Annotated in this window: 46 protein-coding genes and 1 tRNA gene (2 of these 47 running past the window's edge); 10 read left to right on the top strand and 37 right to left on the bottom strand. The window is 62.3% G+C overall.

Going from position 1 to position 57,671, the window contains the following annotated elements; genetic code table 11:
- Together J3T95_RS01940 and J3T95_RS01935 are read right to left on the bottom strand one after the other, a co-directional pair.
- Positions 1 to 1,151: the 5' portion of a sugar ABC transporter ATP-binding protein gene (locus J3T95_RS01940; protein ID WP_267450215.1), read on the bottom strand. The gene continues 406 nt to the left of window position 1, outside the view; only the first 1,151 of its 1,557 coding nucleotides appear in the window; its start codon is at positions 1,149 to 1,151; its stop codon lies off the left edge, out of view.
- 77 nt (positions 1,152 to 1,228) lie between these two features.
- Complete coding sequence (locus J3T95_RS01935; RefSeq protein WP_220235865.1) at positions 1,229 to 2,383, bottom strand: substrate-binding domain-containing protein; 1,155 nt, start codon at positions 2,381 to 2,383, stop codon at positions 1,229 to 1,231.
- A gap of 234 nt (positions 2,384 to 2,617) precedes the next feature.
- Between J3T95_RS01935 and J3T95_RS01930 the strand changes: the two genes are divergently transcribed.
- From J3T95_RS01930 to J3T95_RS01920, 3 genes are read left to right on the top strand one after another with little or no spacing between them, the layout of a single operon-like run.
- Positions 2,618 to 3,811: an ROK family transcriptional regulator gene (locus J3T95_RS01930; protein ID WP_267450214.1), complete on the top strand. Its 1,194-nt coding sequence runs from the start codon at positions 2,618 to 2,620 to the stop codon at positions 3,809 to 3,811.
- Positions 3,812 to 3,826: 15 nt separating this feature from the next.
- Entirely contained in the window at positions 3,827 to 4,666 is an 840-nt protein-coding gene (locus tag J3T95_RS01925; protein WP_258561443.1) for an ATP-binding cassette domain-containing protein, read from the top strand.
- 16 nt (positions 4,667 to 4,682) lie between these two features.
- Entirely contained in the window at positions 4,683 to 5,003 is a 321-nt protein-coding gene (locus J3T95_RS01920) for a hypothetical protein (protein WP_267450213.1), read from the top strand.
- Positions 5,004 to 5,027: 24 nt separating this feature from the next.
- On the opposite strand, the gene metF is transcribed toward J3T95_RS01920, so the two are convergent.
- From metF to lepA, 12 genes are all read right to left on the bottom strand, one after another.
- The gene (metF, locus tag J3T95_RS01915) at positions 5,028 to 5,909 is read right to left on the bottom strand and encodes a methylenetetrahydrofolate reductase [NAD(P)H] (RefSeq protein WP_267450212.1); all 882 of its coding nucleotides are present in this window, start codon (positions 5,907 to 5,909) and stop codon (positions 5,028 to 5,030) included.
- Positions 5,902 to 8,238: a 5-methyltetrahydropteroyltriglutamate--homocysteine S-methyltransferase gene (gene metE, locus J3T95_RS01910; protein ID WP_267450211.1), complete on the bottom strand. Its 2,337-nt coding sequence runs from the start codon at positions 8,236 to 8,238 to the stop codon at positions 5,902 to 5,904. Before metE ends, metF begins: the two co-directional genes overlap by 8 nt.
- 178 nt (positions 8,239 to 8,416) lie before the next feature.
- On the bottom strand, positions 8,417 to 8,977 hold the full coding sequence (locus J3T95_RS01905; protein WP_267450210.1) for a SixA phosphatase family protein: 561 nt from the start codon (positions 8,975 to 8,977) through the stop codon (positions 8,417 to 8,419).
- An 80-nt stretch (positions 8,978 to 9,057) separates the two neighbouring features.
- The gene (locus J3T95_RS01900) at positions 9,058 to 10,173 is read right to left on the bottom strand and encodes a tRNA (adenine-N1)-methyltransferase (RefSeq protein WP_267450209.1); all 1,116 of its coding nucleotides are present in this window, start codon (positions 10,171 to 10,173) and stop codon (positions 9,058 to 9,060) included.
- Between the two features lie 6 nt (positions 10,174 to 10,179).
- Entirely contained in the window at positions 10,180 to 12,126 is a 1,947-nt protein-coding gene (locus tag J3T95_RS01895; RefSeq protein WP_267450208.1) for an ABC transporter ATP-binding protein, read from the bottom strand.
- Positions 12,127 to 13,890, bottom strand: coding sequence for an ABC transporter ATP-binding protein (locus J3T95_RS01890; protein WP_267450207.1), 1,764 nt, complete (start codon positions 13,888 to 13,890; stop codon positions 12,127 to 12,129). It lies immediately after the preceding gene.
- A 141-nt stretch (positions 13,891 to 14,031) separates the two neighbouring features.
- A complete protein-coding gene (locus tag J3T95_RS01885) occupies positions 14,032 to 14,871 on the bottom strand; it encodes an ABC transporter ATP-binding protein (RefSeq protein ID WP_267450567.1) in 840 nt (279 codons plus the stop codon).
- 2 nt (positions 14,872 to 14,873) lie between these two features.
- The gene (locus J3T95_RS01880; RefSeq protein WP_220235873.1) at positions 14,874 to 15,326 is read right to left on the bottom strand and encodes a DUF2975 domain-containing protein; all 453 of its coding nucleotides are present in this window, start codon (positions 15,324 to 15,326) and stop codon (positions 14,874 to 14,876) included.
- Positions 15,327 to 15,371: 45 nt separating this feature from the next.
- Positions 15,372 to 16,919: a glutamate synthase subunit beta gene (locus tag J3T95_RS01875; protein ID WP_267450206.1), complete on the bottom strand. Its 1,548-nt coding sequence runs from the start codon at positions 16,917 to 16,919 to the stop codon at positions 15,372 to 15,374.
- A gap of 1 nt (position 16,920) precedes the next feature.
- Positions 16,921 to 21,495 carry a glutamate synthase large subunit gene (gene gltB, locus J3T95_RS01870; RefSeq protein ID WP_267450205.1) on the bottom strand — a complete coding sequence of 1,525 codons (4,575 nt, stop codon included), beginning with the start codon at positions 21,493 to 21,495 and terminating at the stop codon, positions 16,921 to 16,923.
- Positions 21,496 to 21,619: 124 nt separating this feature from the next.
- Positions 21,620 to 22,963, bottom strand: a complete 1,344-nt coding sequence (gene hemW, locus J3T95_RS01865) for a radical SAM family heme chaperone HemW (protein WP_267450204.1) — start codon at positions 22,961 to 22,963, stop codon at positions 21,620 to 21,622.
- A 4-nt stretch (positions 22,964 to 22,967) separates the two neighbouring features.
- A complete protein-coding gene (gene lepA / locus J3T95_RS01860; protein ID WP_267399898.1) occupies positions 22,968 to 24,845 on the bottom strand; it encodes a translation elongation factor 4 in 1,878 nt (625 codons plus the stop codon).
- A 145-nt stretch (positions 24,846 to 24,990) separates the two neighbouring features.
- Between lepA and rpsT the strand changes: the two genes are divergently transcribed.
- A complete protein-coding gene (rpsT, locus tag J3T95_RS01855) occupies positions 24,991 to 25,251 on the top strand; it encodes a 30S ribosomal protein S20 (protein ID WP_015021872.1) in 261 nt (86 codons plus the stop codon).
- Positions 25,252 to 25,287: 36 nt separating this feature from the next.
- Here the strand turns inward: rpsT and J3T95_RS01850 are convergent, their stop codons facing one another.
- From J3T95_RS01850 to J3T95_RS01840, 3 genes are all read right to left on the bottom strand, one after another.
- Entirely contained in the window at positions 25,288 to 26,094 is an 807-nt protein-coding gene (locus J3T95_RS01850; RefSeq protein WP_267450203.1) for a trimeric intracellular cation channel family protein, read from the bottom strand.
- Positions 26,095 to 26,276: 182 nt separating this feature from the next.
- Positions 26,277 to 27,404 (bottom strand): branched-chain amino acid aminotransferase, encoded by a 1,128-nt coding sequence (locus tag J3T95_RS01845; protein WP_267450202.1) that lies wholly within the window; start codon positions 27,402 to 27,404, stop codon positions 26,277 to 26,279.
- Positions 27,405 to 27,591: 187 nt separating this feature from the next.
- A complete protein-coding gene (locus J3T95_RS01840; protein ID WP_267399895.1) occupies positions 27,592 to 28,215 on the bottom strand; it encodes a 50S ribosomal protein L25/general stress protein Ctc in 624 nt (207 codons plus the stop codon).
- A gap of 265 nt (positions 28,216 to 28,480) precedes the next feature.
- Between J3T95_RS01840 and J3T95_RS01835 the strand changes: the two genes are divergently transcribed.
- On the top strand, positions 28,481 to 30,472 hold the full coding sequence (locus J3T95_RS01835; RefSeq protein WP_267457939.1) for an AMP-dependent synthetase/ligase: 1,992 nt from the start codon (positions 28,481 to 28,483) through the stop codon (positions 30,470 to 30,472).
- Between the two features lie 6 nt (positions 30,473 to 30,478).
- Here the strand turns inward: J3T95_RS01835 and era are convergent, their stop codons facing one another.
- The 6 genes from era to J3T95_RS01805 form a co-directional block, all read right to left on the bottom strand.
- Complete coding sequence (gene era / locus J3T95_RS01830) at positions 30,479 to 31,432, bottom strand: GTPase Era (protein ID WP_220235883.1); 954 nt, start codon at positions 31,430 to 31,432, stop codon at positions 30,479 to 30,481.
- Positions 31,429 to 32,841: a hemolysin family protein gene (locus tag J3T95_RS01825; RefSeq protein WP_220235884.1), complete on the bottom strand. Its 1,413-nt coding sequence runs from the start codon at positions 32,839 to 32,841 to the stop codon at positions 31,429 to 31,431. The genes era and J3T95_RS01825 overlap by 4 nt, the downstream gene beginning before the upstream one ends.
- Positions 32,834 to 33,388, bottom strand: a complete 555-nt coding sequence (gene ybeY / locus J3T95_RS01820) for an rRNA maturation RNase YbeY (RefSeq protein ID WP_267450200.1) — start codon at positions 33,386 to 33,388, stop codon at positions 32,834 to 32,836. The genes J3T95_RS01825 and ybeY overlap by 8 nt, the downstream gene beginning before the upstream one ends.
- Positions 33,385 to 34,500 carry a PhoH family protein gene (locus J3T95_RS01815; protein ID WP_267450199.1) on the bottom strand — a complete coding sequence of 372 codons (1,116 nt, stop codon included), beginning with the start codon at positions 34,498 to 34,500 and terminating at the stop codon, positions 33,385 to 33,387. The genes ybeY and J3T95_RS01815 overlap by 4 nt, the downstream gene beginning before the upstream one ends.
- A gap of 40 nt (positions 34,501 to 34,540) precedes the next feature.
- Positions 34,541 to 34,888: a histidine triad nucleotide-binding protein gene (locus J3T95_RS01810; RefSeq protein WP_267399889.1), complete on the bottom strand. Its 348-nt coding sequence runs from the start codon at positions 34,886 to 34,888 to the stop codon at positions 34,541 to 34,543.
- A gap of 97 nt (positions 34,889 to 34,985) precedes the next feature.
- On the bottom strand, positions 34,986 to 35,786 hold the full coding sequence (locus J3T95_RS01805; protein WP_267450198.1) for a 16S rRNA (uracil(1498)-N(3))-methyltransferase: 801 nt from the start codon (positions 35,784 to 35,786) through the stop codon (positions 34,986 to 34,988).
- Positions 35,787 to 35,905: 119 nt separating this feature from the next.
- On the opposite strand from J3T95_RS01805, the gene J3T95_RS01800 reads away from it, so the two are divergent.
- A tRNA-Leu gene (locus tag J3T95_RS01800) sits at positions 35,906 to 35,994 on the top strand.
- On the opposite strand, the gene J3T95_RS01795 is transcribed toward J3T95_RS01800, so the two are convergent.
- Positions 35,976 to 36,848: a MerR family transcriptional regulator gene (locus J3T95_RS01795; RefSeq protein ID WP_267450197.1), complete on the bottom strand. Its 873-nt coding sequence runs from the start codon at positions 36,846 to 36,848 to the stop codon at positions 35,976 to 35,978. The two genes, J3T95_RS01800 and J3T95_RS01795, sit on opposite strands and share 19 nt — an antisense overlap.
- A gap of 268 nt (positions 36,849 to 37,116) precedes the next feature.
- Between J3T95_RS01795 and J3T95_RS01790 the strand changes: the two genes are divergently transcribed.
- The 3 genes from J3T95_RS01790 to J3T95_RS01780 all read left to right on the top strand — a co-directional run bounded on the left by J3T95_RS01790 (position 37,117) and on the right by J3T95_RS01780 (position 40,903).
- Positions 37,117 to 38,640 carry a carboxylesterase/lipase family protein gene (locus J3T95_RS01790; protein WP_267444399.1) on the top strand — a complete coding sequence of 508 codons (1,524 nt, stop codon included), beginning with the start codon at positions 37,117 to 37,119 and terminating at the stop codon, positions 38,638 to 38,640.
- 36 nt (positions 38,641 to 38,676) lie between these two features.
- A complete protein-coding gene (locus tag J3T95_RS01785; protein WP_267450196.1) occupies positions 38,677 to 39,933 on the top strand; it encodes an MFS transporter in 1,257 nt (418 codons plus the stop codon).
- A 103-nt stretch (positions 39,934 to 40,036) separates the two neighbouring features.
- Positions 40,037 to 40,903 (top strand): TrmH family RNA methyltransferase, encoded by an 867-nt coding sequence (locus J3T95_RS01780; RefSeq protein ID WP_267450195.1) that lies wholly within the window; start codon positions 40,037 to 40,039, stop codon positions 40,901 to 40,903.
- Between the two features lie 193 nt (positions 40,904 to 41,096).
- On the opposite strand, the gene J3T95_RS01775 is transcribed toward J3T95_RS01780, so the two are convergent.
- The 12 genes from J3T95_RS01775 to aroC all read right to left on the bottom strand — a co-directional run bounded on the left by J3T95_RS01775 (position 41,097) and on the right by aroC (position 56,482).
- Positions 41,097 to 42,413, bottom strand: a complete 1,317-nt coding sequence (locus tag J3T95_RS01775) for a uracil-xanthine permease family protein (protein WP_267450194.1) — start codon at positions 42,411 to 42,413, stop codon at positions 41,097 to 41,099.
- A 101-nt stretch (positions 42,414 to 42,514) separates the two neighbouring features.
- Positions 42,515 to 43,237, bottom strand: coding sequence for a metal-sulfur cluster assembly factor (locus tag J3T95_RS01770; protein ID WP_324123846.1), 723 nt, complete (start codon positions 43,235 to 43,237; stop codon positions 42,515 to 42,517).
- Complete coding sequence (sufU, locus tag J3T95_RS01765) at positions 43,234 to 43,821, bottom strand: Fe-S cluster assembly sulfur transfer protein SufU (protein ID WP_267399880.1); 588 nt, start codon at positions 43,819 to 43,821, stop codon at positions 43,234 to 43,236. The genes J3T95_RS01770 and sufU overlap by 4 nt, the downstream gene beginning before the upstream one ends.
- A gap of 60 nt (positions 43,822 to 43,881) precedes the next feature.
- Positions 43,882 to 45,156 carry a SufS family cysteine desulfurase gene (locus J3T95_RS01760; RefSeq protein ID WP_220235896.1) on the bottom strand — a complete coding sequence of 425 codons (1,275 nt, stop codon included), beginning with the start codon at positions 45,154 to 45,156 and terminating at the stop codon, positions 43,882 to 43,884.
- A 21-nt stretch (positions 45,157 to 45,177) separates the two neighbouring features.
- Complete coding sequence (gene sufC, locus J3T95_RS01755; RefSeq protein WP_220235897.1) at positions 45,178 to 45,957, bottom strand: Fe-S cluster assembly ATPase SufC; 780 nt, start codon at positions 45,955 to 45,957, stop codon at positions 45,178 to 45,180.
- Between the two features lies 1 nt (position 45,958).
- A complete protein-coding gene (sufD, locus tag J3T95_RS01750) occupies positions 45,959 to 47,185 on the bottom strand; it encodes a Fe-S cluster assembly protein SufD (RefSeq protein WP_267399878.1) in 1,227 nt (408 codons plus the stop codon).
- Positions 47,185 to 48,639, bottom strand: coding sequence for a Fe-S cluster assembly protein SufB (sufB, locus tag J3T95_RS01745; protein ID WP_267450565.1), 1,455 nt, complete (start codon positions 48,637 to 48,639; stop codon positions 47,185 to 47,187). The genes sufD and sufB overlap by 1 nt, the downstream gene beginning before the upstream one ends.
- A 260-nt stretch (positions 48,640 to 48,899) precedes the next feature.
- On the bottom strand, positions 48,900 to 50,564 hold the full coding sequence (locus tag J3T95_RS01740) for a CTP synthase (RefSeq protein ID WP_220235899.1): 1,665 nt from the start codon (positions 50,562 to 50,564) through the stop codon (positions 48,900 to 48,902).
- A 65-nt stretch (positions 50,565 to 50,629) separates the two neighbouring features.
- Positions 50,630 to 53,173 (bottom strand): excinuclease ABC subunit UvrA, encoded by a 2,544-nt coding sequence (locus J3T95_RS01735; RefSeq protein WP_267399877.1) that lies wholly within the window; start codon positions 53,171 to 53,173, stop codon positions 50,630 to 50,632.
- Complete coding sequence (aroQ, locus tag J3T95_RS01730) at positions 53,170 to 53,640, bottom strand: type II 3-dehydroquinate dehydratase (RefSeq protein ID WP_220235901.1); 471 nt, start codon at positions 53,638 to 53,640, stop codon at positions 53,170 to 53,172. Before aroQ ends, J3T95_RS01735 begins: the two co-directional genes overlap by 4 nt.
- Before the next feature lie 3 nt (positions 53,641 to 53,643).
- The gene (locus J3T95_RS01725; protein WP_267450193.1) at positions 53,644 to 55,275 is read right to left on the bottom strand and encodes a bifunctional shikimate kinase/3-dehydroquinate synthase; all 1,632 of its coding nucleotides are present in this window, start codon (positions 55,273 to 55,275) and stop codon (positions 53,644 to 53,646) included.
- A gap of 13 nt (positions 55,276 to 55,288) precedes the next feature.
- Positions 55,289 to 56,482, bottom strand: coding sequence for a chorismate synthase (gene aroC, locus J3T95_RS01720; RefSeq protein ID WP_267450192.1), 1,194 nt, complete (start codon positions 56,480 to 56,482; stop codon positions 55,289 to 55,291).
- 62 nt (positions 56,483 to 56,544) lie between these two features.
- Here aroC and J3T95_RS01715 point away from each other — a divergent pair, with 62 nt between their 5' ends.
- Positions 56,545 to 57,018 carry a prepilin peptidase gene (locus J3T95_RS01715; protein ID WP_267450191.1) on the top strand — a complete coding sequence of 158 codons (474 nt, stop codon included), beginning with the start codon at positions 56,545 to 56,547 and terminating at the stop codon, positions 57,016 to 57,018.
- A 52-nt stretch (positions 57,019 to 57,070) separates the two neighbouring features.
- On the opposite strand, the gene mltG is transcribed toward J3T95_RS01715, so the two are convergent.
- On the bottom strand, positions 57,071 to 57,671 hold the 3' portion of the coding sequence (mltG, locus tag J3T95_RS01710; protein WP_267450190.1) for an endolytic transglycosylase MltG. It continues 596 nt past the right edge of the window; the window shows 601 of its 1,197 coding nt (coding positions 597-1,197); its start codon lies off the right edge, out of view; it ends in the stop codon at positions 57,071 to 57,073.

The following is a 57,671-nucleotide window of genomic DNA, read 5'->3' as shown; positions in this document are numbered from 1 at the left end:
TTCATGACTCCATGGCGGCTCATTCTCTTCAGCGAGGCCATGGAGGCGTTTTCCCTGATGTTCTGCAACAGGTTGAGTCCGAAGACCTTGCGGTCCTCAGTGGCGTAGGCCAGGCCTGAATCGATGGCCGACTGGACGTTCGGCAGCTCGACCTGACGGCCATGCATCTCGATTCTGCCGCTGATGCGGCTGCCATAGGACCGCCCGAAGATGCTCATGGCCATCTCGGTGCGACCTGCACCCATAAGTCCCGCCAGTCCGACGATCTCGCCCTGGCGAACCACCAAATTGGCATGATCGACCACGGTTCGTGAGGGATCCTGCGGGTGGTGGACAGTCCAATCACTGACCTTGAGCACCTCCTTGCCGATGTGTGGCACGTGCTCGGGATAGAGGTTGGTCAGCTCGCGGCCGACCATCTTCTGGATGAGCAGATCCTGATCCAGGGGGTGGTCCGTGTCGATTCGCATACCGCCCACCGTGGAACCATCGCGCAGAATGGTCACGCCATCCGCAATCTGTCCTACCTCCCCCAGCTTGTGGGTGATGAGGATGCTGGTCACTCCCTGCTGGTCACGCAGCTGCCTGACCAGGTCCAGCAGATGCTCGGAATCATCGTCATTCAAGGCGGCTGTGGGCTCATCAAGAATAAGCAACCTGACATGCTTGGACAGCGCCTTGGCGATTTCCACCAGCTGCTGCTTGCCCACTCCAAGATCCATGACCCTGGTGTCGGGGCTCTCGTTCAGCCCCACACGCTCCAACAGACGCGAGGCCTTGGCCCTGGTGGTATCCCAGTCCATTACGCCATTGTGGGCCTGCTCATTGCCCAAGAAGATGTTCTCGGCAATGGACAGGAAAGGGCTCAGCGCCAGCTCCTGATGGATGATGACGATGCCGTCGTCCTCCGAATCATTGATGGTCCGATAGCGGCAGGGCTTGCCGTCGAACAGAATTTCGCCGGTATAGCTGCCGTGCGGGTAGACCCCGGACAGCACGTTCATCAGGGTGGACTTGCCGGCCCCGTTTTCCCCGCAGATGCCATGGATTTCGCCCTTGCGCACGTCCATGTCGACGTTGGACAGGGCCTTTACCGGACCGAAGGTCTTGGTTATTCCCTGCATTCGCAACAAGATGTCCTCATCGGGCATGCTTTCACCTCCTCTACGCCGAACGTCCCTCCCCTTGACCGGAAGCGGGACCGTCCGGCGCGACTGTGATGCCAACCTCACTTGGTCAGCTGATCGAATCGTTCCTGGGTCAGGTAGTTCGCCTTGACCAGTTCGGTCAGGTTGTCCTTGGTGATGGCCTGGGGATCCAGCAGCTTCGAGGGCACCTTGATGCTGTTGTTGTCAAAGGTGCCGTTGATGCCGGTAACCTTCTTGCCCTGGGCGATTTCGATGATCATGTCGTAAACGGCCTGGGCCAGCTTGTTGACGTCCTTGAAGACTGTCTGGCCCTGCAGTCCCTTGGAGATATTGGCCACGGAGATCTCCATGGCGTCCTGCCCGGTGATCTTGGGCCAGTTGTCGGTATTGGGCTGGATGTCGGGCCTCTTGGACTGGATGGCGTTGATGACCCCCTGGCTGATGCCGTCATAGGGGCTCAGCACGGCATCCAGCCGCTCGCCGTGGGCGTAGGTCGAATCAAGAATGGACTCCATGTCCTTCTGGGCCTGCTCGGTCTTCCAGGACTGGACGGAGATCTTCTGCCAGTCGGAGAGTTTGAAGTCCTTGGTCACACCGCCGCCATGCTGGGAGGGGCTGACCAGAACGCCCGACTTGAAGTAGGGCTGCAGCAGCTCCCAGGCGCCTTTGAAGAAGTACTTGGCGTTGTTGTCGTCGGGAGAACCGGTAAAGAGCTCAATATTGAATGGACCCTTGGCTCCGTTTTTGAGACCCAGCTGGTCGATCAGCCAGTTGGCCTCCAGCACGCCGGTGCGCTCAAGCTGGAATGTCGCATAGTAGTCGACGGCCTTGGTGTTCATGATCAGCCGGTCATAAGCGATGACCTTGGCCCCGGCATCCTTGGCCTTCTCGACAGCCGGCCCCACAGCGGTGCCGTCCTTGGAGGCCACCACCACGATCTTGGCGCCCTTGTTGACCATGTTCTCGATGTCGGCATTCTGCTGGGCGGGCTTGTCATCCGCGAAGGAGAGCACCACCTTGTAGCCTGCCTTCTCCAGTTTGTTCTTGAGGTTGTTGCCATCCTTGTTCCAACGCTCCTCGGACTTGGTGGGCATGGACACGCCGATGGTGGCGCCTTTGCTGATCGCCCCTCCCTCCTGGGAGGAACTGGAGGCTCGTGAACTTCCGCAAGCGCCCAGTCCGGTCAGCATGGCGACGCCGATAACCGCCGCCATAGCTCGTTGCATCATCTTCATGAAGACTCCTTCATCCTTGAATTCTCTGGCAGGCATCTCTGTCTGCCTTGGCCCCTTCATTACAGGCCCAGTGGTCAGCATACCCATTTGTGTTAACTTTATCAATTCAATAAGGCTTATTTTTTATTTATTTGTTTTGTACATGAATTTAATAATTCACCCGAGTTTTTGGCATCTCGGCGCAAGGGGTTCTATGGGCGGGGGCAAGCCACGATCTTGGCTACACTGGAACCTATGGCACATCGATTGTTCGGTTCACAGTCCTCATTGCGTGAGGCCAACCGTGCACTACTGCTGGATACGATCCGAAGATTCGGCGCCATGACCCAGATCGAATTGGCTGAAAATACCGGGCTCTCAACAGCAACTGTCTCCAACCTGGTACGTCTGATGGGCGATCAGGGACTTCTGGAGACATCCTCCACCACAAGAAACGGCCGCCGCGCCACGCTGGTCATGCTGGCCCGCCGCAAGGGCCTCGGGGTCGGGCTCTACATCGGCCGCCACGAGATGCGACTGGAAGTAGTCGACGCCAGCCATGCCATACTGGCAGAGCATGATATGGCTCTGCCACGCCAGCACAAGCCGGACACAACCCTGGAACGGGCCATGATCCTGATCAAGGAGACGCTGACTTCCATCGGTGCCCAATCGGATGAGCTTGTCGGTCTGGGCCTGGCCATGGGGGCCCCTGTGGACTGCAGAACTCACCAGCTGGCCATTCCCGGCATCCTGCGAGGCTGGGACAAACAGGATCTGATAGGCACTTTCCATGAGGCTTTTCAGGTGCCGGTCCAAGTGGACAACGACGCCAACTTCTCAGCCATGGCCGAGCTGAGAATGGGCGCAGCAGTCGGCAGACGAAACTTCGTCTACATCCACGCCAACGACGGGGTGGGCGCGGGAATCGTCATCAACGGCGAGATGTGGCGGGGCACCACCGGGCTTGCAGGCGAGATAGGCCATGTTCAAGTGGACCCCTTGGGCGATATCTGCATCTGCGGCAACCGCGGATGCCTGAATACGGTGGTGGACGAGAGCCGCTTGGTCTCCTTGCTCAGCGTGACCCACGGGAACATGACTCTGGAGGATCTGGTGGCCAATGCCGTCAAGGGGGACCCAGGGTGCAGACGGATCGTGGGAGATGCGGCCATCCGCATCGGCAATGTAGTGGCCGATCTTTGCAACGCCGTGGATCCCGAAGTAGTGGTCCTGGGAGGCATCCTGAGCACAACCGAAGACGTCTTTCTGGATCCCCTCCGAGAGACTCTTCAGCGCTTGCTTTTCCCTGACGCCATGGTTCCCATGGAAGTGCTCCCTGCCCGCTATCCGATTACCGGATCGGCTCTAGGAGCAGCTATGATGGCTGTCGATAGCGTCAACGAACACATTGATGTGTCCACAAAATCCGCAGGTCGATCATCGTAGAGGAGGTGACCTGGATTGCATGAAACCGCTGTCTTGATGCAGATGGACGACCTCTGCATCAGGTTCGGATTCGTTGAGGCCCTCAAACACATAAACCTGGATATTCGTCAACACGAAGTGCTCGCCGTCGTGGGCGACAATGGAGCAGGCAAGTCCACTCTGGTCAGGATTTTGTCCGGATTGATCCGACCCGACCAGGGTACCTTGTTCTGGAAGGGCCGACCGACCAGCATTCCCTCGATCAGAGTCGCCAATCAGTTGGGCATTGCAGCCGTCTTCCAGGGGCAGGACTTCTGCGACAACCTGGATGTCTCCTCCAACCTCTTCCTAGGCAAGGAACTGCGCGATCGACACCATCGTCGTGATGACGAAGCCATGCGTCGGCGCACCCGTCAGGTCCTCCAGTCGCTGTCCTCCCCTATCCGCGTGGGCCAACCCATGGCCACCCTTTCCTTAGGACAAAAACAGACCGTATCGATCGCCAGGACCCTGCTGGACAATCCCGAGCTGATCCTGCTGGACGAGCCGACGGCCTCCTTATCCGTCATGCAGTCCGCCGAGGTGCTCAACTACATCAAGCGCATGCGTTCAGAGGGCCGCAGCATCCTTATGGTCTGCCACGATCTGCCGGACGTTTTCGCGGTTTCTGACCGCATAGCAGTCATGCGTCAGGGACGGCTGGTAGGAGTCCTTCCTACGGCCAAGACATCTTATGAAACTGTAATAGCGCTGATTTCAGGCATTGATCCTGAGGACGTCATACAGGACCAGGGCCAGCTGGATGCCATGGCCAGGGCCAACGCCCGCGCCCACGCCCTGCGCGGTACCAGAAAGGCCCTGCCCGAGAAATCATGAACAAAGGAATCCTAGAATGCAGCTGACCGATACCCTTCCGACCATCGTCTGTGCCCTGATAGGACTGGCAGTGGGACTGATAGACGGACTTTTGCCAAAGAGCAACGACCGGCAGACCGATTCTCAGCAACGCTGGACACCGGTTTTCTCCCTGATAGGAACCGGCATGGTAGTAATTCTCATTCTGCTGGGACGTGACCTGACCTCCTGCGTGGCCATCGGCGCGGTGGTCCTAGGATTGTTGCTCGGCATGATACCACCACTGAACAGGGCTGCGCTCAAGACTTGGCCATGGCTGAGGCCCCGCACCGACGATCAGAGCCGAAAGCGTCGCTGAAAGCCGGAAATCTCCCTTTTGCGGTTATTTTTGGCTCCTGACCGTCTCCTCCTTGGTGCCTGCCTGCCGAAAGAGATGACGGACGTTGTGCCAGATGCGCCTGGTGACCCCTGAGTGATTCATGGAGTAGAGGTGGATACCGTCTACTCCATGGGCCACCAGATCTGCGATCTGCTGTGAGGCGTAGATGATGCCTGCCTCGCGCAGGCTGGCCCGGTCGTCCCCCCAGCGCTCCAGGATGGACTCAACCGCTGCCGGGATCCGGGCCTGGCAGACCCGGCTCATATGCCGGACCTGGCCCTCGTTGGTGATGGGCATGATCCCTGCCTCAATGGGCACTAGAATGCCCGCTGCCCGAGCCCGGTCCAGGAAGTCCAGAAAATCGGCGTTGTCATAGAAGAGCTGCGAGATCAGATGGTTGACACCGGCATCCACCTTGATCCGCAGATGTTCAATATCCTCTTCGGGCGAGGAGGCCTCCGGGTGTGTCTCCGGATAACAGGCGCCATAAATCGGCAGGTTCGGCCGACGGAACCGGATGTAGGCGGCCAGATCGCTGGCATGGTCGAAGACCCCTGCGGGCTCGCGGCCCTCCACGCTGTCGCCACGCAGGGCCAGCACCGCTGCCACCCCTGCGTCGTCGAACATGTCCAGGGCCTGATCGATCACCTCGCGGTCCGCATACCGGGCAGTCAGGTGCGCCACGGCAGGGATGCCGTACTCGGTATGGATGGTCTTGGATATGCGGGCCGTGGCTGTGCGGTCTGAGCGGCGGCCGGTCCCGTAAGTCACCGAGATGAAGTCGGGCATCAGCCCTTCCAGGCCATCCAGGGTGTCATAGATGGTGCCCACCGGGGCATCGCGCTTGGGGGGAAAGACCTCCAGGGAAAAGATAGGCTCATGCACGATCTGACACCTGACTGGACGATAGCTCCGCACGCACCTGATGGGCGGCGGCCACCATGTGCTCCAAGCTGGGCCAGGTCTCCTTCTCGCCACGGGTCTTGAGCCCACAGTCGGGGTTGATCCAGACCTTGGCCGCGTCCAGCTTCTTCAGGATGGCATGGATCCGTTCCGCAATCTCCTCAGTGGAAGGGATGCGCGGTGAGTGGATGTCGTAGACACCAGGGCCCGCCTCGGTCTCAAACTTGGCCTCCTGGATGGCATCCAGGACGGTCAGGTCGGAGCGGGAGGCTTCGAAGGAGATCACATCGGCGTCCATGGCATCAATGTCCTTGATGATGTCGTTGAACTCCGAGTAGCACATGTGGGTGTGAATTTGTGTAGTTGGTTTGACCCCGGAATGAACGAGCCGGAAGGCGGGAATGGCCCAGTCCAGGTATCGGCTGTGCCAGTCGGAGCGTCGCAACGGCAACTTCTCGCGCAGGGCGGCCTCATCGATTTGGATGATGCGGATACCTGCGGCCTCCAGGTCCAGAACCTCGTCACGGATGGCCAGAGCCAGCTGGCGGGTCTGCTGCTTGTGATCGATGTCCTCGCGTGGCCAGGACCAGTTGAGAATGGTCACCGGCCCGGTCAGCATCCCCTTGACCACATGCTTGGTCCGGGACTGGGCATATGAGGACCAGCGCACAGTGATGGGCCGGGCGCGGGAGATGTCTCCCCAGACGATGGGAGGCTTGACGCAGCGGGTGCCATAGGACTGGACCCAAGCATTCCGGGTGAACAGGTAGCCCTTGAGGTTCTGGCCGAAGTACTCGACCATGTCGTTGCGCTCGAACTCGCCGTGGACCAGAACATCCAGGCCAATCTGTTCCTGGTGGTCGATGACCTGGTCGATTTTGCGGGCGATGAAGTCGTCGTAGTCCTTCCGGCTGATCTCCTTCTTGCGCAGGCGGGCCCGTTGGGCGCGAACTTCAGCGGTCTGGGGGAAGGAGCCGATGGTGGTGGTGGGCAGCAGGGGCAGACCCAGCTCCTGGGCCTGGATCCTCTGGCGTTCGGGCCGGGCAGGGGTACGCACGAAGTCCCCGTCCTCAAGACCGGCCAGGCGTTGCTGCACCTGCGGGTCAGGCTGGACGCGGCTGCCGTCGAAGAGCTTCTGATTGTCAGCAAGGGCCTTGCTGGAGCGGCGCTGGTCCTCATTGGCATCGGCCAGCTGGGCAAGGTCGTGCAGCTCGCCCAGCTTCTCCAGAGCGAAGGCGAAGTGGGGCCGCACGGTGACGGCATCCAGCCCGTTCTCGTCGGCCACGGTGTAGGGCACGTGCAGGAGGGAACACGCTGTGGACACCACCACCTTCGAGGTCACCTGGTGCAGGGCATCCAGCAGGCCCAGGCTGACTGCGTAGTCGTTGCGCCAGATGTTGCGGCCGTTGACCAGGCCGGCGAAGATAGTGGTTGCCTCCGGCACGCCGTGTTCCTTGAGGGCCGCCAGATTCTCGTCCCTGCCCTCGACCAGATCCAGGCCGATGCCGTCGAAGCCCATGGCAACCAGCAGGCCATAGCAGTCGCCCACATGGCCGAAGTATGTGTTGAGCAGGATGCGGACCTTGCCCTGGTCGCTCTGGCGGGCTCTGAGGATGGGTTCATAGAGGGTCTCGAAGAGGTCCTGGTCGCCTGGTTCCTTGTCCAGGACCAGATAGGGCTCGTCCAGCTGCACCCAGTCGGCGCCAAGGCCGATGAACCGCTCCAGAATGTCCGCATAGGCCTTGGCCAGGTCCTGGACCAATGCCGGGTCGGGATCCAGCACTTCGCCCTGGGGACCACGTGCCAGTTTCAGGAAGGTGTAGGGGCCGATCAGCACCGGCTTGGCGGCGATGCCCTGCTCGCGCGCCTCCTGGAACTCCTTGAAAGGCTTGTCGCCTTCGAGTGCGATTTCAGTGTCCTGATCGATCTCAGGCACTAGGTAGTGGTAATTGGTGGTGAACCACTTCTTCATGGGCAAGGCGGTCACATCACCCTGCTCCCCCTGGTAGCCGCGGCCCATGGCGAAAAGGGTGTCCTCGGGGCACAAGCCCAGCTTCCGATAGCGCTCGGGTACGACGCCGAGGAGGATGGAGGTATCCAAGACTTGGTCGTAGTAGCTGAAATCATTGACGGGAATCAGGTCGACGCCAGCCTCCTGCTGAAACTGCCAGTGCCTGGCCCGCAGATCGGCGGCCGTGCGCCGGACCTCGTCCAGATCCCGTTCGCCCTTCCAATAGCCTTCGATGGCCCGCTTGAGTTCGCGGTGCGCGCCGATGCGCGGGAATCCGGACACGGATGTAATCGCTGCCATGAAACCTCCCAGTTTCGTCCTGATGTCTTTGGTCAGCCTATCAGCGGCGGGGGGAGGCCGGTAATTGGTGCAAATAAGGTGTCGCCATAACCTGAATCGATAACGAGAAGACGGCAGGCACGGGACTGATGCTCGCTAAGCCTGCCCGCAGAAGGTTGCCTCTAGCTTGTTCTGCCGGTCAGCCCTCCAGGTCTTGGGGGCCCAGAATGCCAAGCAAACGGGCCTGGTGGGTTCCCCAGTCGTTCAAGGGCCGCTCGGAGCCCAGCAGGACCATAGTAGCCGGTGGCAGCCCAAGATTGAGCAGGTCCAAAAGGTCAGGATCGGAGTTGTCCTCGGCCAGCCACTGTGAGCAGATAGACATGGTGGGCTCATGACCTAGGATCAGGACCCGGTGGTCACGGTCCTCGGCCTGCGCCAACTGGTCGAAGACCGCCTGCATGCCGGATTCATAGAGAGATTCCCGGTAATCGACACGGGGCCGGTCGCCCAGAGGTTTCAGCATGCCATCCAGGGTCTGACGGGCCCGGGGCGCACCCGAACAGATGATGCGGTCTGGCACCAGACCCAAAGCAGTCAATCCACGGCCCATGATCCGGGCCTGTTTCTGGCCACGGTCGGTCAGCTTGCGGCTGCGGTCGCCCTGTGACCCCTGGCGTTCGGTCTTGGCATGACGCATGAGCATAAGGGTTCGGCTGCACCGCCGCAGATCCTCAGCCTTCATACCCTTTCGTAAACCCATTCATGCTTCCTTTCCCGACGATCTCATCAGTCGCCCTTACCATTATGACAAAGCCCAGAGGATACGCCGACCCTGCGCGATCAGTCTTCCTGATCCTCCCTGCCTTGCAGAGTGCGCACCTGATGGTCCAGGTCACGCAGCACCTTGCGCAGTTTGCGATCGGAGACACGGCGCAGCTCCAGATCCGCCAACTCGCGCCCCTGACCGAAGCCACTGCTCTCGGTGGGCGGCCGGCCCTGATCCACGTCAGTCTGGTAGTCCTTGGTAGCCCGGATATGCTTGCGCAGAGCCTGCTGACCGGGAGCCATGGCCCTGCTGGTCAACAAGAAGCCGGTGTGCCCGATCATCTCGTGCTCGGGTCGGACCGCCAGACCGTCGGCCTTCCAGGAACGCTCCAGGCTCTCCATGATCTCGGGCTCGGTCCATCGGCCATCGGCGCGCAGGGCCTCGGCCAGTCGGCTGAGCTGGGTGGTGGTGGTCACGTAGGCGGTCAGCACGCCGCCGGGAGCCATGACACGGTAGGCCTGATCCAGGCGGTTCCAGGGGTCCAGCATGTCCAGAACAATACGGTCGAATTCGTCCTCGGGCAGGTCGGCCGCAACTGTGTCGAAGTCGCCAGTGCGCAGGTCCCACTGGGCAGGGCGCCGCCCAAAGAAGACAGTGGCATTGCCCACGGCTACCCGGGCGAACTCCTCCCGCCGCTCGATGCTGGTCAGCTTCCCCTCCGCGCCAATGGCATCCAACAAGCCCAGGCTCATGGCCCCTGAGCCGGCCCCCGACTCCAAGACCCTCATGCCCGGAAGGATGTCGCCCAGGAGGATGACCCTGGCCACATCCTTGGGGTACATGATCTGGGCGCCGCGAGGCATTGAGAGGATATAGTCCTCCAGCCGGGGGCGCATGACGGTGAAGGCCCAGCCTCCGATGCTTCGCGAAGACTTCCATGGCTTGGCCCTGTCAGACGCCTCTGTATCTGTGTCGTCATTCGGCTTGTGACGCATCTGCCGCCACTCGTCAGCCGAAATTGTGACGACCACGGATCCCTCGGGCAGGCCAATCATGGCCTCGTGCGGCAGAAGACCATGGTCGGTCTGGGTCAGGCCGCCAGGTTCCAGCATCACCGTCAGCTTGCGGCCGCGCCGGTCGGTCAGCTGGACACGCTCCCCTACACTCAGCGGACCGTTTCTAAGGCTCATGCCCCCTCAGTCCTCCTCGCCCTTGGTGAACTGGGAGTTGTAGAGGGAGGCATAGGCGCCGCCACGCTCCAGAAGCTGGTCGTGGGTGCCCTGCTCGACCACCGAGCCGTGGTTGACCACCAGGATCAGGTCGGCGTCGCGGATGGTGGACAGCCTATGCGCGATGACGAAGGAGGTCCTGCCCTTGCGCAGGGTGTTCATGGCCTGCTGGACCAGCAGCTCAGTTCTGGTGTCCACTGAGGATGTGGCCTCGTCCAGGATCAGGATGTCCGGATCGGACAGAAAGGCCCGGCAGATGGTCATCAGCTGGCGTTCGCCCTGGCTGAGCTCGCTGCTGTCCTCGTTGAGAACGGTGTCATAACCTTGGGGCAGCTTGCGGATGAACTCGTCCACGTGGGTGGCCTTGGCGCCCTCGATCATGGTCTGCTCAGGGATGGTCTGCCCCTCGCCCAATCCGTAGAGCAGGTTGTCGCGAACAGTGCCGTCGAAGAGCCAGGTGTCCTGCAGGACCATGCCGAAGTGGCTGCGCAGGTCTTGGCGCGTCACTCTGGAGGTGTCCACGCCGTCGATGGTGATGCGCCCGCCCTGAATCTCGTAGAAGCGCATGAGCAGGTTGACCAGGGTGGTCTTGCCCGCCCCAGTCGGCCCGACGATGGCGATGGTCTGCCCAGGCTTGGCTTCGATGGACAGGTCCTTGATCAGCGGCTCAGCCGGATCGTAAGAGAAGCGGACGTGGTCGAAGCGGACATGGCCCTCGACCTTGCCTCCGGTCTCCTGGCCCAGATGGTCGGGATGCTCGATGTCCGGCATCTCCTCGGCCTCGTCCAGGAAGTCGAAGACCCTGCGGCAGGAGGCCAGGGAAGATTGGAGCATGGTGCCCATGGAGGCCAGCTGGCCGATGGGCTGGGAGGCCTGACGGGTGTACTGGGTGAAGGCCTGCAGGCCGCCCAGGCTCATGCTTCCGTTGAGCACGTGCACGCCGCCGACGATGACTACGATCACGAAGCTCAAGTTGCCGAAGAAGGTCGACATAGGCGTGACCAGAGCCGAGAAGAAGGACGCCTTGAAGCTGGCCTGGTAGAGCTCCTGGTTGCGCTCCTCGAACTCCTCCTCCGCCTTGCGTTGGTGGCCGAAGGCCCGGACCACCATGTGGCCGGAGAACATCTCCTCCACGTGGCTGTTTACCTGGCCGGTGCGAATCCACTGCCTGGTGAACTGCGGCTGGGTTTTCTTGAGGATGATGCCCGCGCACAGGGCCATGACCGGGATGATGATGAAGGCGATCAGGGTCAGCAGGGGCGAGATGGTCAGCATCATGATGAAGGCGCCGATGATGGAAAAGACCGAAAAGAGCAGCTCGCCCAGAATCTGCTGCAGGGTGCCCGAGATGTTGTCGATGTCGTTGGTGGTCCGGCTCATGACCTCGCCGCGCGGGGTCCGGTCGAAGTACTGCAGGGGCAGCCGGTCCAGCTTGTCCTCGATCTGCCTGCGCATGGTGTAGACCGCGTCGGAGACCAGCCGGGTCATCAAAAAGTTCTGCACCAGCCTGACCAAGATGGAAATCAGGTAGATGCCGATGACAAACATGAGGATGGTGCCAAAGCGCCCCCAATCGATGCCCACGCCCACCTGGACGTTCATGGAGTCGATCATCCGGGCGAACTTGTCCTGGCCGCGGGACTGCAGGTAGGCGACCACAGCCTGCTTGGGGGTGCCGGGCTTGGCGCCCATCTTGACCAGCATGGAACCCAGCAGTCCCTCGAAGAGGACGTTGGTGGCCTCGCCCATGACCTTGGGTCCGATGACTATCATGGCCACGGCGGTCATGCCGGCGAGGACCATGACAATGACCCTCCAGGGGCTGACCAGCAGGTAACGGACCAGTCGGCCCACGGTGTGACGGTGTGCACCCACAGCTTGCGAGCCTGTATTTACGCTCAAGTTCTTAGCCATCTACTCGGCCCTCCCCTCGTCAATGCTGAGCTCTTCCACGTCGGGACCCTGCCCGCCCTGGGACTGGACGATCTCCTGATAGGTTGGGCAGTCCTCCATGAGCTGGTCGTGGGTGCCCCGGCCCACGATGCGGCCTCGGGCCAGGACCAGAATCTGGTCAGCCTGGCGGATGGATGCCGCCCTCTGGGCCACGACGATCTGGGTGGCCTCGCGGGTGACCGGCACCAAGGCCTCATGCAGGGCGCGGTCGGTGGTCATGTCCAGTGCGGAGAAGGAGTCGTCGAAGGTGTAGATGAGGGGGTTGCGCAGGATGGCCCTGGCCATGCAGAGCCGCTGCTTCTGCCCGCCAGAGAAGTTGGTGCCGCCCTCAGCCACACGAGCGTCCAGGCCCTCAGGGATCTCACGAACGAAGTCCTCGGCCTGGGCGATGCGCAGGGCCTGCCAGATGCGGTCGTCGTCGGCATCAGGGTCCCCGTAGTGCATGTTGTCACGGATGGTGCCGGTGAAGAGGGTGGCCTTCTGCGGGACCGGCCCAAAGATCAGGGCCAGCCGGTCGGGATCGTACTCGCGCACGTCATGGCCATCCACCAGGACCTGGCCGTCGGTGACGTCGAACATGCGGTTGGCCAGTCGGATGATGGTGGACTTACCGGATCCGGTGGCCCCGATGAGGGCCGTCGTGGTGCCCGGCCGGGCGGTGAAGGAAATGTCCGAAAGGACCGGGTCCTGGGCGCCCGGGTAGCTGAAGTCCACGTGCTTGAACTCCAACAGTCCCTGGGGGTGCTCATTGCGGTAGGGGTGCTCGGGAGCGGTGATCTCGCTGGTGGCCTCCAGGACCTCATTGATCCTTCGGGCGGCCACAGCAGCCCTGGGCAGCATGACCGACATCATGGCGGCCATCATCAGGCCAGACAGGATGATCATCAGGTACTGGATGAATGCCTGCAGGGCGCCGATCTGCATGGCTCCGGAGTCGATGCGGCGGCCGCCGAACCACATGATGGCCACGTTGGACATGTTCAGCAGGAACCACATGAGCGGCACCATCATGCTCATCAGCCGGCCGGTGGAGATCAGGACGCCGTAGACGTCGCGGTTGGCCCTGTCGAAGCGGGCGGCCTCGGTCTTCTCGCGGACGAAGGCGCGGATGACGCGCACGCCGGAGATCTGCTCGCGGACCAGGCGGTTGACCGAGTCCAGCATGTTCTGCAGGCGGGTGAACAGGGGTCCCATCCTGCCCATGAGCACCAGGGCCACCAGGAGGACCAGGGGGACGATGACCGCCAGGGACCAGGTCAGGGGGCCGTCCTGGCGCAGGGCCAGAATCAGGCCGCCGATCAGCATGACCGGGGCCTGCAGAATGATCATCAGAGTCTGCATGGTGGTCATCTGCATCTGCTGGACGTCGTTGGTGGTGCGGGTGATCAGGGAACCTGCCGAAAAGCGCTCGATCTCGTTGAGGCTGAAGCCCTCCACCGAGGCGAACAGGTCCCTGCGCAGCTCGTAGCCCATCCTCATGGCCAGCCGGGTGGCGCAGTAGACGGCGACCACGTTGGCCACGATCTGGATGGCGGTGATGCCCATCATCTGCCAGCCGATCCGGTAGATGGCATTCTGGTCGCCTACGGCCACGCCCTTGTCGATGATGTCTGCCTGCAGGTTGGGCAGGTAGAGGTTCAAGGCCGTCTGCGCCACCTGAAAGAGCACCAGAACGGCCACCTGGAGCCAGTAAGGCCGCAGGTAGCGAGTCCATATCTTGATCACGTCAACATCCTTCACGCTTACAGGTCTGCCGCGGTCCCCGGCAGACAAACCACCACAGTCTATACCCATGCCCTGGGGAACGAATTTGCTATTCCTTGAGCTGATAGGGGCGTGTCAGAACGGGTCCGCAGGCAGTAACGTTCAGACGGCGAAGGCACCCCAGCGTCCGCCGCGGTGAACCACGGTCAGATCCAGACCGAAGAGCTCGCTCAGGCGCGGACCGGTCAGTCCACCCTCCAAGGGTCCCTGATAGACGATGGTGCCCGGATCCGGATCGCCGGTGTCTTCGGTGTCGGCAGGGCGCCGACCCATCATGGCTATCCGATCGAAACCCGGAGGAATCTCCTCAAGCCGGTGGGTGACCAGGATGACCGTGCGGTCCTTGTCCTCGCGGCCGATGTCGCTCAAGGCCCTGAGCACCAGCTCCCGGCCGCCTAGGTCCAGCCCGGTGGTCGGCTCGTCCAAGATAAGCAAATCAGGATTGGCCATCAGCGCCCGGCAAATCAGCACCCGGCCGCGCTCCCCCTCAGAGAGCCGGTACATGCGCTTGCCCTTGAGGTAGGCGATGCCGAACCGGTCCATGAGGGCCAGGGTGGCCTCCTCCTGATCGGGCGTAAAGGTCTCCTTCCAACGTCCCGTGGTGTCGCTGAAGGCAGTCAGCACCACGTCGTAGGGATCCTCCTGGGGGCTGATGGTCTTGGCCAGGCCGGCCGAGGCCAGCCCTATCCGATGCCGGTAGGAGAAGATGTTCACCTTGCCCAACCGGTTGCCCAGGATGTCCACACTGCCGCTGCTGGGGAAACCCCGGGTGCTCATCATGGCCACCAAGGTTGATTTGCCCACGCCATTGGGCCCGAAGAGCACCCACTTCTGCCCTTGTCCCACCTCAAGGTCGACATCGTCCAGTATGACCCGGCCCTGACGGCGGAATCCTACGTGGTGCATGAGCACGGCCTGTTTTTCAGCCACGCTTTCGCCCATGGTCACAGGGCCGTTCCATAGGAGTCCAGGCGGGGATTGTCTCGGTTGCCTCCCACCAGGAAGAGCCCCAGCACGCCCAGGCAGAAGACCGCCGCTATGGCGATGGTGGCCCAGATGGGAACATGGGGCAGCCACATGCAGACCAGGAAGGCCAAGCCTGAACAGATGATCAGGGCCCAGACCAGGATTCGCAGCCACTGACGCACGCCGCTGGGAGCCTTCAGCAGACGAGGGTTGCGGTCGTTGGGGTCCACGGAGTCCTTCTGCAACAGGTCGTCGGTGTGCCCGGCAGGCTTCCACTCGGCGCCCTGGCCCGCCTCAAGCCGACGGGAGCGCTCCTGCAAGGCCCGTTCATCCATCACTCCGGCCCTGCCCTTGGCCGTCATCCTCCTGTCGTCGCTGCCGCCACGGCGGCTCCGCTTGGCCTGCGCCCTACGTTCAGCGCGGTTGGTCATATCCCACTGCCTCCATCCCTTCGATCGGCACCATACCTTTTCATATTAGCGTGGGCGCCGGTCGGCCGCAGGTAGGGTCATGGCGCGCTCATCGGCTCGTATGGGGGCAGGCAGTTCGGTGGCACCGGTCAGATATCGGTCCACGGCAGCCGCACAGGAACGGCCCTCCGCCAAGGCCCAAACCACCAGGGACTGGCCACGCCCGGCATCACCGCAGACAAAAATGCCGTCACGGTCAGTGGCGTAGTCGGCATCACGGGCCACGTTGCCGTGAGCGTCCAGGCCTACGCCGGTCTGTCCGGTCAGGGCGGCCGTCTCCGGATGGGCAAAGCCAACGCTGATCAGAACCAAGTCGGCAGGCAGGACGCGTTCGGTATCGGGATGAGGGATGATTCGGTCCTGATCGTCACGACTGACGTCGACCACGCGAACGCCACGCACCCGTCCCTCACGGTTCCGGTCGAAGCCGGTGGGGACACTGGTCTGGTCCAGATTGATCCGGTCATCGGAACTGTCGCCCAGGTATTCCAGGCTGTCCACTGAGTACTCATAGCGGCCGCCTTCCTCCATGGAGGAGGTGGGGTTGTAGAGCCGGGCGTAGGTCGGCCAAGGCCGGTTGTCGGGTCTGGAAGGTGGCTCCCGGGGTCGGATCTGCAGGACGGTGACCGACTTGGCGCCTTGACGCAGGGCCGTGCCCAGGCAGTCCGACCCGGTGTCGCCGCCACCGATGATGATGACGTCCTTGCCGGCTGCATCGATGTCGTTGATGGGCTCGCGGCCCATGAGTTTGCGGGTGGGGTTGGGCAGGAAGTCCATGGCGTAGTGGATGCCCTTGAGCTCCCGTCCGGGCAGATCCACCCGCCGGGGTTCGGTGGAACCAATGGCCACCACCAAGGCGTCATAGCGGGCCCGCAGCTGATCCCAGCCCAGGTCTTGGCCGATTTCGATGCTAGTGCGGAATCGAGTCCCCTCGGCCTCCATCTGCTCCAGCCGACGGTCCAGCAGGGACTTCTCCAGCTTAAAGGCAGGAATGCCGTAGCGCAGCAGCCCGCCAATGGCATCGGCGCGCTCGTAGACCACGACCGTGTGCCCGGCCCGGGTCAGCTGCTGGGCACAGGCCAGCCCTGCGGGGCCCGACCCGACCACAGCCACAGTCATATCGGTCAGCCTCTGAGGCGGTCGGGGCTTGACCAGGCCCAGGGACCAGGCCTGGTCGATGATGGTCTGCTCGTCCAGTTTGATGGTGGTGGCCGGCTGGTGGATGGAGAGCACGCAGGAGGATTCGCAGGGAGCCGGGCAGATCCGTCCCGTGAACTCCGGGAAGTTGTTGGTCAGGCTGAGCCGCTCGTAGGCTTCCTCCCAGCGTCCTCGGGACAGCAGGTCGTTGAACTCGGGGATCAGGTTGCCCAGGGGACAGCCGGTCATGCAGAAGGGGGTGCCGCAGTCCATGCAGCGGGCGGCCTGCTCGGCGGTCCAGGGACCTGGACCAGTGGTCTGGTGCACGTCCCGCCAGTCCTTCAGGCGTTCAGCCACTGGGCGTTCGGCGAGCTCGTGCCGGGTGCGTACCTTGAGGAATCCCTTGGGGTCGACCATATCAGTGCGCTCCTTCCATGACCTGGGCGTAGGTGGCGTCCCAGACGCCGGGCGCGTTGAAGTCCACCTGCTCGCGCTCGGCCTCTTCCATGGCCTTCTTCATGGCCAGATAACGGCGGGGAACCAGATGGGTGAACCGAGCCAGCGCGCTTGGCCAGTCCTCCATCAGGGCGGCCGCAGCCTTTGATCCGGTCAGCCGGACATGCTCGGCGACGAGATCTCTGAGCATGGCCGCCTGGTCCCGGTCGGGCTCCAGGGCCAGCAGGGAGCCGTCATTCCAGGCTTCAGGATTGAGCCGTGAGGCATCCATATCCAGCAGGTAGACATCCCCTCCCGAGAAGCCAGCGCCGAAGTTGCGTCCAGTGGAACCCAGAACCACTACCAGGCCGCCGGTCATATACTCGCAGCCGTGGTCGCCCAGGCCCTCGACCACGAAGCGGCCGCCCCCGTTGCGCACGGCAAAGCGCTCCCCGGCCCGTCCAGCTACGAACATATCGCCTGAGGTGGCACCGAATCCTGCCACATTGCCGCAGATGACGGTTTGGTGCGGATCGAAGCGAACTCCCTGGGCAGCGTGGAGGACCAGACGACCGCCGGACAGGCCCTTGCCTGCATAGTCGTTAGCCTCGCCGATCACCCGGATGGTCTCGCCACGGGGGATGAAGGCGCCCAGGGACTGTCCGGCAGAACCTGTCAGCGTGATGTCCACGGTGTTCCGCGGCAGGCCGGCTGCCCCGTATTTGCGAGTGATCCTATAGCCCAGCATGGTGCCCACGCTCCGGTTGACGTTGCGCACGGTTCCCTTGACGGCCACCGGCCGACCCTCATCCAAGGCGTCGACGGCCTGATTGATCAAGTCCACATCCAGGGACTTGTCCAGTTCGTGATCCTGAGCCTGGGTGTGATGCAGCACAGTGCCTGGGGTGGGGCCCGGCTTGCGCAGGATGGCGTCCAGGTTGATGCCCTGGCTTTTCCAGGCGTGCACAGAGGTGTCCCGGCGCAGGCACTCCACGTGGCCGACCGCCTCCTCCAGGCTGGTGAAGCCCAGGGATGCCAGGATCTCCCGCACTTGGCGGGCCATGAACATAAAGAAGTTGACCAGGTCCTCGGGCCGACCGGTGAAGCGCGAACGCAGCTCCGGATCCTGGGTGGCAATGCCCTGGGGGCAGGTGTTCTTGTGACAGGCCCTCATCATGACGCAACCCTCCACCTGCAGCGCCGTGGTGGCGAAGCCGAACTCCTCGGCCCCCAGCAGCGCTGCTATGACCACATCGCGGCCGGTCTTGAGCTCACCGTCGCACTGGACCACGATCCGCGAGCGCAGGTCGTTCATGACCAGGGTCTGCTGGGTCTCGGCCAGGCCCAGCTCCCAGGGGGTTCCCGCGTGCTTGATGGCATTGAGGGGCGCCGCTCCCGTGCCGCCGTCCTGGCCGGAGATGAGGACCACGTCGGCATGGCACTTGGCCACGCCTGCGGCCACGGTTCCCACCCCGTGCTCGGAGACCAGCTTGACATGGATGCGGGCTCGAGGGTTGGCCATCTTCAGGTCGTGGATGAGCTGCTTGAGGTCCTCGATGGAGTAGATGTCATGGTGGGGAGGAGGCGAGATGAGCTCGACCCCGGGTGTGGAGCGCCTGACCTGGGCTATCCAGGGCGGGACCTTGGCGCCGGGAAGGTGTCCGCCTTCACCCGGCTTGGCTCCCTGGGCCAGCTTGATCTGCAAGTCGGCGGCCGAGACCAGGTAGTCGCTGGTCACCCCGAACCGAGCCGAGGCCACCTGCTTGATGCGGCTGGTCCTGGCAGGGTCTGCAATCCGGTCCGGAGACTCGCCGCCCTCGCCCGAGTTGGACCTGGCCCCCAGCCGATTCATGGCCAGGGCCATGGTCTCATGAGCCTCCTGGGAAATGGACCCATAGCTCATGGCGCCGGTGGAGAAGCGGGTGACGATGGACTCGGCGGGCTCCACCTGGTCCAGGGGTATGGGTGCCCTGCCGGAGTGCAGCTCCATGAGGCCACGCAGGGTCATGCCCCGCTTGGCCGCCGCGTTCACATGGTCGGTGTAGGCCCTGAAGAGCCCGTAGTCCCCGCGCTTGGTGGACTGCTGGAGCAGAAAGATGGATTCGGGGTCGTTCAGATGGTCCTCGCCGGTGCGCCGCCAGTGGTAGTTGCCGCCTGTCTCCAGATCATGCCCGGATCCGGCGGTCCACTCGATGGGGTAGGCCACCCGGTGGCGCTGGGCCACCTCGGCAGCTATCTCATCCAGGCCTATGCCGCCCACCAGGGAGGTGGTGCCGGTGAACCAGCGGTCAATGACCTCACGGCTCAGCCCGACGGCCTCGAAGAGCTGGGAGCCACGGTAGGACATAATGGTGCTCACGCCCATCTTGCTCATGATTTTCAGGACCCCGGTGCTCAGGGCCCTGACCAGGTTGGCAGAGGCCTTTTTGGCGTCCACATGCAGGTCGCCGCTGTTGGCCAGGTTCTCCACGGACTCCAGGGCCAGGTAGGGGTTGACGCAGGCGGCGCCGTAAGCGATCAGCAGGGCCACATGGTGGACCTCGCGCACATCGCCGGCCTCCACTGCCAAAGAGACCTGCGTGCGGGTATGCTGACGAAGCAGATGGTGCTGGACTGCCCCAGTCAGCAGCAGGGAGGGTATGGGTCCCCAGATGTGGTTGGAGTCCCTGTCTGACAGGACAAGCACATTGCAGCCCTCCTCGATGGCCTGGTCCACCTCCCTTTCGATGGCTTCCAGACGCTCCTCGAGGGCCTTGCCGCCTCCGGCCACTTGGTAGAGGCCGCGGATCAGACGGGGGCGGAAACGGCCTTCCAGGACTGGCGCCCGGTCCAGGCGCTTGATCTGTGCCATCTGCACGGAGTCCACCACAGGCAGGTCGACGTGGATTTTCCAGGCGTGCTCGGGGGTGTCCTCCAAAAGGTTGGGCTCAGGGCCGATGGCTGAGGCGATGCTGGTCACCAGCTCCTCGCGCTCCCAGTCCAGAGGCGGGTTGGTGACCTGGGCGAATTTCTGGGTGAAGTAGTCGAAGAGCAAGCGGGACCGGCATGAGAGCACGGCGATGGGCGCGTCATTGCCCATGGACCCGATGGGCTCGCCGCCGCTTTCGGCCATGGGCCCCAGCAGCATGGTCAGGTCCTCCCGGGTGTAGCCGAAAGCCTGCTGCCTGCGGTGAACCGAGATGCGCGAGTAATTGACATGCTCGCGCTCGGGAAGGTCGTCCAGACGGACAGTCCGCTCGGAAACCCACTTCCTGTAGGGGTGCAGACCGGCCAGCTGGTGTTTGATCTCATTGTCGGGCACTATCCGGCCCTCTTTGGTGTCCGCCAGGAACATGTGTCCCGGCTCCAGCCTGCCCTTGACGACGATGGATCCCTGGGGCGTATCCTCCAGGACGCCGGCCTCCGAGGCCAGGACCAGGTGGCCGTCCTCGGTCAGCTGCCAGCGGCCCGGACGCAGGCCATTGCGGTCCAGCTGGGCGCCCACCAGGGTTCCGTCGGTGAAGACGATGGCCGCCGGTCCGTCCCAGGGCTCAATCAGTGTGTCGTTGTACTGGTAGAAGGCCTTCAGGTCCGGGTCCATGTCCGGATCCTGCTGCCAGGCCGGAGGCATCATCATGGAGACTGCATGGGGCAGGGACCGTCCGGCCAGGTGAAGCAGCTCCAGGGTCTCGTCGAAGGTGCCCGAGTCTGAGGCGCCAGGCGTATTGACCGGCAGCAGCTGGGCCATGTCGCCCAAGAGCTCCGAGCTCAGCTTTCCCTCGCGGGCCGACATCCAGTTGCGGTTGCCCTGGATGGTGTTGATCTCCCCGTTGTGGGCGATCATCCGGAAGGGCTGGGCCAGGGGCCAGGAGGGGAAGGTGTTGGTGGAGAAGCGGGAGTGGACGATGGCCAGGCGGGCCTTCATGGCCGGATCGCTCAAGTCGGGGAAGAAGCCCTGCAGCTGCTTGGCGGTCAGCATGCCTTTGTAGGTGATGGTCCGGCAAGACAGGGAGGCGAAGTAGACGCCCAGCTCGTGCTCGGCACGCTTGCGGACCCGGTACCCCAGCCGCTCCAGGTCCAGTCCTCCTCGGCCCTGAGGGCCGGCGTCGCACATGATGGGCATAAGGAATCGCGGCATGGAGGCCAGAGCCTGCAGACCCAGTCCGCCCGGGTCGGAGGGCACTGCCCGCCAGGCCAGGACACGCAGTCCCTCCTGGCCTGCAATCGATGCGATGGCCTCCTCCTGGCTGGCAGCCTGTGCCGGATCCCTGTCCAGAAAGGCCATGCCCGCCAGATAGCGGCCGGCTTCAGGCAGATCCTGGTAGACACGGGTGCGCATGAACTCGTCAGGCATGGAGAGCATGATGCCGGCCCCATCGCCGGTGTTGGGCTCGGCTCCCACGGCCCCTCTGTGGTCCAGGTTGACCAGGACGCGGATGCCCTGCTCAACAATCAGTCTTTCGTCCTGTCGGTTGAGGGTGGCCACCATGCCGAAACCGCAGGCATCGTGTTCCGTATCAGGGTCATAGAGCCCTTGCGGGCCGTGGACATGCAGATCGAGGGGGGCCGTGAATGACACCGCAATCACCTCATTCGTGGGACGCGGGCGGGGCCGGCATGCTCCACCCTTGAAGAGCCTGGTCATTGGTGAATAAACACAATAATGCATTCACAGGTGACATCCGTGTAACGTTCCGCAGCGTCTAACGAATTCCTACTGCCTCCAGGACCTGATCGATGACCAGATCATTGAGCAGGCGGCCCCGGCGGGTCACCTGGATCCTGTCGCTCACGGGATGCAGGAGTCCCTGGTTGACCAAAACCTTAAGAATCTTCGGGTCGGCCGGACGACCCGCCTGTCTGGTCAGCCGATCCATTCCTAGGCCTTCAGGCAGGCGCAGGGCCAGCATGACCGTTTCCTCCAGGTCCTGCCTCCAGCCCAGAAGCTCGGCATCCTGCCAGGGCACTTGTCCGGCATCCATGGCGGCTGCCCAGTCCCTGGGGTGGGCGATGTCCCAGGAGCGAATAGCCCGGGCACGCCGCTCCTCCAGGCCGGGCTCCGGCGAAAGCCACCAGTGTGCCATGGAAAGGGCCTCTTGCGCTGTTGACGTTCCTGTGGCTCTGAACCCGGGCGAAACGGAGGGCATGGGCTCCTGCTCCCGGGTTGCTTCCACCGGTGCCATGCCCGTGACCTGGCCTTCCAGAGCACGATAGTGGGAGTGAGCGCCGGGCCCGATGCCAGCCCAGTCCACGTTGTGCCAGTAGCCCAGGTTGTGGCGGCTCTCCTGGCCGGGGCGGGCCCAGTTGGAGATCTCGTACCAGTCAAGGCCTGCCTGGGAGAGCATGTCGTCGGCCATCTCGTACTTGGCCGCCTCGTCATCGTCATCGGGGGCGGGCAGTTGGCCCCGGCGCACAGCACGACCCATCTTGGTGGTGGGTTCCAGGGTCAGGGCATAGGCGGAGACATGGTCCACGCCCAGGTCCAGGGCAGCCTGCAGGCTGGTCCGCCAATCCTCAAGCCGCTCCCCCGGCGTCCCGTAGATCAGATCCACGCTGGCCCTGAGACCCAAATCCCTGGCGGCGGCTACATCGGTGGCCACATTGGCCGGGGTATGAGTGCGGTCCAGGGTGGCCAGGACGCTGGGCACTGCTGACTGCATACCAAAGGAGACCCGGTTGATGCCCCCCTGGAGCAGCTGCTCCAGGTAGGCCCGATCCACGGTGTCAGGGTTGGCCTCGGTGGTGATTTCGGCCCCCGGGGTCAACCCCCAGAGGTCGGCCACGGACTCGACCATGCGCACCAGATCCTGGGCAGGCAGAATGGTGGGCGTTCCGCCGCCGAAGAAGATGGTGGACACGGGCGGCTCTATCAGGCCCCGGGAAGTCTGCCAGGCGCGGACCATGCGCATCTCCTGAATGGCCAGGTCGGCGTAGTGCTCGCGGCTGGCGCCCCCGCCCAGGTCCCGGGCCGTGTAGGTGTTGAAGTCACAGTATCCGCAGCGGCGCATGCAGAAGGGCACATGGATGTAGACTTGGTAGGATCCCACCCGTTCAGCCCTCCTTCTTGGCGGCAGCCCGGATCTTGTCCTTGGTGTCCCGATCCTGGGCCTGGCCCGTGCTCAGGGCGGCGATGAAGGCCTCCTGGGGCACTTCGACATGTCCCAGCATCTTCATGCGCTTCTTGCCGGCCTTCTGCTTCTCGAGCAGCTTGCGCTTGCGGGTGATGTCGCCCCCGTAGCACTTGGCCAGCACGTCCTTGCGCAGGGCGCTGATGGTCTCGCGAGCGATAATCCGCGACCCTATGGCCGCTTGGATGGGGATCTCGAACTGCTGACGCGGAATCAGCTTGCGCAGTTTCTTGGTCATCATCACCCCGTAGGCGTAGGCCTTGTCCTTGTGGACGATGGCCGAGAAGGCATCGATCTTCTCCCCCTGGATGAGGATATCCACCTTGACCAGGTCGGCGGACTGAGTGCCGTCGGGCTGGTAGTCCAGGCTGGCGTAGCCCTTGGTCCGGCTCTTCAGCTGGTCGAAGAAGTCGAAGACGATCTCGGCCAGGGGCATACGGTAGTGCATCTCGACGCGCTCAGGGCTCAGGTACTCCATGGTTCCCATCTGCCCGCGATGGTCCTGGCAGAGCTCCATGACCGGTCCGATGAACTCCTTAGGAGTGATGATGTCGGCGCTGACCACGGGCTCCAGAATCTGGCGAACCTTGCCATCGGGGAACTCGCTGGGGTTGGTCACCGTGTGCTCGCTGCCGTCCTCCATAGTCACCTGGTAGGTGACGTTGGGGGCCGTGGCGATCAGATCCATGCCGAACTCCCTGCTCAGGCGCTCGGTGACGATCTCCATGTGCAGAAGCCCCAGGAAGCCGCAGCGGAAGCCGAAGCCAAGGGCCACAGAGGTCTCCGGCTCGTAGACCAGGGCGGCATCGTTGAGCTTGAGCTTGTCCAGGGCGTCGCGCAGCTCGGGGAACTGGGCGTTGTCGATGGGGAAGAGCCCGGAATAAACCATGGGCTGGGGGTCCTGATAGCCAGGCAAGGGCTCCTTGGCCGGGTTGGACTCGGTGGTGACGGTGTCGCCCACCTTGGACTGGCTGACGTCCTTGACGCCTGTGATCACGTAGCCGACCTCCCCGGCCCCCAGGGCCTTCGTGGGGGTCATATCGGGGCTGATCACGCCCAGTTCGATGGGGTCGTGCACGGTCCCCCGGCCCATCATGCGGATCTTCTGACGCTCCTTGAGTTCGCCGTCCACCATTCTTATGTAGGTGACGATTCCCCGGTAGGAGTCGTAGACCGAGTCGAAGATGAGGGCGCGGGCTGGGGCCTTGGGATCCCCTTTGGGGGCCGGCACCTGGTCCACGATCCGATCCACCAGCTCGCGGATCCCCTGGCCGGTTTTGCCGGACACCCGGAGCACCTCGTCCGTGGAGCAGCCGATCAGATTGGCGATCTCCTCGGCGTGCTTGTCCGGCTCGGCCGAAGGCAGGTCGATCTTGTTGAGGACGGGGATGATGGTCAGGTCATCCTCCAGGGCCATATACAGGTTGGAGAGGGTCTGCGCCTCGATGCCCTGGGTGGCGTCCACCAGCAGAACCGCGCCCTCGCAGGCCTCCAGTGCCCGGGAGACCTCGTAGGTGAAGTCCACATGGCCAGGGGTGTCAATCATGCCCAGGGTGTATTCGACGCCATCCTTGACCCAGGGCAGGCGAACGGCCTGGGACTTGATGGTGATGCCGCGCTCCTGTTCGATGTCCATCCTGTCCAGGAACCGATCGTGCATCTCGCGCTTGGGCACAATCCCGCTCAGCTGCAGGATCCGGTCGGCCACCGTGGATTTGCCGTGATCGATGTGGGCGATGATGCAGAAGTTGCGGATCAGCGATTGGTCGGTGAATCCTGGTTGGTTCTTGGCTTCCTGCACCGGTCTGCTCTCCTCACGTACGTCTGGTCTAACGATTCTAGACGATGCCCTGGGCCGAAGCGCCCGCTCCAAAAGGATTCTTCTCGCGGTCAGGTGCTAGTATGGTGGTTTGTCTGTACAGATACATTCATCGTTTGGAGCAACATTGGCAAACATCAAGTCGCAGAAGAAGCGGGTCATTACCAACGAAAAGGCGCACCTGCGCAACAAGGAGGTCAAGAGCGCGATCAAGACCTCCGTGCGTTCCGTGCGCAAGGCCGTGGATGCCGGTGACAAGGAGGCCGCTCAGGCTGCCTACCAGGTGGCCGCCCGCCGTCTGGACAAGGCCGCCGGCAAGGGTGTAATCCACCGCAATCAGGCCGCCAACCGCAAGTCCGGTCTGGCCAACGCCGTCAACGCCCTCTGAAGCGCCCCACAAGGGCCGGTGATCCAAGCGCTTGGATCACCGGCCCTTTTTGACGCCCGGCTCCCCTTTTGAATTCTCGTTGGCATCCTCGTCGTCGTGCTGGATGGTGACGCTGATGTCCGACCGGCCGCGCATCAGATGCCGGATGGCCCTGGTCAGCTGGGCATCGTTGAGCAGCAGCCGGGCCGAGCGCCGGTCCATTGCCCCAGGCACCAGGATGTCGAATTTTACCGAGATGATGCGCAGGACGACCACCAGGGCCACGATGGCCAGGTCCAGAGCCATGTCGACCCGGACCGGATATAGCCCATGCTGCCGGGCGCGCGCGGAGGCCAGGGTCAGCAAGCAGCCGATCAGGGAAGGCAGCGCGTACCAGTGCTGGTCCTGGATGACTGCAGGCACCTGGTTGAGAAGGATGTCCCGAAGGAGCCCCCCGACCAGGGCCGTGGCCATGCCCATGAAGATGGCTGTCATGCCGCCGGTTCCGCACATCAGTGCCTTGGCGGTCCCGTTGACGGCGAAGGATCCCAGCGCCATGGCATCGGTGACCAGCATGGACCAGGTCATCCTGCTGATCTCGGGATGGGCGACAGCCACCACCAGGCCTGATGCCAGGGTGACGATGACCGAGCCCTTGTCGGTGATGCCGCTGGGGGGCACCTGGCCCAGCAGGACATCACGGACCACTCCGCCGCCCAGAGCGCTGATCCATGAAACCAAAAGGATGGCGATGATGTCGTAACCCTTGCGCACGGCAGCCAGACCGCCCGAAAGCCCGCAGCTGAAGATGCCCAGGTACTCGATGACCATGAAGATGAGGTTCCCCTCCAAGGCCGTCTTCATCCCGCGCTTCTCCTCCCGGAATCGTCCCGCACTCAAGTCTGTCTATAGATTAGCCAACCCCACAGCTGAACAGGCCGATGATGTGCGCAAGGCCACAAAGATAACGGAAGGCGGCGCAGGGCGAAATGTCGCCCTGCGCCGCCTTCCTCTTAAGACCTGCCAGGCAGGCATGGGTTCAGCGTTCAGCAGACCTTCCACATCCAGTCGTGCGGATCCTCGATCTCGCCCAGCTGGATGCCCAGGAGCTCGTTGCGCAAGTCCATGGTGACCTCGCCCGAGCCTCCGTCGGCCACCTGAACGTCGAAGTTCTCGGACTTGAAGCGCCCGATCGGGGTGATGATGGCAGCAGTCCCGCAGGCGAACACCTCGGTGACCTCGCCCGAGCGGATGTCATCCAGCAGGGTGTCCAGACGGATCATGGTTTCCGTCACTTCCCTGCCGTTGTCCTGTGCCAGAGCGATCAGGGAGTTGCGAGTGACGCCGGGCAGAATGGTTCCGGTCAGGCTGGGGGTCTCCAGGTGTCCGTCCTTGTGGACGGTGAACATGTTCATGCCGCCCAGCTCCTCCAGGTAGGTCTTGGTGGCCGCATCGACGAAGCAGACCTGCTCGCAGCCGTGCTCGGCACCGCGGTTCTCACCCAGCAGGGAGGCCGCATAGTTGCCGCCGCACTTGGCAAAACCTGTGCCGCCGGGGCCGGTGCGGAACCACTTGTCCTCCACCCAGATGCTGACCGGCTTGACACCGCCGGCGAAGTATGGTCCCGAGGGCGAGGCGATGACGCAATAGTCCACCGCATGCGGAGCGCGCACGCCCAGGAAGGGCTCGGAGGCGAACATATAGGGGCGCATATAGAGCGTGTACTCGCGCCGCTTGGGCACCCAGTCTGCGTCACGGCGGACCAGGGCCGCGACCGATCCTAGGAAGTCATTGGGCTCGAGCGGAGGCAGGGCCAGGCGCTTGGCTGAGTTGTAGAAGCGCTGGGCGTTGGCATCGGGCCGAAAGAGCCAGATAGAACCATCGTCGTGGTAGTAGGCCTTGAGCCCCTCGAAGGCCTCCTGGGCATAGTGAAGCACCGAGGCACCTGGATCAAGGCTCAGCGGCCCGTAGGGCTCAACCCTGCGATCCTTCCAGCCGTCATTCGAGGTCCATCCCATGTGGGCCATGTTGTCTGAGAAAAGCTGGCCGAAGGCGGGCTTGTCAATCAGCCGGGCACGTTCCTCGTCAGAGGCTGGATGATCGTTGGGAATGACCTGGAAAGCGTCCGCCAACTCATTGAGTGCCTTCGGGTCGTGATGTGATTGCTCTGCCATTATCTACCACTTCTTCTTGCTGCTGTATCTGGTTGCTCGGGTGCGATGCTTATGGCGATGCCCGGTACCCGAACTATCGCATAGGCAGACCCAAACCTGTCCGGCGCATTTCGCATAGTGACCGTCTCAGACAAAAAGGCCGCAGGATCGTGATGATCCCACGGCCTTATAGAACGGAACTCTGGGTTCACTCGCCCTGGGCGTCGGCCTCCGGAGCAGCTTCCGCATCGGCCTGTTCGGTCTCCTCGGAGGGGGTCTCCAGGCTCTCCTCCTTGGGGATCTCGACTGAGACGATGGAATCCTCCATATCGTCGATGACCAGCTCGGAGCCCTCGGGCAGCTTGACGTCCTTTGCCAGGATCTTGTCGCCCTCGGACAGGCCCTCCACGCTGATGTCGATGCGCTCGGGCAGGTTGGACACGTCAGCCCTGACCTGCAGGTTCTGGGTGTCGACCAGCGCCACGGCGGCGCCCTTGGTCTCGCCGCTGACGAAGACAGGCACCTCCACGGTGACCTTCTCGCCGGCGCGGACCTCATAGAAGTCGATGTGCTCCACCTGGCGCTTGACCGGGTTGCGCTGCACGTCCTTGACCACGGCCGTCTTGGTCTGTCCGCCGAAGCTGATGGAGAAGAGGGCGTTGGCGCGACGCAGGGCCAGAGTGGTCTCGCGCATGGGCAGCTTGATGTAGTCGGGCTGGGCGCCGCCGGCGTAGATGGTGGCGGGAATCTGCTGGGCCACGCGCATGCGGCGTGCCGCTCCCTTGCCGAATTTGTCGCGGACTTCGCCATCGAGCTTAATTGTGTTAGCCATGCTGGCTTCCTTCCTTGAGTGGTTCCTCAAGACCGACCTGGGCCGGTCCTGGCGCATCGCCGCGTCGGATTCCGGACCGCCCATAAGGAAAGGCCGCCGATGATCCAGCCGAGTCGATAACGGAGGCCATGAATCCTCCCTCGCCAAAGCAACATGTGTACTTTAGCACCCAGCCTGCCCTTTTCCAAGTAGGCGGCTATTCTGGACATATCCCGCGATTATTGAAGGAGACAACGTGTCGTTACTAGCATCGGCCAAATCTTTTATGGCACACCAAGTGGGTCATGGGGAGGGACCGACTGGCGAGGAGAATGGGGATCCGTCACAGGCCTCCCCCCGGGCCGCCGAGGAGTCACTCGCCCTGCCCAACACGCATTTCTGGTCGGCCGACTACGCCACCACCACGCGCATGGATCCAGCCTCGGGGCTGCTTTCGGCCACCACCGCCGGCATGGGACCGGTGCCAGACGACATGACTGTCTATGACATCTACGCCGACCGGGCCCGCCGCACCCCCGACCAGCCGGTTCTGCACTTCGTAGAGAACGGCAGCTGGACCTACCGGACCGGCCGTGAGATCCTGCATGACATCAGAACCACCGCCAAGGGCTTCTTGCACTATGGGCTGAAGAAGGGCGATGCCGTGGCCTTCATGTGCAGGACCAGCTACGAGTGGGACATCGTGGATGCCGCAGTCCTGTCCATCGGCGGGGTCATTGCCACCATCTACGACACCGATTCGGCCGAGCAGATTCGATTCATCGTCAACAACTCCGACGCCAGGCTGCTGGTGGTGCAGACCACAGAGATGCGCGCCAAGGCCGAGGGGGCCGACAAGGACTGCCCTACCCTGGAGCGGATCGCCTGTCTGGAGTCCGGGGCCCTGCAGGAGCTGCAGGCCTACGGGGAGTCGGTCAGCGACACCGAGCTTGACGAGCGGATCAACTCCATCCACAAGACTGACCTCTGCTCCATCGTCTACACCTCGGGTTCCACGGCGGCGCCCAAGGGCGTGGAGATGACCCATGAGCATTACTGCCAACTGGCCAGAAACCTGAACGCCTTCATCCCCAATCTGACCCTTGACCCGGATGGATCCATCCTGCTTTTCCTGCCCCAGGCACACACCTTCGCTCGGGCCATCAGCTACGGGGTCGTCTACGGAACCATGCACGTGTACATATCCTCTGGACTGGCAACCCTGCTGTCCGACCTGCAGGAGTCCAAGCCTACAGTCATTATCGGCGTGCCCAGGGTTTTCGAGAAGGTCTACAACGCCGCCTCCCAGAAGGCCGGGCACGGTATCAAGGGCAGAATCTTTAACGGAGCTGCTCGGGCGGCACGCACCTATATGGAGGACATCTCTCGCCAGGGCTGGCCAACCAGGCGAAGCGCCCTGCGGAGAGCCCTCTACGACCCGCTGGTCTACTCTTCCCTGCGCCAAGTCATGGGCGGACGGGCCAAGTGGATCGTCTCCGGAGGCGCTCCTCTGGACCCGGAGCTGCTGGGGTTCTTCCGCGGCTCCAATGTCCCGGTCTATGAGGGCTACGGCCTGACTGAGACCACTGCGCCCTGCGCCTTCAACCCTCTGGGCACCCCCTACCACAGGGGCTCGGTGGGCATCCCCTTCCCGGGATTCACCATCCGCATCGCCTCGGACGGCGAGGTGCAGATCAAGGGCGTCTGCGTATTCCACAGCTACCACAAGAACGAGGAGGCCACCCGCGATTCCTTCACTGGGGACGGCTGGTACGCCACAGGCGACTTGGGGCGGCTCTCCCGAGACGGGTTCCTCTTCCTGACCGGGCGCAAGAAGGACCTGATCATCACGGCCGGAGGCAAGAACGTCTCACCCAGGCCCATTGAGGAGGTCATCGAACGTTCCGAGATCGTCTCCCAGGCTCTGGTTCTGGGCGACAAGCGCCCCTTCATTTCTGCCCTGGTCACCCTGAACGAGTCCGCCCTGCGGCCCTGGCTGGCATCCAAGGGGCTGGATCGCAACATGTCCCTGCAGGAGGCGGCACAGAACGCCGTGGTACGGGCCGAAGTCCAGGAGTATGTGGACCGGGCCAATGAGGGCGTCTCACGGGCCGAATCGGTGCGCAAATTCATCATTCTGCCCGAGGAGTTCACCCAGGACAACGGGCTGATGACACCATCCATGAAGGTGATCCGGCCCAAGGTCATCGAGCGCTATGCCGACCTGCTGAACACCCGGATGTACACGGCCAAGCGCACCCCGGCACCCCGCCGCTGAGCATGATCAGAACCCCAGGCGATCCAGCTGCCTGGGGTCGGTCTGCCAGTTGCGGGCCACCTTGACGTGCAGATCCAACCGGACCTTGCGACCCATGGTCCGGTTGACGGCAGTACGCAGCTTTTTCTTCACCCGCACCAGATGCTCGGCCCCACGCCCGATGACGATGGGCTTCTGGGAGTCGCGCTCTACATAAATGCCGATCTGAACTGTGTCGCGTCCGCCCTCCGGATCCGGTTCGATGGACTCCACACGGACGGCCAGGGAATGGGGTAGCTCGTCGTTGAGCTCTTCCAGGTAGGCTCCGCGAACCATCTCGGCGATCATATCTTCTGGACGCTCCTCGGTCAGCTGGTCGTCAGGGTAGAGCTGGGGGCCCTCGGGCATGGCATCAATCAAAACCTGTGCCACCTCGTCCACGTTGTCAGCCTCCATGGCACTGACCGGAACGATCTGAGAGAAGTCTGCAAAGGCGCCAATCTCCAGAAGCTTGTCCACCAGCTGGCTCTTGCCCAGTTGGTCGATCTTGGTCACTATGGCGATCAGGGGCTTTCGCCAGATCCACTTGCCGTCCTTGTCCTTGCGGGCGAAGTCGGACCGCAGCCGGCTGAGAATGCGACGGTCGCCAGGGCCTATGGCTTGGTCGGCAGGCAACAAAAAAGCAATGGCGTCCACGTCCGACAGGGAGGCCTCCACCACGTCGTTGAGCCGCTGGCCCAGCAGGGTGCGCGGACGGTGAATGCCCGGGGTATCCACCAAGACCACCTGGGCCTCAGGGCGGGTCATAATCCCTCGAATAGCCTTGCGGGTGGTCTCCGGCCGGGAGGAGGCGATGGCGATGGGCCTGCCTACCAGGGCGTTCATGAGCGTGGACTTGCCCACATTGGGTCGGCCTACTACTGCCACAAACCCCGATCGGTGGACCGGCGCCTTGGCATCACTGTGTTCTTCCTTGGTCATGAATTCTCCTGACTGCCCTGCCCGGGTTGATCCCCGTCGGCCTGTTGGTCTTCTTGCCCTACACCGTCCTCCAGGGCGATGCTGGATCCGTTGGCTGGCTCGACCACGATGGTGGCGATCTTCTTGCGGCGACCCACGGCTTCTCCTGCGGTCAGCCTGATTCCTCGGGTCACTGCCGATGAGCCTGAGACTGGCACGGAGCCCAGCAACTTGGTCAGCAGGCCATAGACCGTATCCACATCGTCCTCGTCGATGGTGATCTCGTAGAGCTCCTCCAGGTCGGCAATGGGCGTGCGGACCGGCAACTGCCAGGTGTGTGGGCCGATCTGCTTGGGCTCATCGTGCTGGACCTGGTCATGCTCGTCCTCCAGCTCCCCCACGATCTGCTCGATGGCGTCCTCAATGGTGACCAGGCCGGCGATGCCCCCGTATTCGTCCACGACCACAGCCAGGTGGTGGCGGGAGCGCTGCATGTAGTGGAAGAGGTCGTCCACCGGCTTGGATTCAGGCACCAGGACGGGCCGACGGATGATGGAGGCGATCGATCTGTCGCCCTTACGGCTAAAGGCCAGGGCGCGGACCACATCCTTCAAGTAGACGATGCCGACCAGGTCATCCACGTCGTCGCCAATGGCAGGAATGCGGGAGAATCCCGACCGGGAGAAGAGCTTCAGGGCCGAATCCAAAGTGGCATCCTTGGAGATGCAGATCATATCGGTGCGAGGAACCATGATCTCCCGGGTAAGCGTAGTCGACAGGGTCAGCACGTTCTTCAGCATCTCGGAGATCTCCGGATCGAAGGCGCCGGCCTCCACCAGCTGGTCGACCATGGCACGGCCCTGTTCGATCTGGATCTTCTCCAGTTCCTCGTCGTCGGAAAGGTCGCCACGATGGTTTTTGCGGGAACGGGCCTCAGCCTGCCGCCGACGCTTGAAAGGCGTCAGAAGAACGGCCAGCCCGACCAGACGCACGTGCTTGAGCAGCGTTTCCATAGGCTGGCGGGAGCGGCCATGCGGACCCAGAGTGACGGAGACGGCGGCCACCAGGATGGCCATGACCACTCCACACAGCAGCTGCTCCCAGAGGGACAGGCCGCCAAGAGCAGCCATGCTGGCCACCAGGACGCCGACCATGATGTCGCAGATGATGCGGAAAAAGGCACAGGCGCTTCCGGTCACCTGCCGTTGGGAGATCAGACTCTGGGCCCGATGAATACGGTCGATTCGCTTCATCCTAGAGAACTGGCTGAGTTCCTGATCGGTCTGCAAGCCCAAGATCAAATTGTTGAGACTGGATCGGGTCACCCGGTTGAGTGCACCCTGGGCCTCGGCAAGCGCCAGAGAGAGCACGACCAGGGCGATTACGGCCAAAGCCATGATCACCAGGGCGGCGATGGTCCGCTCACTCATGGGATTTGCCTCCCTGATGGGCTTCACGGCCGTACCGCTCATAGATCTCCAGAGCATTGGTGGCCCCGGCCGGCAGCGCGGCATCCGTGATGGGCCCCTGGCGCAGGGCCAAAAAGGTCAACAGGAGTTGGCGCTGCAATCCAAACATCTGCGCCTCCTGCTCCCTGCTGACGTGGTCATACCCCAGCAGATGCAGGGTACCGTGGACGGCCAGCAACAGCATCTCCTCCATGGTGGAATGGCCGGCTGCCAAGGCCTGCTGCGCCGCCACCCAGGGGCAGATGACGATATCGCCCAGGATTCCCTCCTGCCGATGGTTTTCATCGCCGGGGCGCAGCTCGTCCATGGGAAAGCTCATGACATCGGTAGGACCGTCCAGGTTCATCCAGCGCTCATGCAGCACCGCCATGGGCTCGGGATCGTTGAAGATGATGGTCATGTCGGACTGGGTGCTCACCCGCATCTGATCCAGTACCCACACCCCCAAGTCGGAGAAGGTCTTGGCATCGATCAGCCATTGGGTCTCGTTGGTCACTTCTACGCTCATGCCTGCTCCCGTCCCCGGTTGCTGGCTTGATCGGCGCGGTCGTAGGCCCGGACAATCTGCCCAACCAGTCGATTGCGCACAACATCGGCCGCCTGCAGGTGTACGAAGGCAATATCGTTGATGCCGTGCAGCACCTGTTCTATAGTGGCCAAACCAGATGCGGGCCCGCCCAGATCCACCTGGGTGACGTCGCCGGTGATGACCATCTTGGTGTTGAATCCAAGACGGGTCAGGAACATCTTCATCTGCCTGCGGGTGGTGTTTTGCGCTTCGTCCAGGATCACAAAGGCATCGTTCAGGGTACGCCCGCGCATGTAGGCCAACGGGGCAACCTCAATGGTCTCATCAGCCAGAAGCCGATGGAGCCGCGAGGTGCCCAGCATGTCAGCCAGGGCATCGTAGAGGGGCCGCAGATAGGGGTCTACCTTCTCATTGAGGGTGCCAGGCAGGAAGCCCAGGCTCTCCCCCGCCTCCACGGCAGGCCTGGTCAGAATGATGCGCCCGATGCGCCCGGCCCGGAATTCCTGCACAGCCTTGGCCACCGCCAGATAGGTCTTGCCGGTGCCGGCCGGGCCGATGCCGAAAGTGATGGTATGCGTTTCAATGGCGGCCACATAAGCAGACTGACCAGCAGTCTTGGGCCTGATCGGACCCTTGGAGGCCTGGGTCAGAGGGCGGCGACGAACTGCAGCGGGGGCCGCCTGGCGGAGTTGGCCGATGCCGTCCAGTGTGTTGTCCCCCTCGGACTCTGCAATGGCTGTCTCCTGATAATTGCGGCCTATAATGTTAATTGTCCGCCCTTCTGGTGGGGAGTAATCAGCTGCGTCGGCCGTCCCCAAGCGGCGATGGTCCAGTATTCGCCCCACCTGATCGGCATCCACTGGGACCTGGTCGGCTGTCTGCATGAGTTCGGTCAGCAGGTCCCGTATTTGAGCCGCCTGAACGTCCCCCTGCCGGTCCTGAGCCTGCAGCATGATCCGGTTGCCACGAACCAGGATGGACACTGCCGGGAAGGCGCGCTCAATCCTGTCGATGACTGCATCCTCCGGCCCCAGCACCTGAACCGGGTCGATCCCCTCCGGAATCTCCAGGGTTCGCGTAGTTACCGCCACGGATTCCCTTCCTGCACGATGACGATGGTGAACACGGGCATCACTCGGGCAACACCTGTCCGGTCAGGACGTGTGCGTGGACATGGAAGACTGATTGGCCGGCATCCTCCCCCGTGTTGAAAATCAGCCGGTAGGCTCCATGATAGTCCTGATCGGCGATCTGCTGCGCCACCTGGACGATGTGGGCCAGAGTGTCGGGATCAGCCTTGGCCAGGTCGGCCACCGACGCATAGTGGTGACGCGGGACGATCAGGACATGGACGGCGGCCTTGGGGTTGGCATCCTTGAAAGCGTAGACGGTCTCATCCTCATAGACCTTTTCGCTGGGGACCTCCCCTGCCACGATTCTGCAGAAAATGCAGTCCTCCTGTCGATCGTCATCGCTCATGACCACTCCTTGCTTCCTTACTGTTTGCCGAAATTGCTGTTTTTGGTGTTTTCGCTGTTTTCCATCTTATTGTCGAGGTTGTATATTGCGTGCGACTTCATGCGCTGGGCTCAGGGGCCTCTGACTGCCAGCGACCCAGCATGTCCGCCAGCAGGGTCAGGGCCACAGGTCCAGCCAGTGCAGCCCGAAGGATGTTGTCCCCCAACCGGACTGCCAGGGCCCCCTCCCTCATCATGGTCTGGACCTCCTGATCGGCAATTCCGCCTTCAGGACCCACAACCACGGCGACCGACGAGCTCTTTGGCAGCTTGTCTACGCGTTTGCGGACCGCATCCCAACCAAGGTCGGCGTCCTGGTGCAGCACCAGGACCAGGCCTCCCTCATCGGTGGCCTTCCGACACCAGGCGGCCAGACCACGGCTGTCCACCTTGCCCAGCAGCCGAGGACGGTAGGCCCTCCGGCTCTGCTCAGTGGCTGCTTCCAAGACGGCCTGCCAGTGCCGGTCGTTGCGGCCTGGCCTCCATTTGGCTATGGACCGATCAGCCTGCCAGGGCATCACTTTATCCACGCCGATCTGGGTGGCCATATCTATGGCTTGCTCGTCCCTGCCGCCCTTAGCCAGGGCCTGGACCAGAATCAGTTCTTTCTCGGGAGACGCCTGCCGGCCCACAGCGGTGACCTCCACCAGGCCGGTTGAGGCATCTCTGACCAGGGCGCTGATGCGCAGTCCGCTCCCGTCTGATAAATCCAGCTGGTCCCCGTTCTTCAGCCTCATGGAACCCAAGGCATGGCGACAAACGTGCTCGGGCAGGGTCAGACGCCAGCCAGCATGGAGCTCATCGCTGGCCAGTGGGGAATCATCGTGGTCGGGATCCAGCAGGAAGAGGGGTGCAGTCATGATGTTAGGCTACAGCCCGCCGCCGAAAAAGCACTCTCCGTGGCGACACGCTCCCCCAATCGCTCAGTGCGTGATTCCGCCCAAGATGCTATGATTATTTCCGTTGCAATTACGCACCTGTCCGGGTGGCGGAATGGTAGACGCGCTAGCTTGAGGTGCTAGTGCCTATATATATACAGGCGTACGGGTTCAACTCCCGTTCCGGACACTCGATTCCAGGTCGTTGGAGGCTACAGGGATCTCCATCCTGCTCACATATTCATCGAAGTCGTTGGACTCGTATTCGCCGATGAGGCAGAACTCCAGGGGATCTCCGTCCACACGGTAGCCCATGGTCTTTAGATCTTCGAGCATCTTGCCATGGATTTGTCTGCAGCGAGCAAAACTGCCCACAAAGGTGCAGGAGGCATAGGTGCCGGCTGGCAGATCATAATCACCGCTGAACCCTGGATCGGGGCAGTAGAGCAGGATGGCCTTGGGCGGGAACCAGCCCTTGACCGGACGTGAAGCATCCACTTGATAACAGGTCAGCGTATTGAGGATCTGCAGCGTCTCGTGGTGCAGTGCCGTGTAGTGGGCGAATGCGAAGGGTATCCTGTCGTAGCCGATCATGTGGTCCGCCACCAGGGCGCAGTGACGCAAGGGACGGTGGACGATTACGGTCCGTGCCGGGGATATGGAAGTCATGGCATGCGTATACTTCTGCAGGCTGCTCAAGAGGCCACGCTTGATGGAGGCCAAATACCGCATCTGGCTGTCAACACGTTCCACCTCCTCGTCAATCAGCGAGAGGGTGGCATCGAAGGTGCGATTTTTCAAGTAATGTCCTATGCGGTCCAGGCTGAAATCCAGCTTCCGAAGGGCCTGTATGACGTTGAGCCGAGCAAAGTCGTCCGGCCCATAAAGTCGATAACCGTTGACCGGATTGCGTCGGGGCACCACCAGCCCGATCTGCTCGTAGTAATACAGGGTCTCAGTGGTGATGTCGTACAAGCGTGCCGTCTGACGGATGGTGTAGCCCTCCTCGATCAGGCTCTCTGTGTCATCTACCTCGGCTTCCATGGCTGCCTCCTGCACGGGTCTGGTCCGACCCTAGGGTTTTTCCATACTCCCCTCCCCCTGCATCTTTATGGACGTAATCCATCGTATCAGCCTGAAATCCTCGTTCTGTCAGTGTTTTGCCCCCTATATGAATCTTCAGACCCAAAGCTGCACACTGCCCTTCCACCCGATTTGACCTTCGACTGACACCAGGCCATAGGGTGACATTTATCCAGGGTCGACGGGGACACAGCCGCCGACCGATCATTACTTCCTGGAAAGGAAAATCATGCCAACTGTCACCACAGAATTTGGCACCTACCATGGCATCACCACCTCTCAGGGGACTGTCGCCTACCTGGGCATCCCCTACGCCAAACCTCCCGTGGGCGCACGCCGCTGGAAGGCCCCGGAGCATCTGGATCCCGAGCACCGCGACTACGACTGCACTCACTTCGGGGATTCCGCCCTGCAAAAATACGACCCGGTCATGTATGCCTCACGCCGCCAGCAGAGCGAGGACTGCCTGACCCTGAACGTCTGGGTCGGCCATGAGGGCGCCCAAAGGCTGCCCGTCATGGTCTTCATCCACGGCGGCGCATACGTCGAGGGCGGTTCGTCCGACCCCATGTACGACGGAAGCAACTTCACCAAGCGCAACGATGTCGTCTATGTCACCATCAACTACCGGGTCAACCTCTTCGGGTACATGAACCTGGCCGGATTGCCTGGGGGCGACGAATACCGGCAGTCAGGCTATCTGGGACTCATGGACCAGGTCGCCGCCCTGCAGTGGATTCAGGAGAACATCGCCGCTTTCGGCGGAGATCCTGACCGGGTCACCCTCTTTGGCGAATCATGCGGTTCAGGCTCCACTATGCTGCTGACCGTCGCTCCAGCTGCCAAGGGGCTCTTCCAAAGAGCCATCGGCGAATCCGGCCCCATCCAGCTCTACAACACCCCGGAATCCACGGCTCCCTACGCACGCGAGTTCATGGAGATGATGGGTTGCAAGACTGCCCAGGAGCTGGCGGCCCTGCCTGTCGGCGACATCATGATGAAGTTCACCGGAGAGTTCTTTACCAAGCACATCCATGAGATCTCGCTGATCTTCGCTCCCACCACCGATGGCGACTACCTTCCGGCCAAGCCCCTACAGGCATTCAAGGACGGTGCCGCAAAGGACGTAGAGATCATGCTGGGCTGCAACGCCGACGAGTTTGCCTACTGGAAGCTCTACTTCAAGGACTTTGGCAACGAAATGCCTGACTTCTGGCACCACCAGGCTATCTTCCACTTTGATGGCAAGTTGGACTCCGAACACTACGAGAAGCTCTGGGAGCAGGCCCACCCAGGAGAAGATCCCGCCGAGCGCTACTTGGAGTACGCCAACCAGATCGGCTTCAGGGTTGGCACCAACCTCATGTGCGAGTACCAGTCCAAGTACAGCACCGTCTACCAGTACCTGTTCACCTACGCCTCCAAGATCCCCGGAATGGGATCATGCCATGCCATTGAACTGCCCTTCGTGCTGCATAACACCCAACGGCCTGACCTGCCCGAGACCTTGACCGGCGAGGTGCCGCCCATGCATCTGTCGGACGAGATGAACGACGCCTGGTGCTCCTTCGCCGCCACCGGCCATCCTGTCAGCGGCGTAGGCGATGCCTGGAAGCCCTACAGCATCGACCATCCAGACACCATGGTCATCGACGAAAACGGCTGGAACCTGCGCCGGGACGTCAACAAGGAGAACATCGATCTGCTCCGTCCGGCATTCGAGGAGTGCCTGTTGGATGGAGACCGTCACTAAGCTGCCTGTTCCACGTAAACCGTGGAGGGAGAGAACATGAACACTCGAAAATCATCCAATTACCGCTGGGTCATCGCGGCCGTGGTCTGCCTGATCGGCATCCTGTCCAACTACATGCAGTACCAGATATCCGCTCTGGCGGTCTACCTGATGCCCATGCTGCACATCGACCAAGCCGGATTCTCGACGCTGCTGCTCATGCCCATGCTGACTGCAGTATTTCTCAGCATCCCCATGGGCACCATCGGTGACCGTGTTGGCCCCAAGAAGGTAGTCCTGACCGGTCTGGCCATAGCCGTGGTCGGCGCCTACATCAGGACCTTCGGCCTCAACTTCCCGCTGCAGATGCTCTCAATGTTCCTGCTGGGGGCCGGCATTGCGGCTTTGAACGCCAATCTGGTCAAGATCCTCAGCGTCTGGTTCGGCGATCAGACGCAGATTGCCATGGGATTCTTCTATGGATCGGCCGGCATCGGGGTCATTCTGGCCCAAATGGTTGCTCCCCGGTTCTCGGTGCGCAACTCCTATCTGAGCGCAGCTATCATCCTGACGGTGGCAAGCCTGCTCTGGGTCTTTCTGATTCGTGACGCTCCTGAAGGAGTGCATCTGCCACCAGCCACCGATTCTCCGCTCAAGTACTTTAACGTCGCAGCACGGAGCCGCAATGTCTGGCTGATCGCCCTCTGCTACGGCTGCTCCATGGCTGCATCTACCGCCTTCGCTGGATTCATTCCCCAAACGCTGATCAACAACAACGGCTTCAACAAGACATCAGCCGGTCTTGTCGCCTCAGCAGCGGCCCTGGGCTCCATCGCAGGATCCATCGTCGGGCCCATGATCAGCTCTCGTCTTGGCAAGTGGAAGGGTTACCTCTTCGCCACCATTCTGGTGGGTACGGCACTCATGGTCTACTTCTGGGCAGTGGTGCTGATGCTGAAGAAGGCCCCTGTTGTGGGTTTGCTCTGCTGCATCATGTTCATTTCAGGCGCCTTTGGTGCCATAAACGGCCCCATCGTCCAGGCCATGCCCTTCGCCCTGCCTGAGATTCGCGGCAAGTATGCCGGAAGCGCCGGTGGTCTGGTCAGCACTGTTGGTCTTCTCTGCGCCTTCCTGCTGCCTATCATCATCTCCTCGATCAGCAAGGGCAACTACGTGCTCAACCTGGGGCTGGAAAGCATGATCTTCCTGCTCTCCGATGTCTTCGTCCTGCTGCTGCCGGAGCTTGGCCCTCAGGGCGACATCGCAAAGCGCATTGCTGCCGCCGATAGTCAGGCTGCACAAGAGAGGCAGTGATAGCTTACCTGGGCTGAATTTCAACTGCCTTAGGCGACGCGACCGGATGTTTTCGGTTGCGCCGCCTATGCTGTTCTCAGGACCGGGAAAAGGAGCTGCAGGCGTGCTCAAGGTGAGAATCGACTCCATAGACGATGAAAGAATCGAGGCATACACCAGGCTGACCGAGCCGCAGCTGCGCAATCGTCTGGAGCCTGCCAGGGGCCTGTTCATCGCCGAGTCCCCCAAGGTCATCGCCCGCGCCCTGGATGCCGGGGTTGAGCCTATCTCCTTCCTGGTGGAAGAGACCTGGCTGGAGGGGATGCATTCCATGTTCGACCAGGTGGACGCTGCCTTCGGGCCCAACGTTCCCGTCTACGTAGCCAGCCCCGCACAGCTCAAGACCATCACCGGCTACCGGCTGCATCGGGGCGCGCTGGCGGCCATGAGACGCTGGCCGCTGCCCACAGTCGAGCATATCTGCCGCTCGGCAAGACGGGTGGCCGTCATGGAGAACATTGTTGATCACACCAACATCGGCGCCCTGATGCGTTCTGCGGCGGCCCTGCAGGTAGATGCGGTCCTGGTCACCCCCTCCTGCTCTGATCCCCTTTACCGCAGGGCCGCGAGAGTCTCCATGGGCACGGTCTTTCAGGTTCCCTGGACAAGGATTGGTGGCGACGACGTCCACGCCTGGCCCGACCAGGGCATGCGCCAACTGCACGATTTGGGCTTCACCACTGCAGCCATGGCCCTGAACCGGGATGCCATCAGCCTGGATGATCTGGCCGAGCGTCTAAGACCCGGGCCCGATCAAATCGATCGTCTGGCCCTGATATTCGGCACAGAAGGCGACGGGCTCAGCCACAGGACCATCGCCCGGGCGGACCTGACCGTGCGCATCCCCATGAGCCACGACGTGGACAGTCTGAACGTGGCTGCATCAAGCGCTGTGGCCTTCTACGCAACCAGACCCCAGCAGGCATGCTAGCCGAGCCTTGCCAGCTGACTAAGCCAGCCAACCAACTGAGCCCTCTGCTGCGTAGCGAATTCCTGCTGCCCTGAGTCTCTTCACTGCATGGCTTCGTACTTAATACCGGACAATCTTTGGCGTCAGCGATACTTGTCAGCAGTTAAGGTTCGAGCATCAGGCAACCAGGGAATGTCGGGCGGACATGGCGCAATCAGCTCTGCTGGGAGACGGCTTGCGAATCCTCATGGATGTAGTCGTCCGGGTCGATAGTTCCCCGCCAGCGACCGATGGCCTTGAGACCGTGATACATGGCCAGAGTAGCCACAGAGCCAATAGCGATGCCGTTGAAGCTGACTCCAGCCACTGCGAAGGTGAAGTCTGCGATGCCCACGATCATGACGACGGCGCCCACGGTCATGTTGACGGATTTGCCGAAGTCCACCTTGTTCTCAACCCAGATGCGGATGCCCAGCATGCCGATCATGCCGTAGAGCATGGTGGTGACCCCGCCCAGAACGCCGGTGGGAATGGTGTTGATGACGGCACCGAACTTGGGACAGAGGGAGAGCAGGAAGGCGAAGATGGCGGCGCACCAGTAGGCGGCTGTGGAATAGACCTTGGTGGCAGCCATGACGCCGATGTTCTCTGCGTAGGTGGTGGTGCCCGAGCCTCCTCCCAGCCCGGCCAGCGTAGTGCCCAGACCGTCGGCCATAAGGGCGGTTCCGATCTGATCGTCATAATCGCGCCCGGTCATCAGGGCCACAGACTTGACATGACCGATGTTCTCGGCCACCAGGACCAGCACCACAGGGATGAACATGGCCAAGACTGAAGGGTCGGCCTGAGGAGTGTGGAAGTGAGGCAGACCGAACCAGGCGGCCTTTTCCACAGCTGCGAAGTCGACCTGGCCCTGGGCGACCGCAAAGATGTAGCCGACGATGACGCCCAGAAGAATATTGAGACGGCCGATCAAGCCCTTGAAGAGCACGGCTATCAGCATGACGGCCACTAGGGTGACCAGGGCGGTCAGCGGGGCCGATTTGAAATTCTTCCAGGCCGAGGGGGCCAGATTGAAGCCGATGATGGCCACGATAGCGCCGTTGACCACCGGGGGCATGATCATATCGATCCATCGCGAGCCTGCGAAGTGGACAATCAGGCCAATCAGGAAGAGCAAGGCGCCGGTGACCATGATCCCGAAGGAGGCCACAGCAAGACCCTTGTGGGCGGTGGTCACTGCCAGGACCGGGGCGATGAAACCGAAAGAGCTGCCCAGGTAGGAGGGCAGACGGTTATGGTTGATAAGCAGGAAGAGGGCCGTAGACATGGCCGTGAAGAAGAGGGTAGTGGAGGGGTCGAATCCGGTCAGAATAGGGACTAGGAAAGTGGAACCGAACATGGCGATGACGTGCTGGGCACCGATCCCGGCCGTACGTGGCCATGTGAGTCGCTCATCCGGTTCTACTACCTCGCCCGGAGCCAATGTTTTCCCGTCGCCATGAAGTTTCCAGCCCATGGTCAATGCCATTTCACTGTGCTTTCTCTCATGCGCCGTGCCGGTCACGGCGGACCGGAATCATCAGTATAATCGCATGGAAGGACCTGAAACGACCTACCTGACAGATGGCCTCACTGATAGGTGGGCATGTTCTCGAAGTTGAAGCCGATGGCGGCCAGCTGCTCACGACCCTCAGGCGTGATCATGTCCAGGGTCCAACGCGGCGACCAGGTCCAGTCAATGCGGAACTCCTCGACCAGGCCCGCCAGGACACTAGCGCACTGGTCCTCAATCAGGTCTGTCAGCGGGCAGGCTGGCGTGGTCAGGGTCATGGTGATGATGGCCCTTCCCAGTTCGTCGATTTCTATGCCATAGACCAGTCCTAGGTCGACCACATCAATGCCCAGCTCGGGATCGATGACCTGGTGCAGGGCCTCCCTGACATCCTCGGCGGTGGCCCGGCCGATGTCGTCGACGGCCTTGAGAGGGATGGCCTCCTCAGCGGCGGCCTCAGCTTCAGCGGCATTCTGGTCAACTGTTTTCTCGCTATTGGTGACCTGCTCGCTAGCCGAAGTTTGGTCATTCGAGCCTTGGTCCGCTGACACACCTTCGGGGAAGACTTCAGGGGCAGTCTGGTCGGCGCGCTGATCGCCGGCCTTGGCCAAATCAGACTCCTTGTTCGCCTGACCATCGACCTGACGCATGGAACCTCCCTCGGCCGACTTCAGAACCGTTTCTGCGCCCAGGGGATTGCCAGCCAAGGCCTGTGCCGTGTCTGGATCGCTGATGGCCCTGCCCACCGAGGCCAGGATGGAGTCCTGGGGTTCGGGCACCAGATTCGTGTTGCCGCTCATGCCTGCTCCTCCTTCACAGCTTTGTCGCCCACCCGCCCAGCTGACAGGGCCTGGGCCACCGAGGCCTTCATGCCCTCCCAACCCAGGAGGGCGCACTTGATTCGCATGGGATACTTGGACACGCCCTGGAAGACCATGGCATCGCCAAGGGCATCTTGCGCCTTCTCATCCTCGATGCCAGCTCCGCGCGATTCCATAAGCTTGCGGAAGTCAGCAGCCAGGTCCATGGCATGGTCAACGGTCTGCCCCTGGACCAGATCCACCATGATGGACAGGCTGGCCTGGCTGATGGAGCAGCCTGAACCTTGCCAGACGATTCGCTGGATGAGGTCGGGGCCGCCCTGCTCGCCAGGCGCCACCTCCACATGAATGGTTGCCTGATCCCCGCATGTGGGATTGAACTGATGGGACTCGGCAGCCAGGCAGGCCTCGTGCTCCACCCTGATGGTCACGCCGTCGCCGTCAGAGTCTTCTCCCCCATCAGCCTGATCCCCTACACGCCCGTGAGGATCCCTTGCCGCGTCCAGGATCACCTCCTGGTACATCTGCTCCAGATCCTCGTCATCCATCCCGAAATCTGCCATGTCCTTAAACCTACCAGTATGTCTTAGCCAAAACCGTCGATGCGCTGCCGGTGAAGACCCTCATGCCACCCGGAAGAACCTGCGGACTCCGGAAACGGCATCCAGCAGGGCATCCGTGTCGGCCACAGTATTGTAAACACCGGTCGAGGCCCGGTTGGAGGCCATCAGACCGAAGTGTCGATGGACCGGCTGAGCGCAATGGTGTCCTACGCGGATGGCAATGCCGCGCGAATCCACATACTGGCCCACGTCGTGGGGATGGACCCCCTGCACGTCGAAGGCGACCGTGCCGATCCGGTCCTCTGGAGTGGTCGGCCCTAGGATACGTACCCCATCCAACTCCCCCACCCTCAACAGACCAATGGCGATGGCCTTCTCGTGTTCAGCCACGTTCTCCATGCCCAGATCCATCAGCCAATCGGCAGCTACGCCAGCGCCAATCATCTGTGCAACCGGCTGGGTGCCAGCCTCAAACCGGGCTGGCGGATCCATATAGCTGGCTGGACGGTCCAGATAGGCCAGCTCCACCATGGATCCGCCGAATGACGCCGGTGGCAGGGCCTCAAGCAGCTCTCGGCGGCCATAGAGGAAGCCCACGCCGGTGGGGCCATACATCTTATGCGCACTCCAGGCAGCGAAGTCCACGTCCATGGCGTGCAGATCGATAGGCAGGTGAGGCACCGACTGGCATACGTCCAGCACCACCAGGGCACCCACCTGATGGGCACGGCGGACAATGGGCTTGATGTCAGTAATGGCGCCGGTCACATTGCTGACATGGGTGACGGCGACCACCTTGGTCCGCTCGGTAATGACCTGGTCGGCGGTATCGGCCAGAACACGGCCATCCGGGTCCAGATCGAAACTCTTGAGGACTGCCCCGGTCCGGTAGCAGAGCTCCTGGAAGGGCAGGAGAACCGAGTGATGCTCGGCCTTGCTGACCACGACCTCATCCCCGGGCTTCAGGGCGAATCTACGTGCCGCCTTGCCTCCACGACCCAGGCTGGCATTGCCGAAGGCGGTGGCCAGCAGGTTCAGAGCAGCCGTGGCCCCGGCGGTGACGACAATCTCCTCGCCGCCCTCCTGGCCTTCTGCGCCGACCAAGGCGGCCACGCGTGAGCGTGCATGCTCGAAGGCCATGGTACTGCGGGCAGCCAGTTCGTGGGCGCCCCGGTGCACCCCGGCATTGTCCTTCAGGTAGAAATCCCGAACGGCATCGATGACCGCCAGGGGCTTCTGGGCAGTGGCAGCCGAGTCCAGATAAACCAAGGGGTGGCCATGCACCTGCTGGTCCAGAATCGGAAACTGCTGCCGAATGCTGTCATCAATGACCATTGCGGACCTCTTCTCTTATCCTCAGGCCAGGGCCGATTCGGAGTCGGCGCCCTCTGGCAGGTACTGGTCGTACCCGGTCTCCTCCAGGGTGTCGGCCAGCTCGGGACCGCCGGTCTTCACAAAGCGACCGTCGGCGAAAACGTGGACGATGTCAGGCTGGATATACTTGAGAATCCTGGTGTAATGGGTGACCATGAGCACGCCCATGCCGGTTTTCCCTTTGGCCCTGTTGACCCCTTCGGAGACGATGCGCAGAGCGTCCACGTCAAGCCCGGAGTCGGTTTCGTCCAGGATGGCGAACTTAGGTTTGAGGAGCTCCAGCTGCAGGACCTCGGCCCGCTTCTTCTCGCCGCCTGAGAAGCCTTCGTTTACCGAGCGCCGGGCGAACTTGGGATCCATGCGCAGCCGCTTCATGGCATCATTCAGATCCTTGGTCCACTGGCGGATGGCCGGGGCCTTGCCGTCGACCTCGGTCTTGGCAGTACGCAGGAAGTTGGTCATGGACACGCCAGGCACCTCTACCGGGTACTGCATGGCCAGGAAGAGCCCTGCCTTGGCCCGCTCGTCCGGGGTCATCTTGAGCAGATCCTGCCCATCCAGCAGGGCCTGGCCCGAATCCACCTCATACTTGGGATGGCCGGCCAATGTATAGGCCAGGGTGGACTTGCCCGACCCGTTGGGCCCCATGATGGCGTGGGTTTCACCGGAGTGGACGGTCAGCGTGGCCCCCTTGAGGATCTGCTTGCGACCCTCCTTGGTCTCCACTGAGACGTGCAGATCCTTGATTTCCAATGTGGACATGTCAGTTCTCCTCCAAAACGTGCTGCATCTCTTGATCCTCGCCGGCCGCCAGCCTGCGGTCGATGACCCCCATCAGGTGCCCGGAGACGCTGGGGACGTCAATCTCCTCCACCAGTTCTCCGAAGAAGCCTCGAACCACCAGCTTGCGGGCCTCCTGCTCGGGGATGCCGCGGGACTGCAGGTAGAAGAGCTCCTCGTCGTCGAAGCGCCCAACCGAACTGGCATGGCCTGCCCCGATGATGTCGCCGTTCTCGATCTCCAGGTTGGGCTCGGAATCCGCGATGGCCCCAGGGGTCAACACCAGATTCCGGTTGAGCTCGTAGGAGTCGGTTCCAGGCGCGGTGGGCTGAATGAGCGCATTACCCACCCAGGTGGTGTGCGCGCCGATTCCATCCAGGGCCCCCTTGTAGACCACGCGGGACTTGCAGTTGGGATGGTTGTGCACCACCATGGTCCTGTGCTCCATGTGCTGGCCGGGGTCGACGAAGTAGATACCCAACATGTTCAGGTCGCCCTGCTCGCCGCCGAAGTCCTGGTCCATGCGCAGCCGCACGACATCGCCGCCCAGGCTGACTACAGAGTGACGCAGGGAGGCCTCGGCTCCCAGGTGAATGCGATGGTTGCCTACATGCTTGCTGCCCTTGTCCCACTCCTGGATGAAGGTGGTCGACATCTGCGATTTGTCACCGATGTCGATTTCAACGCCCTCAGCCAGACGTGCCTGGCCCTGGTGCTCGACCACCAGATCGGCCTTGGTGCCCGCCTCTGCCTTGATGACCAAGTGGAAGGCATCCAACTCGGGGCCGCCGCCATTGACACGGACCAGCACGGGCTGATCCAAGGTGCCTCTGAGGTTGACCACAGTCGCCTGCTTGCCGCTCGCCCACTCCACGGCTGCCGCTCGGTCGCTGGGCTTGAGGACAGTGCCGCAGGGAGCCTGAGCCATGGGAATCTGGCTGAAGCTGACCTGATCTGCGGGAGGGACGGACCCGTCGATCATGGTGACCGAGACCCTGGTCAGACCGCTGGGCTTGAAGACAGCGAAGAACTCCTCCATTCGGTCGATGGGGGTGAACCGCCAGTCATCCTGCTTGCGGGTGGGCATGGGGAAGTCGTCAGGATTGAAGGAGCGGGGCTCCTTGTCGGCGCTGGACGGCATGGTTGCCGGGAAAGCGTATGGGTCCTTGGGATCCGCATGCGGAATGGTTATTTCGCTCTTCTGTGACATCAGCCTACCGAACCCTCCATCTGCAATTCGACCAAGCGGTTGAGCTCCAACGCGTACTCCATGGGCAGCTGCCGGGAGATAGGCTCCACAAACCCCCGCACGATCATGCCCATGGCTTCCTTCTCCTCCAGACCGCGGCTCATCAGGTAGAAGAGCTGGTCCTCGGAGACCTTGGAGACGGTGGCCTCGTGGGCCATGGACACGTCGTCCTCGCGAACGTCCACGTGCGGGTAGGTGTCCGACCGGGAGTAGTCGTCCACCAGCAGGGCGTCGCAGACCACCGAAGAAGAGGACTTCTCGGCACCCTTGATGATCTTGACCAGGCCCCGGTATGCGGCCCTTCCCCCGTTGCGGGAGATGGACTTGGAGACGATGGTTGAGGAGGTGTGGGGTGCCAGGTGAATCATCTTGGCGCCCGTGTCCTGGTATTGTCCCTGGCCGGCGAAGCCCAGGGAGAGGGTCTCGGCCTTGGCGTAGGGCTCGGCAAGGATGCAGGCCGGGTACTTCATGGTCGCCTTGGACCCGATGTTGCCGTCCACCCACTCCATGGTGCCGCCCTCGCGTACATAGGCACGCTGGGTGACCAGGTTGTAGACGTTGTTGGACCAGTTCTGGACCGTCGTGTAGCGCACACGGGCGTGAGGCTCGACCACGATTTCCACATTGGCCGCATGCAGGGAGTCGGTGGAGTAGATGGGGGCCGTGCAGCCCTCCACGTAATGGACGTAGGAACCCTCGTCGGCGATGATCAGCGTGCGCTCGAATTGGCCCATGTTGGGCGTGTTGATCCGGAAGTAGGCCTGCAGGGGGATGTCCACATGGACTCCCTTGGGCACGTAGACGAAGGAGCCACCCGACCAGGCCGCCGTGTTCAAGGCGGCGAACTTGTTGTCGTCCGGGGGAATGACCGTGGCAAAGTACTTGCGGAAGAGGTCCGGGTACTCTTTCAGGGCCGTATCCGTATCCAGGAAGATAACCCCCTGTTTGCGCAGGTCGTCACGGATGGAATTGTAGATGACCTCGGACTCGTACTGGGCGGCTACACCGGAGACCAGCCGCTTCTTCTCGGCCTCGGGGATGCCCAGCCGGTCGTAAGTAGTGCGGATGTCGTCGGGCAGTTCCTTCCAGTCCTTGGCCTGCTCCTTCAAGGGCTTGACGTAGTACTTGAAGTCGTCGGCATCGAACCCGCTTAAATCCACGCCCCACTTGGGCATGGGCTTGTCCATGAAAGCCCGATAGCCCTCGAGTCGCATCTGCAGCATCCAGTCAGGCTCGCCCTTGTCGGCCGAGATGGCCCGGACCACGTCCTCGTCGATGCCCTTGTGAGCGTTGCGACCGGCATCATCGGAGTCGTGCCAGCCATAGGTGTAGTCGCCGAACTCGGAGATGATCTGGTCGTCTTTTTTGATTTTTTCTTCATTGACGCGGGAGCGGTCGGCCACATATTGGCTCATTTCCACATCCCGCGATGTGTCTGTCCGCTGCGAGGTGCTGTCCACGAGCTGAGACCTCCTAACACACGCACGGCCACCATATGCGGCCGATCACACCTTTACAGGATAACCGTGGCACTGGTGAACCGCCAGACCCGGGCTTACGCTCTCTAAGGAATCCGACCCTTCCTTTCGGCGAAAGCGCCGATATGGACAATCGCCCGCTTCCCTATAAGAGGGAAACGGGCGATCTTACCGGAAGAGTCCAAAAGGAATTGACTTCAGGCCGCCTCCTGGCCTCCGTGCTCCAGGCTGGCCTTGACCAGGCCGGTGAAGAGAGGATGCGGCTTGGTGGGCCGGGACTTGAACTCCGGGTGGGCCTGGGTACCCACATAGAAGGGGTGCTGGTCCTGGGAGAGCTCCACGAACTCGGTCAGCTGCCCGTCCGGGCTGGTGCCTGAGATGTGCAGGCCGGCCTTGTCCAGCCGCTCCTTGTAGGCGACGTTGACCTCATAGCGGTGGCGGTGGCGTTCTGAGATCTCAGTGGAGCCATAGAGCCGGGCTACCAGGGAGTCGGGCTTGAGCACTGCCGGGTAGGCGCCCAGCCGCATGGTGTGGCCCATGTCGCCATGGCCGGCCACGATTTCCTTCTGCTCCTCCATGGTGGCGATGACCGGGTTCTCGCAGTCAGGCTCGAACTCCGAGGAGTTGGCATCCTCCAGCTCCAGGACGTGACGGGCGAATTCGATGACCATGGACTGCAGACCCAGACAGAGTCCCAAGGCGGGCAGGCCGGTCTCACGGGCGTAGCGCAAAGCGCCAATCTTGCCCTCGATGCCACGGATGCCGAAGCCTCCGGGAACCACGATGCCGTCAACGCCCTCCAGGGCCTTGCGGGCGCCATCCATGGTCTCGCAGGTGTCGGCTGCCACCAGCTTGACCTGGACCTGGGACCGATTGGCGAAGCCGCCGGCCTTCAGAGCTTCGATGACCGACAGGTAGGCGTCAGGCAGGTCGATGTACTTGCCCACGATGGCGACGGTCACCTTGGTACGGGGGTTGTGGACCCGGTCCAGCAGATCCTCCCACTCGTTCCAGTCGACGTCGTGGAAGGGCAGCCCCAGCTTGCGCACCACGTAGGTATCCAGACCCTCCTTATAGAGGATCTTGGGCACGTCATAGATGCTGGGCGCATCCACGCAGTTGACCACGCCCTCGGCATCCACGTCGCACATCAGGGAGATCTTGTCCTTGATGCCCTGGTTGAGCGGCCTGTCAGAGCGCAACACCAAGGCATCGGGGGCGATGCCCAGCTGGCGCAGGGCCATGACCGAGTGCTGGGTGGGCTTGGTCTTCAGCTCGTGGGCGGCTGCCACATAGGGCACCAGCGAGACATGAACGAACATGCAGTTGTCCGGACCGATGTCCCGACGAACCTCGCGAGCGGCCTCCATGAAGGGCTGGGACTCGATGTCGCCCACAGTCCCTCCGATCTCGGTGATGATTACATCCACATCGTCACTGGCCTGGGCCCGCATGCGGCTCTTGATTTCATTGGTCACATGGGGAATGACCTGGACGCACTGGCCCAGGTACTCCCCCGCCCGCTCTTTGCGCAGAACGGACTGGTAGATCTGGCCGGTAGTTACATTGGCCTTCTGGGAGAGGAAGACGTCGGTGAAACGCTCGTAATGGCCGATGTCCAGGTCGGTTTCGGCCCCATCCTCGGTCACATAGACCTCGCCGTGTTGGAAGGGGTTCATGGTCCCTGGATCGACGTTGATGTAGGGATCCAGCTTCTGTTGAAGAACGCGGATTCCACGGCTTCTCAGTAGACGACCCAGAGATGATGCGGTCAGTCCCTTGCCCAGCGAAGAGACCACGCCGCCGGTGACGAAAATGTGTTTGGTAATATGCCCTTGCGGATTTCCATGTTCTCTGACCATGGAACTTCAGCCTATCAGGCGGGAGCGACCAGAAACCGGCCAACACTCGAGGAGGACTGACTGATTCAAGGACGGCTCAAATGCAGGTGGTCGGCCAGGTAGCGGCCGGTCACCGAATCCGGGTTGCGAGCCACGGATTCCGGGTCCCCTTGGGCCACGATTCTTCCGCCTCGATCGCCGCCCCCCGGACCCATATCGACCACATAGTCGGCGTTGGCGATCATGTCCAGATCGTGTTCGATGAAGACCACCGTGGCCTCCTTGCTGACCAGGCGCTCCAGTACTCCGATCAGGACGCGCACATCCAAGGGATGCAGGCCTGTGGTGGGCTCATCGAGAACGAACATGGAGCCATTCTGCCTACGGCCCAACTCGTTGGACAGCTTCAGCCGCTGGGCCTCCCCTCCAGACAGGGAGGGGGTGTCCTCCCCCAGGGTCAGGTAGTCCAAGCCCAGGTCCTTCAATGTCTGCAAGCCTCGGCGGATGGCTGTGTACTCGCGGCCCTGTGCGAAGACCTCCAGGGCACGGCCCACCTCCATGGCTAGCAGATCGGGCAGACTCATCGGCTCCGCGTGGGCCGGCGTGGACAAACGGTAGTGCTCGGCCTCCGGACGGTATCGACGACCATGGCAGCTAGGGCAGGTGATGGGGATGTCAGGCAGGAACTGCACATCCAGGCTGATCTGCCCGGTCCCGTCACACTGGGGGCAGCGCAGGGATCCGGTGTTATAGGAGAATGCAGAGATGCCCAACTTGTCCTTTTTCGCCTGGTCAGTGGCCGCGAAGAGGCGACGCAGCCGGACCATCAGCCCCGAGTAAGTGGCCACCGTGGAGCGCACGTTGATGCCTATGGGCGAGGAGTCCACCAGCCGGACCCTGTCGATGCCCGCTGGTTCCAGGCTGTGTACATGCTTGGGCATGGGGTCGCCCTGAATGCGGGCCTGCAAAGCCGGGACCAGAGACTCCAGGATCATGGTTGTCTTTCCTGAGCCGGATACACCGGTCACTGCCGTCATGCACCCACGGGGAATGGCTAGAACGAGAGGGTGGACTGTGTGAATGGGTCCTGATTGCATACGGATCCACTCATTCTCTGCAGGCATGGGATGCCGGTCCCGTACCAGAACAGGCTCGCGTCCATCCAGAAAACCGGCAATACGCGAGTCCGGGTCTGCAGCGATCTGCTCAGGGGCTCCATGGGCCAAAATCCTGCCGCCGCGCTCCCCTGCTCCGGGACCCATTTCGATCAGATAGTCGGCTGATTGCAGAACCTTGACGTCGTGGTCGACGAAAACCACCGAATTGCCGTCGGCCAGCAGGTCGCGCATGACCCCTGTAAGCCCCTCCAGGTTGGCAGGATGCAGGCCGGTCGAGGGCTCGTCCAGCACATAGAGCACGCCAGTGGTCTCATTGCGCACAGCCCTGGCCAGCTGGGCCCGCTGCCGCTCCCCGGTAGACAGGGAGGCGCTGGAGCGGTCCAGGGTCAGGTAGCTCAGTCCCAACTGAATCAGTCGCCTGCCCATCTCATCCAGGGTCTTGCAGAGGGCCGACGCCATGGGCCGCATAGGTTCAGGCAGCGTGGGCGGCAGCTTCCGACCCCAGTCCAGCACCCGATCAAGAGGCCAGGAGGTGACCTCGGCTAGGTTGTCTCCGTTGATCTCGGGCAGACGCGCCCGCTGGTTGAGCCGGGTGCCCTTGCAGTCCGGGCAGGTCCGTTCGGTCAGGAACTTGGACACCTTGGCCAGGCGCTTGTCGTCGTTGGCTCTCTTGAGCTCCTCGGTCACGGTCAGCCGTGCGTTGCGGAAGGTGAAGTCCAGCTCATGGACACCCTTGATTGAAGTAATGGTGATGTGCTTCTTCTCGGCTGGCCCCTCGAAGACGATCTTTCGTTCCCGATCGGTCAGATCCCGCCAGGGCACGTCGGTGCGGACTCCGAACTCGCGCACGATGTCGGGCTGGACGTTGAAGCCGAAGGTCCGCCATGGCACCACGGCCCCTTGGTCGATGGTCAGGCTGCCATCGGGAACCAGGGTGGCGTCGTCCACCTCGCGCACGGTCCCGGTCCCTTGGCAGGCAGGGCAGGCCCCCAGGGAGTTGAAGGCCAGCTCCTCGGCGCTGGGAGGCTCCACCTTTGCACCACAAATAGGGCAGCTGATGGTCATCTCGGCTGCCACTGCCAGGGTGGGCTCCTGCCGATGGCCATTGGGGCAGACGTGGCTGGCCAGCCGGGAAAACATCAGCCTGAGCACGTTAAGCAGCTCGGTGGCAGTGCCGAAGGTGGAGCGCATGCCGCCCACGCCCGGGCGTTGACGCAGGGCCAATGCGGGGGGCAGGAAACGCACCGAGTCCACCTGAGGGCGCTGGGCCTGGGTCATCCGCCTCCTGGTGTAGGTGGACAGGGATTCCAGGTAGCGCCGTGAGCCCTCGGCATAGAGGACCCCCAGAGCCAGGGAGGACTTTCCGGAGCCCGAGACCCCGGCGATGCCCACCAGATGATTCAAAGGAACGTCGACATCCAGATTGCGCAGGTTGTGGACCCTGGCGCCGCGGACAAGGATGGCCTTGGGCGGTGCAGAGAGCTTCTTGCCGATCTCTCCGCTGTCTCTCATGCGCTCTCCTGCAGGTGAGCCACTGCCTCCAAGGCCAGCCGGTAGCCGTAGAAGCCCAGGCCGGTGATGGTGCCGGTGGCCACCGGCGAGATGACGCTGCGTCGGCGGAAGGCCTCCCGGGATGAAGGATTGGAAATATGAACCTCCATCAGTGGCAGCCCTGCCTGGGTGACCTGGACGGCGGCATCGGCAAGTCCATAGCTGTAGTGGGTAAAGGCCGCCGGGTTGAGTACCACCGCGCTGCCCTGGTCTACCGCCTGATGCATCCAACAGATGACCTGGCCCTCGTCGTCCGATTGCAGCACCTGAACATCCAGGCCCAGCTGCTGACCCCATTGTTCGCAGTCCCGGGTCAGTGTCTCCAGATCCTGACGACCGTAGACATCAGGGTCGCGCACACCCAGCCGACCCAGGTTGGGTCCGTTGACCACCAGAACCGTCTGCCTGCCCTTGTCGGCTTCCGCCATTTGTCATTCCTCCTTGCGTATGGCCTGGAAGGCCTCCTTGAGCGCCGAGACCGGCGGGTCGTCCAGGTGGGTGGGTTTGCCCAAACCATCAAGAATGATAAACCGCAACTTGTTGCCACGGGCCTTTTTGTCCCGATGCATAAGGGTCAGCACATGGTCGAAATCGCCACCATCCCACCAGGTTCTAAGGCCCAGGGAAGACAGAAGCTGCCGGTGGTAGTCGACCGCCTCCTGATCCAGATGGCCGGTGATCCTGGCCAACTCGGCCGCGAAGACCATGCCCACTGAGACGGCCTGACCATGCCGCCAGGTGAAGTGTTCGATCTTCTCGATGGCGTGGCCCAAGGTGTGGCCATAGTTGAGGAACTCCCGCAAGCCGGACTCTTTGAGATCCACTGAGACGTGCCGGGCCTTGACCTCCACGGTGCGTTCGATCAGATCCTGGACCACCGTGCCCAGCCACTGGTCAGACTCCTGTCCGTCGAAGGCTCGCAGGCAGTCAGCCCGCTCCTCCAGCTCACGCAGAATACCTCCGTCCATGATGAAACCGGACTTGGCCACTTCTCCCAGGCCCTCTACGAAGATCTCGTTGGGCAGGGTCCGCAGAGTCCGCAGATCAGCCAGGACGCCGGCAGGGGTGTAGAAGCTGCCGACCAGATTCTTGCCCTGCTCCATGTTGATGCCGGTCTTACCTCCGGTGGAGGCATCAACCATAGCCAGCAGGGAGGTGGGGCAGTTCACATAGCGGATGCCGCGCATCCAAGTAGCGGCGATAAACCCGGCCTGGTCTGTGGCCGCTCCCCCTCCCAATCCCACAACCGCGTCGGAACGGGTGAAGCCCTCGGTGGCCAAGCGCTCCCAGATACCCTGGCTGACCTGGATGGTCTTGCCTGCCTCCGCGTCCGGAATGGTCAAATCCACCACCTGATACCCGGCCTGGCGAAGCAGGGCCCGGGCATGGTCGGAATGACGCTGGACCGGCTGGGTGTGAATCAGGGCCACCCTCATGGTCTGGTCGCCAAGCAGCTCATGCAGTCGCCCGGTCACCCCGGTGCCGATCCTCACATCATAGGGATAGGGACCGCTGACGTGAACCACCCGCTCAGTCAAGGCATCGGCTAGCCGTCGGGCTAGGGCCCAGGGGGTGGTGTTCCTGGATTTGAGGGTGATGGTAGCCAGCCCCTGGTAGACGCTGCGACGCTCACGATAGAGAGCCATCCAGCGCTCCGATGCGCCGCCGCGAAGAAGGGGACGACGATCCGAGTGAGCCGCTCGGCTGATCCCCTCCTCAGGGTCGATCTGCAGGTAGACCACAGCACCGCCAGCCCGCCGATAGTCCTGCAGCGCCTGGAAGACCTCGATGCTCATGGGAGCACCGCCTCCCAGGGACAGGATGCCGCTGGGAAAATCCTTCAAGAGGCCCAGGACCGTCCTGGTCTCCATACCGCGGAAGACCTGCTCGCCCTGGCCGTCGAAGATCTCGCTGACCGACAGACCTGCTTCTTCCTCGACGCATTGGTCCGTATCCCGGAAGGGCACCTTGATCAGGGCGGCCGTCTCCCTGCCCAAACGGGTCTTGCCCGCACCGGGCATGCCGATGACGACGGCCTTGGGCATGCTGCTGCTTTCAATCATGCAAGACCGCCCCCTACCGCAGATGCTCGGGCCAGGACTGGAGGTAGGCCTGGGCGTTGCGCCGAACCTCCTCGAGCGAGTCGCCGCCGAACTTCTCCAAGGCGAATCGTGCCAGCGTCAGGTTCATCATGGCTTCGCCGATCACTGCGGCGGCAGGCACTGCAGTCACGTCGGAACGCTGATGGATAGCCTGGGCAGGCTGGCCGGTGGCCACATCCACCGTCCGCAGGGCTCGGGGCACCGAAGAGATAGGCTTCATGGCGGCCCTCACCCTGATGGGCTGGCCGTTGGATGTGCCACCCTCCAGGCCGCCCGCGTGGTTGCTGAGTCTGCGGATGGTGCCGTCAGGACCGGGCTCCATCTCGTCATGGGCCTGTGATCCGGGGCGATCAGCCTCGCTGAATCCATCACCGATCTCCACGCCCTTGATGGCCTGAATGCCCATGAAGGCGCTGGCCAAGGCTGCATCCAGACGCCGATCGTCCTCCGCATAAGTGCCCAGTCCTGCAGGCACGCCATAAGCGATGACCTCGAAGACCCCACCGGCGGTGTCGCCGTCCTTCTTGATCTGGTCGATCCTGGCCACCATCCGCTTCTCAGCGTCCTTGTCCAAGGTCCTGACCGGAGAGGCATCCAGGGCGGGTCCGTCTTCAGGGCCGGGCGTAGCCTCATGCCCCTCCAGCCCGACTCCGGCTATGGAGATGACGTGGGAAACGGTCCGTATGCCCAGGGCCTGCTGCAGGAAGTCGGCAGCCACCGATCCTAAGGCCACCCTGGAGGCGGTCTCCCTGGCAGATGAGCGCTCAAGGACTGGACGCGCATCCGTAAACCCGTACTTGCGCATGCCAGTCAGATCGGCATGGCCTGGCCTGGGCCTGGTCAGAGGGGCGTTGCGACCGGTCGCCGGGGGCTCCTGATCGGCAGGCAGCTCGTCCACGCTCATGATCCGCTCCCACTTGAGCCACTCCGTGTTGCCGATCTCGACGGCCACTGGTGAACCGAGCGTCCGTCCATGTCTGACTCCGGTCAGCAGTCGCACCTTGTCCTGCTCAAATCCCATCCTGGCCCCACGGCCATAGCCCAGCCGACGACGGGCCAAGGCCGATTCGATATCCTTGGTGGACACGGCGACACCGGCGGGCAGACCCTCCATCATGGCCACCAAGGCCTCTCCGTGGGATTCCCCTGCCGTCTGCCAGCGCAACATATTCAAGCTCCTCGTTTGTTCCTCGTTTGCCAGGTTAGGGCTACGTATGATTATCTTAGAAGATGGTCTACCTCATCCCAGCGCCGGGACTGCTGACCGCCCTCCTCCTGGCCCTGATAGACATCCGCTCCCGGCGAGTCCCACGTTTTCTGGTGCTCTTCGGGCTGGTGCTGCAGACCGTGACCCTGCTGGTCTTTTCCCTGATCAAGGGTCGTCCGATGCTACTGGCGCAGTGCCTGCTGCTGACTCTGGCATGTGCAGGACTTCAGCTCCTGCTGGCCCTGGTCCGACCCGGCGCCCTGGGACTGGGCGACGTGACGGCTACAGGTCTGGTCGCCCTGAGCCTGTCTGTCCTGGGATGGACGACCATTCTGGTCTGGTGGCTGATGATGGGCCTGCTGGGACTGGTTTCCCTGGCTCTGGTCTGGTTGACTCGGCGCCGCAGGTCGGCCAGAACGAACAACCCTCTCTCGCTGGCCTATGTCCCAGTCATCCTAGCCGCAGCGGTGATAGCTCTAGTCATTGAAGCCATCTAGGACTGGCGGTCTGCCGAATAATTGAGATCCTGAATTCCAGGGGGACAAGGCGCTACTTGCTCTGCTCGTTGTGCTGGGACTCCCAGGCCTTGTACTCCTTGACATCGCGGTTGAACTGATCTGGGTTGTCGCTGAACCTGGTCTCTCCCGTGTCCATGTTGACGGTCACGAAATAGAGCCAGTCGCCAGACTCAGGGTGCATGGCCGCCTGAATGGCCTCGTCTCCAGGGCTGCCGATGGGGCCTGGCGGCAGGCCCAGGTGGACCCTGGTGTTGTAGGGGTCGTTGGCATTCTTCAGCATGGCATCGGTCAGCTTCAAGGCAGAGACATTGTTGGAGTACGCCACGGTGCTGTCCATGCCCAAGGGCATTCCCTTGGCCAATCGGTTTTCAATGACCCGGGCCACCTTGCTGTAGTATTCCGACTTGTTGACCTCGGCCTCGGTGATGGAGGCCGTGTTGAGTATAGTCTGCCGATCCTGGCCCCCGGGCACGCCCAACTGGTCCAGGTGCTCGATCCGCTTGGAGACCAGGTTGCTCAGGATGGCCTTGGCCGATCCAGCCTTGCGCACATCGTACTCACCTGGCTGCAACCATCCCTCGAAGTTGCCCTGTGCCTCCTGGGGCAGGATGTCCTCGCCCTTGGCTTGGATC

It is taken from the genome of Bifidobacterium sp. B4079 (assembly GCF_026537385.1).
Taxonomy (GTDB): Bacteria; Actinomycetota; Actinomycetes; order Actinomycetales; family Bifidobacteriaceae; genus Bombiscardovia; species Bombiscardovia asteroides_I.
This window is presented reverse-complemented; position numbering and strand designations above follow the sequence as displayed.

Coding starts and splice junctions, on each gene's coding strand:
- J3T95_RS01935 (WP_220235865.1), bottom strand. CDS start 2,383: ATGAAGATGATGCAACGAGCTATGGCGGCGGTTATCGGCGTCGCCATG.
- J3T95_RS01930 (WP_267450214.1), top strand. CDS start 2,618: ATGGCACATCGATTGTTCGGTTCACAGTCCTCATTGCGTGAGGCCAAC.
- J3T95_RS01920 (WP_267450213.1), top strand. CDS start 4,683: ATGCAGCTGACCGATACCCTTCCGACCATCGTCTGTGCCCTGATAGGA.
- metE (WP_267450211.1), bottom strand. CDS start 8,238: ATGGCAGCGATTACATCCGTGTCCGGATTCCCGCGCATCGGCGCGCAC.
- J3T95_RS01905 (WP_267450210.1), bottom strand. CDS start 8,977: ATGGGTTTACGAAAGGGTATGAAGGCTGAGGATCTGCGGCGGTGCAGC.
- J3T95_RS01900 (WP_267450209.1), bottom strand. CDS start 10,173: ATGAGCCTTAGAAACGGTCCGCTGAGTGTAGGGGAGCGTGTCCAGCTG.
- J3T95_RS01895 (WP_267450208.1), bottom strand. CDS start 12,126: ATGGCTAAGAACTTGAGCGTAAATACAGGCTCGCAAGCTGTGGGTGCA.
- J3T95_RS01885 (WP_267450567.1), bottom strand. CDS start 14,871: ATGGGCGAAAGCGTGGCTGAAAAACAGGCCGTGCTCATGCACCACGTA.
- J3T95_RS01880 (WP_220235873.1), bottom strand. CDS start 15,326: ATGACCAACCGCGCTGAACGTAGGGCGCAGGCCAAGCGGAGCCGCCGT.
- J3T95_RS01875 (WP_267450206.1), bottom strand. CDS start 16,919: ATGGTCGACCCCAAGGGATTCCTCAAGGTACGCACCCGGCACGAGCTC.
- J3T95_RS01850 (WP_267450203.1), bottom strand. CDS start 26,094: ATGAAGACGGCCTTGGAGGGGAACCTCATCTTCATGGTCATCGAGTAC.
- J3T95_RS01845 (WP_267450202.1), bottom strand. CDS start 27,404: ATGGCAGAGCAATCACATCACGACCCGAAGGCACTCAATGAGTTGGCG.
- J3T95_RS01840 (WP_267399895.1), bottom strand. CDS start 28,215: ATGGCTAACACAATTAAGCTCGATGGCGAAGTCCGCGACAAATTCGGC.
- J3T95_RS01835 (WP_267457939.1), top strand. CDS start 28,481: ATGGCACACCAAGTGGGTCATGGGGAGGGACCGACTGGCGAGGAGAAT.
- era (WP_220235883.1), bottom strand. CDS start 31,432: ATGACCAAGGAAGAACACAGTGATGCCAAGGCGCCGGTCCACCGATCG.
- J3T95_RS01825 (WP_220235884.1), bottom strand. CDS start 32,841: ATGAGTGAGCGGACCATCGCCGCCCTGGTGATCATGGCTTTGGCCGTA.
- ybeY (WP_267450200.1), bottom strand. CDS start 33,388: ATGAGCGTAGAAGTGACCAACGAGACCCAATGGCTGATCGATGCCAAG.
- J3T95_RS01810 (WP_267399889.1), bottom strand. CDS start 34,888: ATGAGCGATGACGATCGACAGGAGGACTGCATTTTCTGCAGAATCGTG.
- J3T95_RS01805 (WP_267450198.1), bottom strand. CDS start 35,786: ATGACTGCACCCCTCTTCCTGCTGGATCCCGACCACGATGATTCCCCA.
- J3T95_RS01795 (WP_267450197.1), bottom strand. CDS start 36,848: ATGGAAGCCGAGGTAGATGACACAGAGAGCCTGATCGAGGAGGGCTAC.
- J3T95_RS01790 (WP_267444399.1), top strand. CDS start 37,117: ATGCCAACTGTCACCACAGAATTTGGCACCTACCATGGCATCACCACC.
- J3T95_RS01785 (WP_267450196.1), top strand. CDS start 38,677: ATGAACACTCGAAAATCATCCAATTACCGCTGGGTCATCGCGGCCGTG.
- J3T95_RS01775 (WP_267450194.1), bottom strand. CDS start 42,413: ATGGCATTGACCATGGGCTGGAAACTTCATGGCGACGGGAAAACATTG.
- J3T95_RS01770 (WP_324123846.1), bottom strand. CDS start 43,237: ATGAGCGGCAACACGAATCTGGTGCCCGAACCCCAGGACTCCATCCTG.
- sufU (WP_267399880.1), bottom strand. CDS start 43,821: ATGGCAGATTTCGGGATGGATGACGAGGATCTGGAGCAGATGTACCAG.
- J3T95_RS01760 (WP_220235896.1), bottom strand. CDS start 45,156: ATGGTCATTGATGACAGCATTCGGCAGCAGTTTCCGATTCTGGACCAG.
- sufC (WP_220235897.1), bottom strand. CDS start 45,957: ATGTCCACATTGGAAATCAAGGATCTGCACGTCTCAGTGGAGACCAAG.
- sufD (WP_267399878.1), bottom strand. CDS start 47,185: ATGTCACAGAAGAGCGAAATAACCATTCCGCATGCGGATCCCAAGGAC.
- sufB (WP_267450565.1), bottom strand. CDS start 48,639: ATGAGCCAATATGTGGCCGACCGCTCCCGCGTCAATGAAGAAAAAATC.
- J3T95_RS01740 (WP_220235899.1), bottom strand. CDS start 50,564: ATGGTCAGAGAACATGGAAATCCGCAAGGGCATATTACCAAACACATT.
- J3T95_RS01735 (WP_267399877.1), bottom strand. CDS start 53,173: ATGAGAGACAGCGGAGAGATCGGCAAGAAGCTCTCTGCACCGCCCAAG.
- aroQ (WP_220235901.1), bottom strand. CDS start 53,640: ATGGCGGAAGCCGACAAGGGCAGGCAGACGGTTCTGGTGGTCAACGGA.
- J3T95_RS01725 (WP_267450193.1), bottom strand. CDS start 55,275: ATGATTGAAAGCAGCAGCATGCCCAAGGCCGTCGTCATCGGCATGCCC.
- aroC (WP_267450192.1), bottom strand. CDS start 56,482: ATGTTGCGCTGGCAGACGGCAGGGGAATCCCACGGAGAGGCCTTGGTG.
- J3T95_RS01715 (WP_267450191.1), top strand. CDS start 56,545: ATGGTCTACCTCATCCCAGCGCCGGGACTGCTGACCGCCCTCCTCCTG.